The sequence below is a fragment of the Cryobacterium sp. MDB1-18-1 genome (genome assembly GCF_004402735.1).
In the GTDB taxonomy this organism is placed as follows: domain Bacteria; phylum Actinomycetota; class Actinomycetes; order Actinomycetales; family Microbacteriaceae; genus Cryobacterium; species Cryobacterium glucosi.
On sequence record NZ_SOFR01000080.1, the window covers coordinates 1 to 57,671 of the forward strand.

The 57,671-nt window shown below is 68.8% G+C and carries 48 protein-coding genes and 2 tRNA genes (1 of these 50 running past the window's edge); 9 read left to right on the plus strand and 41 right to left on the minus strand.

The genetic code is table 11. The features are described 5' to 3' along the window. Positions 1–172: 172 nt before the first annotated feature. From E3O50_RS18020 to E3O50_RS18070, 11 genes are all read right to left on the minus strand, one after another. Positions 173–248 (minus strand) — tRNA-Leu (locus E3O50_RS18020). A gap of 82 nt (positions 249–330) precedes the next feature. Next, positions 331–1,863 carry an FAD-dependent oxidoreductase gene (locus E3O50_RS18025; RefSeq protein ID WP_134563962.1) on the minus strand — a complete coding sequence of 511 codons (1,533 nt, stop codon included), beginning with the start codon at positions 1,861–1,863 and terminating at the stop codon, positions 331–333. 37 nt (positions 1,864–1,900) lie between these two features. Further along, positions 1,901–3,184, minus strand: a complete 1,284-nt coding sequence (locus tag E3O50_RS18030; protein ID WP_241975209.1) for a S8 family serine peptidase — start codon at positions 3,182–3,184, stop codon at positions 1,901–1,903. Continuing rightward, positions 3,181–3,702, minus strand: a complete 522-nt coding sequence (locus E3O50_RS18035; protein WP_134558201.1) for a DUF501 domain-containing protein — start codon at positions 3,700–3,702, stop codon at positions 3,181–3,183. The genes E3O50_RS18030 and E3O50_RS18035 overlap by 4 nt, the downstream gene beginning before the upstream one ends. Next, positions 3,699–4,172, minus strand: coding sequence for a septum formation initiator family protein (locus tag E3O50_RS18040; RefSeq protein WP_134448270.1), 474 nt, complete (start codon positions 4,170–4,172; stop codon positions 3,699–3,701). Before E3O50_RS18040 ends, E3O50_RS18035 begins: the two co-directional genes overlap by 4 nt. A 100-nt stretch (positions 4,173–4,272) precedes the next feature. Continuing rightward, positions 4,273–5,553, minus strand: a complete 1,281-nt coding sequence (gene eno / locus E3O50_RS18045; RefSeq protein WP_134448268.1) for a phosphopyruvate hydratase — start codon at positions 5,551–5,553, stop codon at positions 4,273–4,275. Positions 5,554–5,677: 124 nt separating this feature from the next. Next, a complete protein-coding gene (hisS, locus tag E3O50_RS18050; RefSeq protein ID WP_134558200.1) occupies positions 5,678–6,955 on the minus strand; it encodes a histidine--tRNA ligase in 1,278 nt (425 codons plus the stop codon). A 47-nt stretch (positions 6,956–7,002) separates the two neighbouring features. After that, a complete protein-coding gene (locus E3O50_RS18055; RefSeq protein ID WP_241975208.1) occupies positions 7,003–7,785 on the minus strand; it encodes a MazG family protein in 783 nt (260 codons plus the stop codon). Then, positions 7,782–11,474, minus strand: a complete 3,693-nt coding sequence (mfd, locus tag E3O50_RS18060) for a transcription-repair coupling factor (protein ID WP_134558199.1) — start codon at positions 11,472–11,474, stop codon at positions 7,782–7,784. The genes E3O50_RS18055 and mfd overlap by 4 nt, the downstream gene beginning before the upstream one ends. Positions 11,475–11,610: 136 nt before the next feature. Then, a complete protein-coding gene (gene pth / locus E3O50_RS18065; protein ID WP_134558198.1) occupies positions 11,611–12,192 on the minus strand; it encodes an aminoacyl-tRNA hydrolase in 582 nt (193 codons plus the stop codon). Positions 12,193–12,241: 49 nt separating this feature from the next. After that, complete coding sequence (locus E3O50_RS18070) at positions 12,242–12,871, minus strand: 50S ribosomal protein L25/general stress protein Ctc (protein ID WP_134448261.1); 630 nt, start codon at positions 12,869–12,871, stop codon at positions 12,242–12,244. A gap of 306 nt (positions 12,872–13,177) precedes the next feature. Here E3O50_RS18070 and gndA point away from each other — a divergent pair, with 306 nt between their 5' ends. Then, the gene (gndA, locus tag E3O50_RS18075) at positions 13,178–14,635 is read left to right on the plus strand and encodes an NADP-dependent phosphogluconate dehydrogenase (protein ID WP_134448259.1); all 1,458 of its coding nucleotides are present in this window, start codon (positions 13,178–13,180) and stop codon (positions 14,633–14,635) included. Positions 14,636–14,753: 118 nt separating this feature from the next. Further along, the gene (locus tag E3O50_RS18080; protein ID WP_134448257.1) at positions 14,754–15,140 is read left to right on the plus strand and encodes a hypothetical protein; all 387 of its coding nucleotides are present in this window, start codon (positions 14,754–14,756) and stop codon (positions 15,138–15,140) included. A gap of 99 nt (positions 15,141–15,239) precedes the next feature. Here E3O50_RS18080 and E3O50_RS19375 read toward each other — a convergent pair whose 3' ends face one another. From E3O50_RS19375 to E3O50_RS18090, 3 genes are all read right to left on the minus strand, one after another. Further along, positions 15,240–16,217 carry a ribose-phosphate diphosphokinase gene (locus E3O50_RS19375; protein WP_134448255.1) on the minus strand — a complete coding sequence of 326 codons (978 nt, stop codon included), beginning with the start codon at positions 16,215–16,217 and terminating at the stop codon, positions 15,240–15,242. Next, positions 16,218–17,642, minus strand: coding sequence for a bifunctional UDP-N-acetylglucosamine diphosphorylase/glucosamine-1-phosphate N-acetyltransferase GlmU (gene glmU / locus E3O50_RS19380; protein WP_134448253.1), 1,425 nt, complete (start codon positions 17,640–17,642; stop codon positions 16,218–16,220). Positions 17,643–17,724: 82 nt separating this feature from the next. Then, positions 17,725–17,796: transfer RNA gene (locus E3O50_RS18090), tRNA-Gln, on the minus strand. Positions 17,797–17,921: 125 nt separating this feature from the next. On the opposite strand from E3O50_RS18090, the gene E3O50_RS18095 reads away from it, so the two are divergent. Beyond that, positions 17,922–18,413 carry a MarR family transcriptional regulator gene (locus tag E3O50_RS18095; RefSeq protein WP_134448251.1) on the plus strand — a complete coding sequence of 164 codons (492 nt, stop codon included), beginning with the start codon at positions 17,922–17,924 and terminating at the stop codon, positions 18,411–18,413. A gap of 52 nt (positions 18,414–18,465) precedes the next feature. Here E3O50_RS18095 and E3O50_RS18100 read toward each other — a convergent pair whose 3' ends face one another. The 3 genes from E3O50_RS18100 to E3O50_RS18110 are packed head-to-tail and all read right to left on the minus strand — an operon-like array spanning position 18,466 to position 21,186. Next, a complete protein-coding gene (locus E3O50_RS18100; protein ID WP_134558197.1) occupies positions 18,466–19,995 on the minus strand; it encodes a CYTH and CHAD domain-containing protein in 1,530 nt (509 codons plus the stop codon). A 47-nt stretch (positions 19,996–20,042) separates the two neighbouring features. Next, positions 20,043–20,801: an arsenite methyltransferase gene (arsM, locus tag E3O50_RS18105; RefSeq protein WP_134558196.1), complete on the minus strand. Its 759-nt coding sequence runs from the start codon at positions 20,799–20,801 to the stop codon at positions 20,043–20,045. Positions 20,802–20,835: 34 nt separating this feature from the next. Beyond that, positions 20,836–21,186, minus strand: a complete 351-nt coding sequence (locus E3O50_RS18110; protein ID WP_134448245.1) for a metalloregulator ArsR/SmtB family transcription factor — start codon at positions 21,184–21,186, stop codon at positions 20,836–20,838. 94 nt (positions 21,187–21,280) lie between these two features. Between E3O50_RS18110 and arsD the strand changes: the two genes are divergently transcribed. The 3 genes from arsD (at position 21,281) to arsB (ending at position 24,676) form a co-directional block, all read left to right on the plus strand. Next, positions 21,281–21,721 (plus strand): arsenite efflux transporter metallochaperone ArsD, encoded by a 441-nt coding sequence (gene arsD, locus E3O50_RS18115; RefSeq protein ID WP_134558195.1) that lies wholly within the window; start codon positions 21,281–21,283, stop codon positions 21,719–21,721. 9 nt (positions 21,722–21,730) lie between these two features. Beyond that, positions 21,731–23,500: an arsenical pump-driving ATPase gene (arsA, locus tag E3O50_RS18120; protein WP_134558194.1), complete on the plus strand. Its 1,770-nt coding sequence runs from the start codon at positions 21,731–21,733 to the stop codon at positions 23,498–23,500. A gap of 81 nt (positions 23,501–23,581) precedes the next feature. Continuing rightward, entirely contained in the window at positions 23,582–24,676 is a 1,095-nt protein-coding gene (arsB, locus tag E3O50_RS18125; RefSeq protein ID WP_134558193.1) for an ACR3 family arsenite efflux transporter, read from the plus strand. A gap of 79 nt (positions 24,677–24,755) precedes the next feature. Here the strand turns inward: arsB and E3O50_RS18130 are convergent, their stop codons facing one another. From E3O50_RS18130 to rsmI, 24 genes are all read right to left on the minus strand, one after another. Next, entirely contained in the window at positions 24,756–25,166 is a 411-nt protein-coding gene (locus tag E3O50_RS18130; RefSeq protein ID WP_134558192.1) for an arsenate reductase ArsC, read from the minus strand. An 86-nt stretch (positions 25,167–25,252) separates the two neighbouring features. After that, a complete protein-coding gene (locus tag E3O50_RS18135; protein WP_198413438.1) occupies positions 25,253–26,035 on the minus strand; it encodes a phosphate ABC transporter ATP-binding protein in 783 nt (260 codons plus the stop codon). 286 nt (positions 26,036–26,321) lie between these two features. Then, positions 26,322–27,473: a sortase gene (locus E3O50_RS18140; protein WP_241975207.1), complete on the minus strand. Its 1,152-nt coding sequence runs from the start codon at positions 27,471–27,473 to the stop codon at positions 26,322–26,324. Beyond that, on the minus strand, positions 27,470–28,210 hold the full coding sequence (locus E3O50_RS18145; protein ID WP_134564586.1) for a hypothetical protein: 741 nt from the start codon (positions 28,208–28,210) through the stop codon (positions 27,470–27,472). The genes E3O50_RS18140 and E3O50_RS18145 overlap by 4 nt, the downstream gene beginning before the upstream one ends. A gap of 131 nt (positions 28,211–28,341) precedes the next feature. Continuing rightward, on the minus strand, positions 28,342–29,250 hold the full coding sequence (locus E3O50_RS18150; protein ID WP_134558190.1) for a hypothetical protein: 909 nt from the start codon (positions 29,248–29,250) through the stop codon (positions 28,342–28,344). Between the two features lie 90 nt (positions 29,251–29,340). Next, positions 29,341–30,444, minus strand: a complete 1,104-nt coding sequence (locus E3O50_RS18155) for a DUF916 domain-containing protein (protein ID WP_166790584.1) — start codon at positions 30,442–30,444, stop codon at positions 29,341–29,343. Positions 30,445–30,569: 125 nt separating this feature from the next. Continuing rightward, entirely contained in the window at positions 30,570–31,646 is a 1,077-nt protein-coding gene (locus tag E3O50_RS19275; RefSeq protein ID WP_166790583.1) for a hypothetical protein, read from the minus strand. Between the two features lie 34 nt (positions 31,647–31,680). Further along, entirely contained in the window at positions 31,681–32,775 is a 1,095-nt protein-coding gene (locus E3O50_RS18165) for a hypothetical protein (RefSeq protein WP_134558188.1), read from the minus strand. A 112-nt stretch (positions 32,776–32,887) separates the two neighbouring features. Further along, entirely contained in the window at positions 32,888–35,569 is a 2,682-nt protein-coding gene (locus E3O50_RS18170) for a hypothetical protein (RefSeq protein ID WP_134448227.1), read from the minus strand. Next, complete coding sequence (gene pstS, locus E3O50_RS18175; RefSeq protein ID WP_241975206.1) at positions 35,566–37,257, minus strand: phosphate ABC transporter substrate-binding protein PstS; 1,692 nt, start codon at positions 37,255–37,257, stop codon at positions 35,566–35,568. The genes E3O50_RS18170 and pstS overlap by 4 nt, the downstream gene beginning before the upstream one ends. After that, positions 37,254–38,648 (minus strand): phosphate ABC transporter permease PstA, encoded by a 1,395-nt coding sequence (pstA, locus tag E3O50_RS18180; protein WP_241975205.1) that lies wholly within the window; start codon positions 38,646–38,648, stop codon positions 37,254–37,256. Before pstA ends, pstS begins: the two co-directional genes overlap by 4 nt. Next, entirely contained in the window at positions 38,648–39,718 is a 1,071-nt protein-coding gene (gene pstC, locus E3O50_RS18185; protein ID WP_134448225.1) for a phosphate ABC transporter permease subunit PstC, read from the minus strand. Before pstC ends, pstA begins: the two co-directional genes overlap by 1 nt. 157 nt (positions 39,719–39,875) lie before the next feature. After that, positions 39,876–41,903, minus strand: coding sequence for a PASTA domain-containing protein (locus E3O50_RS18190; RefSeq protein ID WP_134558187.1), 2,028 nt, complete (start codon positions 41,901–41,903; stop codon positions 39,876–39,878). Positions 41,904–41,909: 6 nt separating this feature from the next. After that, positions 41,910–42,767, minus strand: a complete 858-nt coding sequence (locus E3O50_RS18195) for a lytic transglycosylase domain-containing protein (protein WP_134558186.1) — start codon at positions 42,765–42,767, stop codon at positions 41,910–41,912. Continuing rightward, on the minus strand, positions 42,764–43,399 hold the full coding sequence (locus tag E3O50_RS18200; protein ID WP_134558185.1) for a hypothetical protein: 636 nt from the start codon (positions 43,397–43,399) through the stop codon (positions 42,764–42,766). Before E3O50_RS18200 ends, E3O50_RS18195 begins: the two co-directional genes overlap by 4 nt. 172 nt (positions 43,400–43,571) lie before the next feature. Next, positions 43,572–44,231 carry an ABC transporter permease subunit gene (locus tag E3O50_RS18205; RefSeq protein WP_134448217.1) on the minus strand — a complete coding sequence of 220 codons (660 nt, stop codon included), beginning with the start codon at positions 44,229–44,231 and terminating at the stop codon, positions 43,572–43,574. After that, the gene (locus E3O50_RS18210; protein WP_134558184.1) at positions 44,231–45,298 is read right to left on the minus strand and encodes a methionine ABC transporter ATP-binding protein; all 1,068 of its coding nucleotides are present in this window, start codon (positions 45,296–45,298) and stop codon (positions 44,231–44,233) included. The genes E3O50_RS18205 and E3O50_RS18210 overlap by 1 nt, the downstream gene beginning before the upstream one ends. Positions 45,299–45,380: 82 nt before the next feature. Continuing rightward, positions 45,381–46,265, minus strand: a complete 885-nt coding sequence (locus E3O50_RS18215) for a MetQ/NlpA family ABC transporter substrate-binding protein (RefSeq protein ID WP_134448331.1) — start codon at positions 46,263–46,265, stop codon at positions 45,381–45,383. Positions 46,266–46,484: 219 nt separating this feature from the next. Next, the gene (locus E3O50_RS18220) at positions 46,485–48,290 is read right to left on the minus strand and encodes an ABC-F family ATP-binding cassette domain-containing protein (protein WP_134448213.1); all 1,806 of its coding nucleotides are present in this window, start codon (positions 48,288–48,290) and stop codon (positions 46,485–46,487) included. 67 nt (positions 48,291–48,357) lie between these two features. After that, positions 48,358–49,293, minus strand: coding sequence for a 4-(cytidine 5'-diphospho)-2-C-methyl-D-erythritol kinase (locus E3O50_RS18225; RefSeq protein WP_134448211.1), 936 nt, complete (start codon positions 49,291–49,293; stop codon positions 48,358–48,360). A gap of 43 nt (positions 49,294–49,336) precedes the next feature. Continuing rightward, complete coding sequence (rsmA, locus tag E3O50_RS18230) at positions 49,337–50,143, minus strand: 16S rRNA (adenine(1518)-N(6)/adenine(1519)-N(6))-dimethyltransferase RsmA (RefSeq protein WP_241975210.1); 807 nt, start codon at positions 50,141–50,143, stop codon at positions 49,337–49,339. A gap of 125 nt (positions 50,144–50,268) precedes the next feature. After that, positions 50,269–51,201 (minus strand): TatD family hydrolase, encoded by a 933-nt coding sequence (locus tag E3O50_RS18235; protein ID WP_134558182.1) that lies wholly within the window; start codon positions 51,199–51,201, stop codon positions 50,269–50,271. Next, on the minus strand, positions 51,194–52,756 hold the full coding sequence (gene metG, locus E3O50_RS18240; RefSeq protein ID WP_134558181.1) for a methionine--tRNA ligase: 1,563 nt from the start codon (positions 52,754–52,756) through the stop codon (positions 51,194–51,196). The genes E3O50_RS18235 and metG overlap by 8 nt, the downstream gene beginning before the upstream one ends. Before the next feature lie 62 nt (positions 52,757–52,818). Continuing rightward, positions 52,819–53,682, minus strand: a complete 864-nt coding sequence (gene rsmI / locus E3O50_RS18245; RefSeq protein WP_134558180.1) for a 16S rRNA (cytidine(1402)-2'-O)-methyltransferase — start codon at positions 53,680–53,682, stop codon at positions 52,819–52,821. Positions 53,683–53,733: 51 nt separating this feature from the next. Between rsmI and E3O50_RS18250 the strand changes: the two genes are divergently transcribed. From E3O50_RS18250 to E3O50_RS18260, 3 genes are all read left to right on the plus strand, one after another. Continuing rightward, the gene (locus tag E3O50_RS18250; protein ID WP_241975204.1) at positions 53,734–55,281 is read left to right on the plus strand and encodes a phospholipid carrier-dependent glycosyltransferase; all 1,548 of its coding nucleotides are present in this window, start codon (positions 53,734–53,736) and stop codon (positions 55,279–55,281) included. A 223-nt stretch (positions 55,282–55,504) separates the two neighbouring features. Then, the gene (locus E3O50_RS18255) at positions 55,505–56,605 is read left to right on the plus strand and encodes an acyl-CoA desaturase (RefSeq protein WP_134558178.1); all 1,101 of its coding nucleotides are present in this window, start codon (positions 55,505–55,507) and stop codon (positions 56,603–56,605) included. 123 nt (positions 56,606–56,728) lie between these two features. Beyond that, a protein-coding gene (locus E3O50_RS18260; protein ID WP_134558177.1) for a putative sulfate exporter family transporter crosses the window boundary here: on the plus strand, positions 56,729–57,671 show its 5' portion. 98 nt of this gene lie beyond the right edge of the window; 943 of the gene's 1,041 nt are visible here — the first part of the coding sequence; the start codon lies at positions 56,729–56,731; its stop codon lies beyond the right edge, outside the window.

Genomic DNA, 57,671 nt, shown 5'->3' on the forward strand with positions numbered 1-57,671 from the left:
CCTCAAATGTGTACGCGGGAGAAGTGTCACCACCAAACACGCCCGAATGGTCACCGATCTATTGATGCAGAACTGTCACCGATGTCCTGAGACATAACACTCAAGAGCCCCTAAACGGTCTCTCGGAGGGCCCAACTCCCGCGGAATTACGCGGAAGTTCGGCGCCGAATGATGGTGCCCCCGCTGGGACTCGAACCCAGACTGTGACGATTTTAAGTCGTCTGCCTCTGCCATTGGGCTACGGGGGCGCGTCCGAGTACATCCGGGCTGAGCGAACTCAGTCCGAACAGACTCCGACGCTTCAAGCGTAGGTGCTGCCGGAGCAGCCGCTTACTTGACGGGCGTGGTCGCCTCGGTCGCGGCATCCGCTGCCACGATCGCCGGTGCGGCGGCGGGAGCCTTGACCGGCGTCTTGCGCGGCGCGCGGGGCGCCGTGACCTTGGCGGCGGGGGCTGCCGCGGCAGCCGCTGCCGGCACGGTGACCGGTGCCGGGGGCGTGACCGCAGCGGATGCGGCCTTCGCCGGCGCCGCGGCACCCGCGGCGGGCTTCGGGCGGGAGGCGAACTCGACGAACACGGCGCGCGGGGTCTCGACGGCGGCGAGGGACACGATGTCGCGACCGAGGAAGAAGTTGTTCACCCAGCCCCAGACGACGCGCAGCTTGCGCTCCCAGCTCGGCATGGCGAGGCCGTGGTAGCCGCGGTGCGCGATCCAGGCCAGCGGGCCCTTGATGGCCAGTTTGCCGGACTGGAAGACACCCTGTCCGACACCGAGACCGGCGACGGCGCCCAGGTTCTTGTGGATGTAGTCCTTGGGGCCCTCGCCGCGGAGGACGGCGACGATGTTCTTGGCCATGAGCTTGCCCTGACGCACGGCGTGCTGGGCGTTGGGAACGCAGAAGCCGCCCACTCCCCCGCCACTGAGGTCGGGGACGGCGGTGATGTCGCCGGCGCCCCAGGCGTCTTCGATGATCTCGTCTGCGGTGCCGACGCGGAGGTCGGGGCGCACCTGCAGGCGGCCGCGCTCCTCGATGGGGAGGTCGGTGTGACGCACGATGCCGGGGTTCGCCATCACGCCAGCAGTCCAGACGATCATGTCGGTCTCGAACTTCTCGCCGGTGGAGAGCTCGACGACACCGTCGACGGCGCTCGTCAGCTGGGTGTTGAGGTGGATCTTCGCACCGCGCTTGTCGAGGTTGTCGATGACCCAGAGGCTCGTCGGCACGGACACCTCTGGCATGATCCGGCCCATCGCCTCGACGAGGTGGAACTGGATGTCGTCGAACCCGATCTGCGGGTAGGACTTGAGCAGCGAGGTCGCGAACGAGCGCAGTTCGGCGAAGACCTCGATGCCGGCGAAGCCGCCGCCGATGACGACGAAGGTGAGCAGGCGGTCGCGCTCGGGTCCGGCGGGGAGCAGGGAGGCCTTGTCAAAGTTGGTGAGCACGGTGTCGCGGATGGCGACGGCTTCCTCGATGGTCTTGAGTCCGAGCGCCTGGTCGGCGACCCCGGGGATCGGGAAGGTGCGCGAGACGGCTCCTGCGGTGACGACGACGATGTCGTAGTTGAACTCATACGGCTCGCCGACCGGCGGGGTGATCGTCGCGGTCTTCGACGCGTGGTCGATGTGGGTGACCTTCGCGGTGACGACGTTCGTCTTCGAGAGGTGGCGACGGTGCGCGACCACGGCGTGGCGGGCTTCGATCGAGCCGGCGGCAACCTCGGGGAGGAAGGGCTGGTAGGTCATGTACGGGAGGGGGTCGACCATGGTGACCTCGGCCTCGCCTTTTCGCAGCCACTTCTCAAGCTTCCAGGCGGTGTAGAAGCCCGCGTAGCCGCCACCGACAATGAGAATTTTTGGCACGATAAGGGTCCTCCTACATGATGGAATATGCGAAAACTTACCGATTCGATCGATTTCGCTTGAGCCGCCGAAGAGCACCTATGCCGAACAGCGTTACTAGGATAGCAAACCCCAACAGAACGAGAAGCGGAACGGTGATATAGGTCAGGGTCAGCTCGGTCGGCAGCCAGGGACTCGCGGCGGTGTCGGTCGGCAGCGGCGGGTCGCTGCTCGGCACGGCGCGGGCAACGGGTGCGGCCGTCGGCGCGGCTGTCGGGACGGTGTCGATGCGCCGGTGCAGGTGAATCCAGTCCTGGAGCAGGGCCGTCGGCGTCGGAGACGTCGAGGGCGCCACGGACGCGGTGACCGCGGCGGCCGCGTCGATCAGGCCGTTGCCGTAGACGGGGCTGGGGACGACGTGGCCGTTCGGGTTGGCGGTCGCGATCACCCGGTTCATCACCTCGGCGGCGTTGAGCTTCGGGTAGGCGGCGCGCACGAGGGCGACGAGGCCGGAGACGATCGGGGCGGAGGCGCTCGTGCCGCTCCACTGCACGTACCCGCCGTTCGGCACCACGCCGACGAGTTGTTCGCTCGGGGCGGCGACGGCGATCGTGATGCCCTGTGAGGAGGCGTCGAAGCTCGCGGTCTTGTTGCGATCGACGCCCCCGACGGTGAGCACGCCGGGGATCGTCGCCGGGGCGCCGACCTCCGTGGTGCCGCTCCCCCGGTTTCCGGCCGCGGCCACGACGACGACGTCATGCTGGAACGCGTACAGGAAGGCGTCGTCCCAGCTCGACGGCCAGTCCAGGGTGTTCCGGGTCAGCGACATGTTGATCACGTCGGCGCCGTGGTCGACGGCCCAGCGGATGCCTGCCGCGATCTGGTCGTCGTTGCTGAGCTTTGCGCCGCTGCTCCCGAACGCGACCGACACCGCGAGAATGGACGCCTCGGGTGCCACGCCGATGACTCCTGTCCCGTCCGCGGAACCGCGGCCAGCCATCAGGGAGGCGACCAGGGTGCCGTGCTCGCTGCCGTCCCCCACGGGGGTCTGGCCGTTACTCGAGCCCAGGCCCGAGACATCCGTGCCACCGACGACGGCGCCGGCGAGTTCGGGGACGCTCGTGCTCACCCCGGTGTCGATCACGGCGACCGTCACGCCGGCGCCCTTGGTCGTCGCCCAGGCCTGCGTGAAACCGTAATCGTTGAGCCAGTACTCGAGGTCGCGCACCTGGTCGGCGTGCGCGGGTGCCGCGTCGCCGACGACGGAGGCGCCTCCCAGAACAATGGTCAGCGCCACCGCGAGCGCGGCGCCGAGGCGCCGCTGCAGCAGGGAACGGGTCACGCGTCCGCCGCGGAATAGTCGAGGCACTCGCAGACGGCCGGGGTCCAGGCTGCCCGCGCGAGCGCGAGGTCACCGATCGGGTTGACGCCCGGGCCTGCGGCGAGCGAGTGTGCGGCGAGGGCGTGCAGACACTTGACCCGGTCGGGCATGCCGCCTGAGGAGATGCCGGCGATCTCGGGTACGTCGCCGAGCATGGCGCGATCGGCGAGGAATCCCGCGTGGGCGCGGCGGTACCGGTCGTGGACGGCCTCATCGTCGGCGAGCAGCTGGTTGAACTCGTTCATCACCTGGGTCGCCTCGAGGAAGGACAGCGCAGCGGTCGCGGCCGGGTGGGTCAGGTAGTAGAGAGTGGGGAACGGCGTGCCGTCGCTCAGCCGGGGTGCGGTGGCGACGACGGTGGGAGCTCCGCACACGCAGCGCGCCGCGATACCGACGGCGTCGCGGGCCGGGCGGCCGAGCTGTGCGCTGACGATCTTCAGGTCGTCGGCGGTGACGGGCGCGAACGGCGGCCGGGTCACTGGGTGGCCTGGGGGGCGAGGCCGGCGGTCATGACGGAAGCGAACATGGACGATACCCAATCGATGTCGGTGTTCTGGATGGCCGTGGTCGCGGCGGGCGCGGCTGCAGCGGCGGCCGGCAGCGGCAGGTCGTTGATCACGAGGAAGCTCACGTCGCCCGGCAGCACATAGGACAGCCGGGCGCGGGCCTGGGTCGTGACGTAGGTGCGGTCGTTCCAGCGCTCCCGCTCGGTCTTGAGCTGGTCGACGGTGGTCTGCTGGGCAGACACGTCGGCGGTGAGCCGGCTGATTTCCTGCTGCTGCTCACCGTAGGTGCGGAGGCCGGGGGCGAGCACGACGACCGCGAGGATGAGGATGCCCATCATCATGAGCGAGAACCCGGACAGGCGCAGGCCGCGAAGCCAGCCACTCATCGGGGTCTCGTCGAGGCCGAGCGCGACGGGCTGCCGTTCGGTGCGTTTCGCGGCCATGGCAACTCCTTTCGCCGGATCCTCGCCGGTTCTCACCGGATAAAAAACAGAGCTCTCGAAGCGCGGGATTCACCCCGCGCTTCGAGAGCTCCAGTCGAAACTAGGCCTTGAAACGGGGGAAGGCAGAGCGGCCCGCGTACACGGCGGCCTCGCCCAGCTCCTCTTCGATCCTCAGCAGCTGATTGTACTTGGCAACGCGCTCGGAGCGGGCAGGCGCTCCGGTCTTGATCTGGCCGGCATCCGTCGCGACCGCGAGGTCGGCGATGAAGGTGTCTTCGGTCTCACCGGAGCGGTGCGAGATGACGGTCGTGTAGCCGGCGCGCTGCGCGAGCGCAACGGCGTCGAGCGTCTCGGTGAGGGTACCGATCTGGTTGACCTTGACGAGGATGGAGTTGGCCGTGCCGAGGGCCAGGCCCTTGGCAAGACGCTCCGGGTTGGTCACGAACAGGTCGTCTCCGACGATCTGCACGAGGCCGCCGATTTCGGCGGTGAGGTGCACGTAGCCGTCCCAGTCGTCTTCCTCGAGCGGGTCTTCGATCGACACGAGCGGGTAGGACTTGACGAGGTCGACGTAGTACGCGGACAGCTCCTGGGCAGAGAGTTCCTTGCCCTCGAAGTGGTAGACGCCGTCCTTGTAGAACTCGGACGCGGCGCAGTCGAGTGCCAGGCCGATGTCCTTGCCGGGCGTGTAGCCGGCGTTGGTGATGGCTTCAACGATGAGGTCGAGTGCCGCACGGTTGCTCGGGAGGTTCGGAGCGAATCCACCCTCGTCGCCGAGGCCGGTGGAGAGGCCCTTCGACTTGAGCAGGGCCTTCAGGGCGTGGTACGTCTCGGTGCCCCAGCGGAGGCCCTCGGCGAAGGACTCGGCACCGAGCGGGACAACCATGAATTCCTGGATGTCCACGTCGTTGTCGGCGTGCGAGCCACCGTTGATGATGTTCATCATCGGGACCGGAAGGGTGTGCGCGTTCGGGCCACCGAGGTAGCGGAACAGGGGCAGGCCGGCCGAGGTGGCTGCGGCCTTGGCGACGGCCAGGCTCACGCCGAGGATGGCGTTGGCGCCGACGCGGTGCTTGTTCTCGGTGCCGTCGGTTTCGATAAGTACGGCGTCGACGATGCGCTGGTCGGTGGCGTCGAGGTCCTCGACTGCCGGGCCGAGCTCGTCGATAACGGCGTCGACGGCCTTGAGGACGCCCTTGCCGAGGTAACGCGACTTGTCGCCGTCGTGAAGTTCATAAGCTTCGAACGCACCGGTGGATGCGCCCGACGGAACGGCGGCACGGCTTACGGAGCCGTCATCAAGCAATACCTCGACCTCGACGGTCGGGTTGCCTCTGGAGTCGAGAATCTCGCGCGCTACTACTGCCTCAATGAGAGCCACAGCTATCTCCTGTTTCCTGTTATTTCCTAATGGGTGGGGTGTTGGTATGGGGGGAACGTGCAGGAAGACGACACTGTGTTCCAATCATGTAACAGTCTAGCGACGGAGGCTCCGAGCGCGGGAATCAGCCCGCGAGCGGGCGGAAGTCGAGCGCGGCGGCATCCGCTGTTTCATCGGTGACGAAGGCGTACCGCCCGTAGCCCGCCTCGGCGGCGCGACCGAGCAGGGCCTTGAGGTTCTTGGTGCGGTGCTCGAGCCGCACCCGCAGGCCCTCGGCGACGAGTGCGGTCTTCAGGGCGACGAGGCGGCCGGGAGCCGCGTCCTTCTCGTGAATGAGCACAACGGCGTTCTCGGCGGATGCACCGGTGCCGCCGAGCAGGTCGACGATGCGTTCGAAGCCGATCGAGAAGCCGCAGGCGGGAACGTCGACGCCGAGGAATCGGCCGATCATGCCGTCGTACCGGCCGCCGCCTCCGAGCGAGTAGCCGAGATCGGGGTGAGCGATCTCGAAGATCGTTCCGGTGTAGTAGCCCATACCGCGCACGAGCGTCGGGTCGAAGACGAGGTCGGCGCCGGGGAGCGCGTCGCGGAGGGCGAGCAGGTCGGCGTATGCGACCGGGTCGAGCCAGGTGGGTGCTGCGGACGCATCGGTCTCGCCGGCCGAGCCGAGCAGGTCCCAGCCGGCGGAGGCGATCGAGCGGAGGGTCTCCGCGATGCCGTCGGTGGGGATGCCGAGGCCGTCGAGTTCGGTGACGACGCCGTCGACGCCGATCTTGTCGAGCTTGTCGATCGTGATCAGGGCCCGCTCGAACAGATCCGCAGGGACCTGCCAGTACGCGAGCAGGGCGGTCAGGATGCGGCGGTCGTTGATGCGCACCGAGCAGCCGGTGAGGCCGAGGGCGTCGAGGGCGGCCATCGTCGCCGTGATGAGTTCGATCTCGGCGAGCGGGCCCGCCTCGCCGATGATGTCGATGTCGCACTGCACGAACTGGCGGTACCGGCCCTTCTGCGGGCGTTCGGCCCGCCAGACCGGGGCGATCTGGATCGCCCGGAACACCGTGGGCAGGGCGGCGCGGTGCGTCGCGTAGAACCGGGCGAGCGGGACGGTGAGGTCGAAGCGGAGGCCGAGGTCGGCGAGGCCGAGCAGGTCGCCGGACTCCGCGGCGGCGAGGGCGTCGGCAGGGGCGAGGCCGCGCTTGAGCACAGCGAAGCCGAGCTTCTCGTTGTCGCCGCCGAGGCCGGAGTGCAGCCGGGCGGAGTCTTCCATGACCGGGGTCTCGATCTCGTCGAAGCCGTGCGCGGCGAAACTGCGCCGGATCACGCCGAGCGCGTGCTCGCGACCTGCCTTCTCAGCGGGGAGGAAGTCGCGCATGCCGCGCGGCGGGGTCACCTGTGTTGCCATGTGATCCATTGTCTCAGGTTGGGCCGGGCGGCCCGGCCCGGGGGCGGTCAGTCGTTGTCGGCGGGGAGGCCGATGATGCCGGCATCCGAGAAGTCGGTCGCGGCATCCGCTGCACCGTCGAACCCCGCACCGTCGAGCCCCGCACTGTCGAGCTCAGCGGAACGGATCTCGTCCTGGAGCCCGCGCACGGCGGTGCGCAGGGCTCGTTCGGAGTCGAGGCCGCGAGCCTTCGCCGCGGAGACGATCGCGAGCAGCAGGGGGCCGAGCTCGTCCTCGCTCTCGAGCGGGAGCGGGAAGTCGGCGCCGTCCGCATCGAGCAGCCCGATCTTCTGGGCGCGCCCGAGCACCTTGTCAGCGAGGGCGAGAGCGGGCATGCCTTGCGGGATGCCGTCGAGTACGCTCGTTCGGCCGGGCTTCTCGGTGGCCTTGAAACCGTCCCAGGCCGCGGCGACGTCGTCCGCGGTCGCGAGGTCGAGGTCTCCGAAGACGTGCGGATGCCGGCCCTCGAGTTTCCGGGTGAGGCTCGCGGCGACATCCTGCAGGTCGAAGTCCTCGCCGGCGGTGTGCGCGGCGAGGTCGGCATGGAAGAGGACCTGGTAGAGCACGTCGCCGAGTTCCTCGAGGAGTTCCTCACGGCCACCGGCCTCGATCGCCTCGACCAGCTCGTGGCTTTCCTCGAGCAGGTAGGGCACGAGGGAGGCGTGGGTCTGCTCCATGTCCCAGGGGCAGCCGCCGGGAGCGCGCAGCCGCGCGACCGTCCGGACGAGGACGTCGATCGGGGTATCGGTCCGCGGGTCGATCGGGGTGTCGATCGGGTTGGCGTCGGTCACGACTTCCTCCTGGGGTTGGGGTTCTGCGTGGTCGTCGGTGCGGCCTTGGGTGCGGCACCCGGCGCAGCGGGCTCCTCGACGGGACGGGGGAAGATCGCGGCGAGCAGGGAGCCGGCCCAGGCGATCAGGGCGGCGTCGCCGAGCGGTTCGTCGTTGATCCGCGGCATCGGCACCATGATGGCCCCGGTTGCGACGGTGTACCGCGAGCCGGGGTACATCCGCTTCAGGCGCACCTGCATCGAGTCGGCGAGGTCGGCAGAGGCGACCCGCAGGTTGGAGCCCATCGCGACGACCTCGCTCAGGCCGGCCTGCTGGGAGAGCCAGCGCAGCCGGGAGACCAGGATCAGGTTCTGCACCGGCTGCGGGGGTTCGCCGTAGCGGTCGGTGAGTTCCTCGAGCACGAGGTCGATCTGGTCCCTGGCCGCGGTCGGCGAGCTCGCCGCGGAGAGCTTCTGGTAGGCCTCGAGGCGGAGGCGCTCGCTGTCGACGTAGTCCTCGGGGATGTGCGCGTCGACGGGCAGCTCGAGCCGGAGCTCGGTCTGGCCCTCTGCGACGTCTCCGCGGAAGGCGCTCACCGCCTCTCCGATCATCCGCAGGTAGAGGTCGAAACCGACCCCGGCGATGTGCCCGGCCTGTTCGCCGCCGAGCAGGTTGCCCGCCCCGCGGATCTCGAGGTCTTTCAGGGCGACCTGCATGCCGGCGCCGAGCTCGTTGTTCGCGGCGATCGTGGAGAGCCGGTCGTGGGCGATCTCGGTGAGCGGCTTGTTCTCGTCGTAGAGGAAGTATGCGTACGCGCGCTCCCGGCCGCGGCCGACCCGGCCGCGCAGCTGGTGCAGCTGGCTCAGCCCGAACTTGTCCGCCCTGTCGATGATGATGGTGTTCGCGTTGGCGATGTCGAGGCCGGTCTCGATGATCGTCGTCGAGACGAGCACGTCGAACTTGCGCTCCCAGAAGTCGACGACGACCTGTTCGAGCTGCGCCTCGGGCAGCTGCCCGTGTGCGACGGCGATCCGGGCCTCCGGTACGAGTTCGGCGATGTGAGCGGCGATCCGGTTGATGCTCGACACCCGGTTGTGCACGACGAAGATCTGGCCTTCGCGGAGCAGCTCGCGCCGGATGGCCGCGGCGACCTGCCGGTCGGAGTACGGCCCGACGAAGGTGAGGATCGGGTGCCGGTCCTCCGGCGGGGTCGCGAGGGTCGACATCTCGCGGATGCCCGTGACCGCCATCTCAAGGGTGCGCGGGATCGGCGTCGCGCTCATGGCGAGAATGTCGACGTTGGTCTTGAGCTTCTTGAGGGCGTCCTTGTGCTCGACGCCGAACCGCTGCTCCTCATCGATGATGACGAGGCCGAGGTCCTTGAAGATGATCGACCCGGTCAGGAGCCGGTGGGTGCCGATCACCAGGTCGACCGTGCCGTCGAGGATGCCGGCGACGGTCTCCCGGGATTCCTTCTCGGTCTGGAACCGGCTCAGGGCGCGGATGTGCACGGGGAACCCGGCGAATCGCTCCTGGAAGGTCTCCATGTGCTGGCGCACCAGCAGGGTCGTCGGCACCAGGATCGCGACCTGCTTGCCGTCCTGGATCGCCTTGAATGCTGCGCGCACGGCGACCTCGGTCTTGCCGAAGCCGACGTCGCCGGAGAGGAGCCGGTCCATCGGGATGGGCCGTTCCATGTCGGCCTTGACCTCGTCGATCGTCGTGAGCTGGTCGGGGGTCTCCGCGAACGGGAACGCCTCCTCGAGCTCGCGCTGCCAGGGCGTGTCGGGCCCGAAGGCATGGCCCTTGCTCGCCATCCGTGCCGAGTAGAGCTTGACGAGCTCGACGGCGATGTCCCGCACCGCGTGCCGGGCCTTCGACTTCGCGCTCGACCAGTCGCTGCCGCCCATCTTGCTGAGCGCGGGCGCCTCACCGCCGATGTACCGGCTGACGAGGTCGAGCTGGTCGGTGGGCACGAAGAGCTTGTCGCCGGGGTGCCCGCGCTTGGACGGCGCGTACTCGAGCACGAGGTACTCGCGCTTGGTCTTGACCGGGTTGCGGCCGCCGCTCGACACCTCGCGCTGGGTCAGTTCGACGAACCGGCCGATGCCGTGGGTCTGGTGCACGACGTGGTCGCCGGTCTTGAGCTGCAGCGGGTCGACGACGTTCTTGCGCCGGCTCGCGAGCTTCTTCACCTGGCGGGCGTCGTAGCCGACCGTGCGGCCGTAGAACTCGGACTCGCTGACGAGGGTGAGCTTCGTCTCGGCGAGCTCGAAACCGTGGTCGACGGATGCCTTCAGCAGGTACGCGATGCCGGGTTCCGGTTCTGACGGCCATTCGGTCACGATCCGGGCGGGGAGTTCGTGCTCGGCGAGCACCGCGGCGGCTCGTTCGACGAGCCCGGCACCCTGGGCGAGCACGCCGACCGTCCAGCCGTCCTTCATCCGGCTGCTGAGGTGCCCGATGGCGCCCTCGACGCTGCCCTGGAAACTGGGGACCGCCTCGCCCTCGACCCTGAGGGTGAGGAGGTCGTCGATTTCGCGGTGCTCTGGCAGGACCGGGGCATCCGTCGGGGCGGCCTGGAAGGAACTGAAAGTCCACCAGACGTGCGCGGAGGCCGGCGCGCCGGGAGCGGTGTGCGTGACCGAGTCGCGCAGCCGGCCGAGGGTGAGGAAGTCGCCGGACTCGAGGTCGATCGGGGCGTCTGCACCCGCGGTCGCTGCGCTCCAGGCCGCCCCGAGGAACTCGCGGTTCGTCTCGGCGAGGCTGATCGCCCTGCTGGCGACACGTTCGGGCGAGACCACGGCGACGGCGGCTTCGGCGGGGAGGTAGTGCGTGATCGGCACGAGCCGGTCGACGAGGGCGGGCGCGAGGCTCTCCATGCCCTCGACAGGGATACCCTCCGCGATCTTCGCGAGGAGGCCGGCGAGGCTGGGGAACTCGTGCTGCATCTCGCGGGCGCGCTGCCGCACGGCGGGGCTCAGCAGCAGCTCGCGGCTCGGCGGCAGACTCACCGAGGCGACCGGTTCTGGCAGGGAGCGCTGGTCGGCGACGGAGAAGGCGCGGATCTGTTCGACCTCGTCGCCGAAGAACTCGACGCGGGACGGATGCGGGGCGATCGAGGGGAACACGTCGAGGATGCCGCCGCGCACGGCGAACTCGCCGCGGCGGGTCACCATGTCGACGCGGGTGTACGCGAGTTCGACGAGCTGCACGGCGAGCGCGCCCAGGTCGTTGCCGCGGGCGCCGGCCGTGAGCACGATGGGCGCGAAGTCGGTGAGGTTGTCCGCGACGGGCTGCAGGGCTGCGCGCACGGATGCGATCACGATGAGCGGGCGGCGAAGGGCCGGGTCGGTCTCCTCCCACTCGCGCATCCGCCGCAGTGCGAAGAGCCGCTTGCCGACGATCTCGGCACTCGGGCTCAGCCGCTCGTGCGGGAGCGTCTCCCAGGCCGGGAAACCGATGATCTCGGCGTCTTCGGTGAAGCAGTCGAGGTTGTCGTGCAGGTATTCGGACTCACGCCCGGTGGCGGTGATGACCAGCAGGGCCGGGGCCTTGCCGAGCCGGGCGCGCTGTTCGAGGAGCGCGGCGAGCACGGGAGCCCTGAGGCCTTCGGTGAGCGAGAAGTCGGCGTCGCGGCCCGCGCACGCGAGGGCTCGGTCGAACGTGGAGGCGCGCGAAAGTGTGGCAATTACGCCGTGGAGGGTCACCCGGCAATTCTACGCAGCACCGCCGACAGTCGCCTTTCCGGTCGACAGTCGCCGCCACACCGGTGACTCTCGACCGGAACGGCGATTCTCGCGGTCGGGACGGTCACTGTCGCGGACGGTCACTGTCGCGGGCGGGTCAGGGCGCGTGGAACTTCTGCTGGGCGGCGGTGACGCCCTCCGCCGCGATCAGCTGGATCGCATCCGCTGCGTCTTCGAGCAGGTTCGGCAGGGTCTCGCGCTCGACCTTGGAGAAGTCGTGCAACACGAAGTCGGCCGGCGCCTGGCGACCGGGCGGGCGGCCCAGGCCGAGGCGGATACGCACGAAGTCCTTCGTGCCGATGGCCGCGATGATGTCGCGGAGCCCGTTGTGGCCCCCGTGACCGCCGCCGACCTTGATCTTGAGCGTGTCGAACGGCAGGTCGAGCTCGTCGTGCACGACGATCAGGCGATCCGGTTCGAGCGAGTAGAACCGGAGCAGGGCGGCCACCGGTCCGCCGGACACGTTCATATAGGTGTTCGGCGTCGCGAGCACGAGCCCGGGGCCCCCGGGGAAACTGCGCCCGGAAGCAACCGTCGCGTTGGTCTTGTGGGTCTTGAAATTCGCCGACAGTCGGTCGGCGAGCACGGCGGTCACCATGTGGCCGACGTTGTGGCGGTTTCCGGCGTAGTCGGGCCCGGGGTTACCGAGCCCGACTACGAGCCAGAGATTCTCGTCCAGGGAAATCCTCCTTGTTCGACGAGATCAGGCAGAAAGCGTGAAGCGGATGCTACTCGGCGGGGGCTTCCTCGACAACGGCCTCGGCGTCGGCGTCGGCGACGGCCTCTTCCTCTTCCTCGGCCTCGGGCAGGTGCACGCTGATGACGACGGCGTCCGCATCGGAGATGAGCACGGCACCGTCGGGAAGGACGATCTCGCCGGCCTTGATCTGGGCACCCTCGTCGAGGCCATCGACGTTGACAACGATGTTCTGCGGGATGTTGGTCGCTTCGACCTCGAGCAGCAGGCTCTTGATGTCCAGGTCGATGACGTTTCCGGCGATGATCTCACCGGTCAGGTGCACGGCGACGTCAACCTGGACCTTTTCACCCTTGCGGATGACGATGAGGTCGAGGTGTTCGATGATCTGACGGACCGGGTCCTTCTGGACGTCCTTGACGAGGGTCAGGTGGGTCTCGCCGTTGACCTCGAGCTCGAGCACCGCGTTGGCGCGACGCAGGATCAGGCCGATCTGGTGGGACGGAAGTGCAACGTGCACCGGGTCGGTGCCGTGGCCGTAGATGACGGCCGGAATCTTGCCGAGCACGCGCAGCTTGCGGGCCGCACCCTTGCCGAACTTGGTACGCAGGTCGGCATCGATCTTGTTGTCGATGACCTTTTTGTCCTTGGCCTCAGCCATGATGTGTCTCCTTGTCAGGCCGCTACGGCCCAGATCAGTTGCGCAGCCGATGGCCGCGCGTATGGGTGCTGGTTCAACTCGAACGCGTGTCGCGTGAGGAAAGGCCGTGAAGCATTTCGCCGCGTCGATAACGGATGCCGAGCGTGCGTGACACGCCTGGCAGCCCTCGCCGAAGTTCAACTGCTAAGTCTAGCGGAGTGTGCGGGAACCGCGCACCAGCATCCGCCCGCCCCCGTCGGGCAGGTGCCCAGCCCGACCGACTAACCTTGAACATGGTTCTAGACCAACCATTTTGAAGGAGCGAACGTGACCGAAACCGGTACAGCACAGGCAAATATTGGCGTCGTCGGACTGGCGGTGATGGGCTCGAATCTCGCCCGCAACCTCGCCAGCCGGGAGGGGAACACCGTCGCGGTCTACAACCGCTCGTACGTGCGCACCCAGACCCTCATGACGGAACACCCCGAGGCCGGCTTCGTCGCCTCGGAGACCATCGAGGACTTCGTCGCGTCGCTGAGCCGCCCGCGCACCGCCATCATCATGGTCCAGGCCGGAAAGGGCACGGACGCGGTCATCAGCCAGCTCGCCGAGCTGTTCGAGCCCGGCGACATCATCGTCGACGGCGGCAACGCGGACTTCCACGACACCATCCGCCGCGAAAAGGCGATCAGCGCGACCGGCATCAACTTCGTCGGCGCCGGCATCTCCGGCGGCGAAGAGGGCGCGCTCAAGGGCCCGAGCATCATGCCCGGCGGCTCCGCGCTCGCCTACGAGACCCTCGGCCCGATCCTCGAGTCGATCGCCGCCGTCGTCGACGGCGTGCCGTGCGTCACCCACATCGGCACCGACGGCGCAGGCCACTTCGTCAAGATGGTGCACAACGGCATCGAATACGCCGACATGCAGCTCATCGCCGAGGCGTACGACCTGCTCCGTCATGTGACCGGCCACTCCCCCGCCGCCATCGCCGACGTGTTCACCGAGTGGAACAAGGGCGACCTCGAGAGCTACCTGATCGAGATCACCGCCGAGGTGCTCCGCCAGGTCGACGCCGAGACCGGACTGCCGTTCATCGATATCGTCCTCGACGAGGCCGGCTCCAAGGGAACCGGCGTCTGGACCGTGCAGAACGCGCTCGACCTCGGCGTGCCCGTCGCCGGAATCGCGGAGGCCGTGTTCGCACGCGCCGTGTCGAGCCACCCCGAGCAGCGCGGACCGGTGCGTGCCTCGATCAGCGCCCGCCCCGAGATCGCCGTCGTCGGCCACACCTTCGTCGACGACGTGCGCCAGGCGCTCTACGCGTCGAAGGTCGTCGCGTACGCGCAGGGCTTCGACGAGATCATCGCCGGTGCCGCCAAGTACAACTGGAGCATCGACAAGGGTGCCGTCGCCACGATCTGGCGCGGCGGCTGCATCATCCGCGCCCAGTTCCTGAACCGCATCGTGGATGCCTACGCGAACGACCCGTCGATCCCGACGCTGCTCGTCGACCCGTTCTTCGCCGCGGCCGTCGCCGCCGGCGAGTCGGCCTGGCGTCGCGTCGTCTCGACCGCTGCGCTCTCCGGCATCCCGGTTCCCGGCTTCGCCTCGGCGCTGAGCTACTTCGACTCGCTCGCCGCGGAACGCCTGCCCGCCGCCCTCGTGCAGGGCCAGCGCGACTTCTTCGGAGCGCACACCTACAAGCGCGTCGACAAGCCCGGCGTGTTCCACACCCTGTGGTCGGGCGACCGCACCGAAATCGCCACGGAGGCCTCGACCCACTAGTCGCGGCATCCACCTCTCTCCGCGAGAGCGTAAAAAGTGCCCCTTCCCGCTGCGGGAAGGGGCACTTTTTACGCTCTCGCGGAGAATGGGAGCGCAATTTGCGATACTGGACCCCACGATGAACGACGACGACGGTAGCGAGCAGCACGAGCACCCCGAGCTCGCCGGGTATGAGCCGCACGACAGCGCGCGGCCGCTGCGCAGCAGGCGGATGCTGCTGGTGATGCGCCTCGCCGTCGTACTCGGGCTCGTGGCGCTGATCGTGCCGGGGATCCTCACGTCGATGCAGATCGCATCCGTCACCGCCACGAACGGGTGCTCCGTTGCGGTCGCTCACTACTACCCGCTCGCGGAGGGGTCCACCGCGCGCTTCGACCTGGCCGGGCCCGGCGGGTTCGGCTGGCAGTGTTACGCGATCGACGTGCACGAGCGGGAGACCTGGGTGATCTCGCTCGGCCTGATCCCCCGCGCGCCGGGGTTCGGCCCACCGGTCGTGCCGGCCTAGGCATCCGCTGCCCGTGCGCGCCCCACAGGGTGTCGCGGCGGTTAACGACGGATGCCCCGCTCGGGTGAGCGGGGCATCCGTCGGTCGGGGCAGCGTGGGTTACGCGGCGCCCTCGAACATCGACGTGACGGATCCCTCGTCGAAGACCTCGTGGATCGCGCGGGCCAGAAGCGGGGCGATCGGCAGAACGGTCAGGGTCGGGAAGCGCTTCTCCGGGGGGATCGGCAGGGTGTCGGTGACGACGACCTCGGTGATCGCCGGGTTCTGCAGCAGCTCGAGCGCGGGGTGGCTGAACACGGCGTGGGTCGCGGCGACGACGACGCCGATCGCTCCGGCGGCACGCAGTGCCTCGGCGGCGAGGACGATGGTGCGTCCGGTGTCGATCATGTCGTCGACAAGCAGGCAGACGCGACCGGAGACCTGGCCGACGATCTCGTGCACGGAGACGCGGTTCGGCACCAGCGGGTCACGGCGCTTGTGGATGATCGCCAGGGGGGCGCCGAGCTTGTCGCTCCAGATGTCGGCGACGCGGACGCGGCCCATGTCGGGCGACACCACGGTCAGCGTTGCGGGGTCGAGCTTCTCCTGGAAGTGCTCGAGCAGCACCGGCATCGCGAAGAGGTGGTCGACGGGGCCGTCGAAGAAGCCCTGGATCTGGGCGGCGTGCAGGTCGATCGACATAATGCGGTCGGCGCCGGCGACCTTGAACAGGTCGGCGACGAGGCGGGCCGATACCGGCTCGCGGCCGCGGCCCTTCTTGTCCTGGCGGGCGTAAGGGTAGAACGGCGCAACAACCGTGATGCGCTTGGCGGAGGCCCGCTTGAGCGCGTCGACCATGATGAGCTGTTCCATCAGCCATTCATTGATCGGGTTGGTGTGCGACTGGATCACAAAGGTGTCGCTGCCGCGCACGCTCTCGTCGAAACGGGCGTAGATCTCGCCGTTCGCGAAGGTACGTGCGTCGGTGTGCACGAGTTCGGTACCGAGCTCCTTGGCGATGTCCAGTGCCAGTTGCGGGTGTGCTCGCCCCGAAACCAATACAAGTCGTTTCTCGCCGCTGGCATTGATTCCAGGCACCTAGTCTCCGCTCTTAGCCGCGGCTTCCGCCGCGTCGGTTCCCGGGCGGTTGGTCTGAACCCAGCCGTCCATATTGCGTTGTGGGGCCACGGTGAGAGCCAAAGCTCCGGCCGGCACGTCCTTGCGGACGATGGTACCGGCACCGGTGTAAGCCCCGTCCCCAATCCTAACGGGCGCGACGAAGACGTTGTGCGACCCGGTGCGCACATGCGACCCCACGACGCTCGGCGATTTCGTCACACCGTTGTAGTTCGCGAAGATCGTCCCCGCCCCGATGTTGGAGTGCACACCGACCGTCGCGTCGCCGACGTAGCTCAGGTGCGGCACCTTGCTGCCCTCGCCGATGACGGCGTTCTTGGTCTCGACGAAGGTGCCGATCTTGCCGTCCGCGCCGAGAATCGTGCCGGGCCGCAGGTACGAGAACGGGCCGACGGATGCGCCGGCACCGATCACCGCGAGGGTCGCGTCCGTGCGCTTCACCTCGGCGTTCGCGCCGATCTCGCAGTCCACGAGGGTCGTGTCCGGTCCGACGACGGCGCCGGTCTCGATGACCGTCGCCCCGAGGATCTGGGTGCCCGGCTTGATCGTGACGTCGGGCGCGATCGTGACGGCGAGGTCGATCCAGGTCGTCGCAGGGTCCTGCACGGTCACGCCGGCGAGCTGCCAGCCGCGCACGATGAGCGCATTGAGCTGCCGGGCGGACTCGGCGAGCTGGGCCCGGTCGTTGATGCCGGCCACGAGCCAGGCATCCGCTACCGGAACGGCGCGCACATCGGAGCCGGACTCGCGGAGCAGGCCGATCACGTCGGTGAGGTACTTCTCGCCCTGGACGTTCTCGGTCGTGATGCGGGCGAGCTGCGCACGCAGTTCGGTGATGCCGAAGACGTAGACGCCGGCGTTCGTCTCCGTGATCAGGCGTTCCTCGGGGCTGGCGTCCTTCTGTTCCACGATGCGGTCGAAGGCTCCGGCCTCGTCGCGCACGATGCGGCCGTAGCCGGTGGAGTCGTCGGGGAAGGCGGACAGCACGGTCGCTGCGACGGCGCGTTCGCGGTGCGCGGTGATGAAGCTCGCGAGGGTCGCCGCGTTCAGGAGGGGAACGTCGCCGCTGACGACGAGCACGTCGCCCTCGAAGTCGGCGGGCAGGGCCTCGATGGCCTGCTCGACGGCCCGGCCGGTTCCCGGGACCTCGTCCTGGTCGACGACGATGCTCTCGGGCAGGTCGGCCTCGACGATGTCGACGAGCCGGTCGCGTTCGTGGCGCACGACGGTCACGACGTGCGCGGCGTTCAACGCGGATGCCGTCGCGAGCACGTGGCTGAGGATGGGCAGCCCGGCGAGGGGGTGCAACAGCTTGGGAGTCGCGGATTTCATCCGGGTGCCCTGGCCTGCGGCCAGGACGACGATGGCGAGACGGGAATCGGTCACGGGGTCCTCGTGCTTCTGTGTTGCCGGCCGGGAAGACCGGGTGCGGGCGCCACTGGAATGCAGCACTGGTAATGATCTACGGCTCCGCCGCCAGGACTCGAACCTGGACCTAACAGCTCCAAAGGCTGTCGTGCTGCCATTACACCACGGCGGAATTCGCCGGCCGGAGCCGACCAACGCTGATAAGTCTGCCAGAAGTATCGGCTGCGGCGCGCAGCCGGGCGTACCGATGACCCGTGCTGTGCAGGCGGATGCCCCGGCTGGCCGGATAATAGGACGATGCCCGGCAATGACGAAGTAGACCGCATCGTGGATGCCTGGCTGCGCGAGCGGCCGGACCTCGATTTCGCCCCGTTGCAGGTGCTCAGCCGGGTCGGTCGCCTCGCCAAGCACCTTGACCGGGCCAGGCGCACCGCGTTCTCCCGCTCCGAACTGGAGTCGTGGGAGTTCGACGTGCTGTCGGCGCTCCGCCGCGAGGGCGCACCGTACGAACTCAGCCCCAAGGCGCTGCTGCAACAGACGCTCGTGTCGAGCGGAACCATGACGAACCGGATCGACCGGCTCGTCGAGCGCGGCCTCGTCACCCGGCGCACCGACCCCAACGACGGCCGCGGCATCTTCGTCGTGATGAACCCCGACGGGCTGATCCGGGTCGATGCCGCGATCACCCGCCTCGTCGACGCCGAGGCCGAGCTGCTCGCGACGCTCACGGCCAGCGAACGCGAACGCCTCGCCTCCCTGCTGCGCAAGCTCAGCCTCGACTTCGACTGAGCTCGCGCGCACCGCAAGAATCGCGGCGGAGCCCTGACCGGGGTCGACGGCGTCAGAGCACGGACTTGGGGAAGCTTTTCCACGCCGACCGGAACCGGCTCTCGAGGTGCGCACCCCGGAACTGTTCGGTCGCGTGGAGGCGGCCGTACGTGAACGAGTTCTCATTGTCGATGAAGGCGCGCATGCCGAGGGTGAGCAGCACCCCGCGGGCGACGACGCTGTCGTGGTGCTCGCCGAGGATGTCCTGGACCAGTCGGGCGGCGGCCACAAGCCTGGCCGCACGTTTCGGACTCAGGATGAGCGCAGACTCCGTCGTATACCGCAGGCGCTTGGCGATCTTGCGCACCTCGTGCAGGGCTGCGTCGTGATCGGGGCCCTGCGGCACGGCGCGAGCGTCGCGAACGGCCTTGCGCAGTCGGGCGCCATCACGCTTGACGAGACCAGGTACCACCGACTTGGCCGACTTCTTCGCGAGCGCGGTGAACGGCGGCTCCGCGATGAGGGCGTCGAGTGCGTCGAGCAGCCGGAAGTAGCGTGGGCTGTCGAGCACGACATCCGCCGCCTGCTGCGCCGTGGCGAGGTCGGCCGCGAAGTGCGCGTCCAGGCGCTTCCTGACGTGCCCGACCACGAGCTTCGCCGGCTCGGACGAGAGCGACCTGGCGAGGTTGTGGTGCAGGACCTCGTTGTCGCGGGCGGCGCCGAGCACACGGGCGATCCACTGGAGTTCGTCCCCGAGGGTGTTGGCCAGCCCGTTCGGAAGCAGGTCGCGATAGGTGGCCAGCACCGAGCGCATCCGCCGGGTCGCGACCCGCATCTGGTGCACGGCTTCGGCGTCGTCGCGCCTCACGAGCGGGTCCTGGTGGACGAGTACCCGCATCTGGGCGTCGAGGTAGGCGAGCAGCAGGGCCCCCGTCGTACTCGACCGGGTCGGCGTCGCCGGTGGGGCCGGCGGGGCTGCGGGAATGCGGTCGCCGAGGGCACGGCCGAGCTTCGAGGGGTAGCCTGCGCGACGGACTCCCCCGGCGGCGAAGGCCTCCGCGACGGCGTCGAGCAGCTCGGGGGCGCCGTCGACGAGTTCGATCTCCCATTCCCGCCATTCCTGGCGGAGCGGGTCGACACCGAGGCGGTCGGCCAGGACACTGTCGTCGCAGACCTCGGCGAGCACGGCGCCGTTGTCCCCGCGCAGCACGTGCACGATCCGGTGGTTGCGGAGCCGCACGACGGGCACGAGCACCCGGTCGCGCACGAGGACGCGAACCCGCTGCTGGAGGCCGGCCGGCACGAGCTCGGGGTCGCTGCCGAGGGGTTCGTGCACCTCGCGGCGTTCGTCGGGGCCGCGACCGTCGACGCCGGACGGGAGCTTGAGGTGCCAGCCGGCGTCGTCCCCGCCGGTGCGGCGCCGCAGTGTGATCCGGTGCGCGGCAAGGGTGAGGTCGGCCGTGTCGAAGTAGACGGCGTCGAGCGACTGGTCGACGGGGGCATCCACCCAGGTCACGCCGGGCAGCTCATGCAGCGGCGGGAGAACGGATGCCGCGTCGACGTCGTATTTGCGCTCAACCTCGGAAAAATCCACGGCATTCATGCCCGACAGTGTACGCCCGGGCGCCTCCCGGCCCGCGCCACACGCGGCTAGACGGTGGGCTTGACCGCCTTGACGATGGCGCCGTGCATGTCGGGGGCGACCTCGTGGGTGTAGTCGACGCTGATCCCGGTGAATCCCGCCCCGGCCAGGGTGTCTAGGTATTCCCGGTGGGAGAGCGCGCCGGCGATACAGCCGGCGTAGCTGCCGCGCTCGATGCGGTCCTGTTCGCTGAGGTGGTCCTCCGCGACGACGTCGGAGATCCCGAGCCGCCCGCCGGGCTTGAGGACCCGGAACATCTCCGTGATGACGGCGGTCTTGTCGGCGGAGAGGTTGATCACGCAATTGGAGATGATGACGTCGACGGATGCGTCGGGCAGCGGGATCTCCTCGATCCGGCCCTTGATGAATCCGACGTTCGTGGCGCCGGCCTTGTCCGCGTTGGCCCGGGCGAGGGACAGCATCTCGTCGGTCATGTCGAGGCCGTATACAAATCCGGTGGGGCCGACCCGCCGCGCGGAGAGGAGCACGTCGATGCCACCTCCGGAGCCGAGGTCGAGCACGGTTTCCCCGGCGCGCAGGTCGGCGACCGCCGTGGGGTTGCCGCAGCCGAGGCTCGCCAGCAGCGCTTCCTCGGGGACTTCGGACCCCTCCCCGCCCGTATAGAGGACCGATCCGAAGACGTCGCCGTTCCCGAGGTCGGTGGGAACGCAGCACGCGCCGGACGCAGGCGACACGTCGGTGAGCTGCAGCGCCGCGGCGGCGTAGCGTTCGCGGACGAGCTCGGTGATGTCTGTCTTTTCAGTCATGGGTGGTTCCTTCCTTCGGACGATCGCTGCGAGGTCATGCGCTGGTCAGGAGCCGCGCGACCGAGTCGAGCGCGCCGGGTACGAGAGCAAAATGGGCCCAGTTGCCGCGCTGGGTGCGGCTGAGGAATCCGGCGTCGGTCAGGACTTTGAGGTGGTGGGACACGGTGGGCTGGCTCAGCCCGACCGGTGCCGTCAGGTCGCAGGCGCAGGCTTCCTGGCCTTCGGATGCGGCCACGATCGAGATCAGGCGCAGCCGGGTCGGGTCCGCGAGGGCCTTGAGCGAGCGCGCGAGGTCAACGGCATCCGCCGCGGCGAGCGTCTCGCGCGTGAGCGGCGCGCAGCACGCGCCACGCGAGGCGATGGGGAGCAGGGAGGTGATCGACATGGGCCCAGCATAGTCGCGTATTGACACTTGTCGATATAGAGGGTCATACTGGGGGTATCGATGAATGTCGATATAGTGAATTGAGGAGTACGAGATGGCTGCCATTCGAATCTACGAGCCGGCCCTGTGTTGCGAGTCCGGGGTCTGCGGAACCGACACCGACGCATCCCTGGTCACCGTGACCGCCGATGTGCGTCGGCTCAAGGACCTGGGCGCCGACATCGAACGCCACAACCTCGCCACCGACCCGACCGCCTTCACGACCGACGAGACGGTCCGCGGCTTCATGCACACCGTGGGCTCGAAGGGCCTCCCCCTGACCGTCGTCGACGGCGTCACCGTCGCGACCGGCACCTATCCGAGCCGCGACGAACTGCTCTGCTTCGCCGGCCTCGGTGACTCGTCCATCGTCGCGTCGAAGGTCGCGTCGAAGGTCGCGTCGACGGTCGCGTCGCAGGTCGAGTCGGCCCGGTCCGAGCTGGGCCTCACCGCAAAATCGGGCGGATGCTGCGGCGGCGCCTCCGGCTGCTGCTAAGCCGCCCCGATGCGATTCCTTGAGGACCCACCCCGCTTCCTGTTCTTCACCGGCAAGGGCGGCGTCGGAAAGACCTCGGTCGCCTGCGCCACCGCCCTCGACCTCGCCGGCCGGGGCAGGAAGGTGCTGCTGGTCAGCACCGACCCCGCCTCCAACGTCGGCCAGGTATTCGGCCTGACGATCGGCAACACGGTCACTCCCCTCGCGAGTGTGCCCGGCCTCTCCGCCCTCGAGATCGACCCGGAACAGGCCGCAGCGGCCTACCGGGAGCGCATCGTCGCGCCCGTGCGCGGCCTGCTTCCGGAGGACGAACTCGCTGGCATCATCGAGGGCCTGTCCGGTTCCTGCACGACCGAGATCGCGTCCTTCGACGAATTCACCGGCCTGCTCGCCGACGAAGCCGTCTTCGGGCAGTACGACCACATCGTCTTCGACACGGCACCGACCGGGCACACCATCCGCCTGCTGCAGCTGCCGGGCTCCTGGACCGACTTTCTCGAGGCCGGCAAAGGCGACCCGTCCTGCCTCGGCCCGCTCTCGGGGCTCGACAAGCACCGTTCGATGTACGCCGCCGCTGTCGCCGCGCTGACCGACCCGGCGCGTACGCGACTGGTCCTCGTCGCCCGGGCGCAGGCATCCTCGCTGGCCGAAATCGAACGCACCTACCTCGAGCTGAATCAGATCGGCATCGGCGGCGGTTTCGTCGTCGTCAACGGACTGCTGCCCGCTGCCGCCGGCGACGAGGACCTCACCCGGGCCGTCCGCGCCCGCGAGGGAGCCGCGCTGGCCGCCATGCCCGCCGCTCTCTCCCGCCTCCCGCTGGACGTGCTCGAGCTCAAGGCCGCCAACATGGTCGGCATCCCGGCGCTGCAGTCTCTCTTCTCGGCGAGCGCCGGGACGGGCGAATCCGACGAGATCGTTGAGGCCGGGGAACCCCTCCCCGACGCCCCGCTCGCGGCCCTCGTGGATGCGATCGAACGGGACGACCACGGCCTGGTGCTCTGCATGGGGAAGGGCGGGGTGGGCAAGACCACGATCGCCGCGGCCATCGCGGTCGCACTCGCCGAACGCGGCCACGCCGTGCACCTCACCACCACCGACCCCGCCGCTCACCTCACCGAGACCCTGCACGGCAGCGTGCCCGGGCTCGCGGTGTCCCGTATCGACCCGGCCTTGGCCGTGCAGACGTATCGCGACCACGTGATGGCCACCAAGGGCACGGCCCTGGACGCGGAGGGTCGCGCGGCACTGGCCGAGGACCTCCTCTCCCCCTGCACCGAGGAAGTCGCCGTCTTCCAGCAGTTCTCCCGGGTCGTCCATGAGTCGCGCCGGAAATTCGTCGTCGTCGACACCGCCCCGACCGGGCACACGCTCCTCCTGCTGGATGCGACCGGTTCCTATCACCGCGAAATGGCGCGGCAGATCGGCGACTCGCTTCCGTTCACGACACCATTGATGCGTCTGCAGGACCCGGCCCTGACCAAGGTCATTCTGGTTACCCTCGCGGAGACGACCCCGGTGCTCGAGGCCGAAGGTCTGCAGGACGACCTCGAACGTGCCGGCATCCACCCGTGGGCCTGGGTCGTCAACGCCTCCCTGGCCGCGGCCCGCCCGGCGTCACCGTTCCTTCGAGCACGCGCTTCGAGCGAGGTCGAACAGATCGACCGGGTGCGTCTCCTCGCGGATCGGATGGCCATCGTCGCCCTCCTGCCGGCGGAGCCCATCGGACAGGAGAAGCTGGCGGCACTGACCGCACTCAGCCCCCAACCGGCACGGTGACCGTGAATCGACATTCGTCGATAGAGTGGGAACGCGTCATATCGACGTTCATCTATTCATTTTCTGATGGTGCGGAGCCCCATGCCCTTCCCTGAAACCCCGACCGTTCCATCCGTCGCCACCCCGATCACCGCTCCGGCCCGTCTCGGGTTCACCGACCGGCTCCTCCCGGTCTGGATTCTCGCGGCGATGGGTTTCGGCCTCCTGCTCGCGGTCGCCGCCCCCGGCATCGGCACGCTGCTCGGCGCGTTCACGATCGGCTCGGTCAGCGTGCCGATCGCCATCGGCCTGCTCGTGATGATGTATCCGGTGCTCGCGAAGGTGCGGTATTCGGATGCCCGCGCCGTGGCCGGCGATAAGCGCCTTCTGGTCTCGTCGCTCGTGATGAACTGGCTCGTCGGGCCCGCGCTGATGTTCACGCTCGCCTGGATCTTCCTGCCCGACCTGCCCGAGTACCGCACCGGGCTGATCATCGTCGGCCTCGCCCGCTGCATCGCGATGGTGCTGATCTGGAACGAACTCGCCTGCGGGGACCGCGAGGCCGCCGCCTTCCTCGTCGCCATCAACTCCGTCTTCCAGGTCTTCGCCTTCGCGGCGCTCGGCTGGTTCTACCTGCAGATCCTTCCGGCCTGGCTCGGCCTGTCCACCACGAGCGCGGACTTCTCGATCTGGGCCATCACGGCGAGCGTGCTCGTGTTCCTCGGCATCCCGCTCCTGGCCGGATACCTGTCCCGCCGGGTGGGCGAGGCCACCCGCGGCCGGGACTGGTACGAGGCCCGGTTCCTGCCGAAGGTCGGGCCGTTCGCCCTCTACGGGCTCCTCTTCACGATCGTGCTCCTGTTCGCCCTGCAGGGCAGGCAGGTCATCGACCGGCCGCAGGACGTCGCCCGCATCGCCCTGCCGCTCCTCGTCTACTTCCTTGTGACGTTCCTCACCGGCTTCCTGCTCGGGAAGCTCATCGGCCTGCCGTACGAGCGCACCGCGACCCTCGCCTTCACTGCGGCGGGCAACAACTTCGAGCTCGCGATCGCGGTCGCGATCGGCACCTTCGGTGCCGGCAGCGGTCAGGCCCTCGCGGGCATCGTTGGCCCGTTGATCGAGGTCCCCGTCCTCGTCGCCCTCGTCTACGTGGCGCTCTGGCTCCGGCCCCGCCTGTTCCCGGCGCCGCGCAGCTAGCGCTCAACCACGACGAATCCCGCCAAGAGCGCAGGCCGAAGTGGCCACCCGAGCAGCGGCACCCGTCGTGGCCGTCGGCTTAGACGCTCGCGGGCAGGAGCTCGGCGAGGAGGGCCTCGACGCGCGCCTTGATGTCGTCGCGGATCGGGCGCACCTCGTCGATGCTCTTGCCCTTGGGGTCGACGAGCTCCCAGTCCTCGTAACGCTTGCCGGGGAAGATCGGGCAGACGTCGCCGCAGCCCATGGTGATGACGACGTCGGACTCGCGCACCTGCTCGGTGGTCATCAGCTGCGGAACGGCCTGGGAGATGTCGATGCCCTCTTCGCTCATGGCCTGGATCGCCATCGGATTGATCTGGTCACCCGGCTCCGAGCCGCCGGAGCGCACCTCGACGGCGCCGCCGGACAGGGCGCGCATATAGCCGGCGGCCATCTGCGAGCGACCGGCATTGTGGATGCAGACGAACAGGACGGTGGGCTTCTCAGACACGGGGGTTCCTCACTCTCGATGTCCTCAAAGTATAGACGTTTGTCTATGCTTTGAGAATCCCCCATCGTTTCTTTACCCGGCCGGGGCTAGCCGAAACGGCCGTTGACGTAGTCGGCGGTGCGGCTGTCGATCGGGTTGCCGAACATGGCGTCGGTCGGCCCGTGCTCCACGATGCCGCCGGGCGTGCCCTGGGCGGCGAGGAAGAACGCGCAGTTCTGCGACACGCGCTGTGCCTGCTGCATGTTGTGCGTCACGATCACGATCGTGACCTCGTGGGCGAGCTCGAGCATGGTCTCCTCGATCACCCGCGTGGAAGTCGGGTCGAGGGCCGAGCACGGTTCGTCCATCAAGAGGATGCGCGGGGTCACCGCGAGCGACCGCGCGATGCACAGACGCTGCTGCTGCCCTCCGGAGAGTCCGGAACCGGGCGCGCGCAACCGGTCGCGCACCTCCTTCCAGAGCCCGGCCTTGGTCAGGCAGCTCTCGACGAGGAAGTCTTTCTCATCGTTGGAGGCACGCTTGCCGGTGAGGGTGAGCCCGGCGATGACGTTGTCGTAGATCGACATGGCCGGGAACGGGTTGGGCTTCTGGAACACCATGCCGATGCTCTTGCGGGCGTCGACGAGCTTGCGTTCGGGGTCGTAGATGTCCTCACCGTCGAGGAGGACTTCACCGGCGAGGCTCGCGGACGGCACGAGCTCGTGCATCCGGTTCAGGATGCGCAGGAACGTGGACTTGCCGCAGCCGGACGGGCCGATCAGGGAGGTGATGATGCCGGCCGGCATGGTGAGGTTGACCCGGTCGAGCACCTGGCGTTCGCCGAACCAGGCCGAGACGTTGCGGCCCTCGAGGGTTGCGAGTGGTGCGATCTCGCGCACCGGCGGGCTGAAGCTCGCGTAGACCCCGGCATCCGCGGCAGACGGCCGCTTCAGCCAGGGCGCGCTGAAGCCTCCGAGCCGGGGAGCCTTGACCGGCGCGTCGGCCACGACCTCGGGCCGGGCCTCGGTCCTCGCCTGCGCGCGCTGCTTGCGGTCACGCCGGACCGGTCCCTTCACCGGCGGCAGCACCTGGGTGAGCTCGTCGTTCTGCACATTGTCGGTCATGACACTCGTTTCATTGGTCTACAGCAGTTTCGGGACTGAAGCAGGTTCGGGACTACAGCAGGTTCGGGAGGAGGCGCACGAGTTGGTCGGCCACGAAGAGCCCCCCGACAGTGACAACCGGAAGGAAGACGATCCAGGTCTTGCGGAGGCCGACCCTGCGGAACGCCCAGACGGCGGCGAGTTCGATGACCAGCAGGAACTGCAGGGCGAAGACGAGGGCCCACACCGTTGTGGTGTCGGTCGCGAGTTCCTTGTCCTGCAGGGGCAGGGTCGCGAAGGTGGTCTGGCGCTTGCCGGCGGGCTTCGTCTCGGAGACGAGTTCGGCATCCACGCGCACGACGCCGCTCGGCACGTAGGCCGGCCCGCGGGCGCTCTCGAGGATCAGTCGGCTCTTGCCTGCACCGAGGCTTGCGGGTGCGGGGTCGCCGGCGTAGCGCAGGCCGAGCACCGAGAACGTCTGCTCGCCCTGGCCGGTGATCACGGTGAACTGCTGGCCGGGGCGCAGTTCCTGCAGCCGGGCGAACGGACCACCGTAGGCGGCGGCGCGGCCCATGAGCACGCTGATGCCGGACTGGCCGGGTAGCGGCGTGTCGCGGCGATGGCCGGGGCCGGCGCGCAGGGTGCCGGAGTCTGTGCCCTCGACGACGATCTCGTGCACGTCGATCGAGGGGATGTCGAGCACGGCCACGGGTGTGCCGGAGGTGAGCAGCACCTTGTCGACGGTGCCCTCGCTGACCGGGGCCGTTCCCTGGGCGAGCTCGTACCGGAAGGTGTTCGTGAGCTGCTGCTGGGACACGATGTGCTGCAGCTGGCCGAGCACGGTCAGGTTGGCGAGGAACCCGAAGATGAGGATGGCGAGAATCGCCAGGGTCGAGCGGATGACCTGGTCGCGCTGGGTGAGCACGACCGGCGGCCGAGGGGGCGGCGGGCTACGCCGCGGCGGCGTCGGGATCTTCGGTGGTTTCGGCGGCTTGCCCTGGCGGCCGCGCTCCGGCGGTGTGCCGGGGAGTCCGCCACCACCGCCCAGAGTGCCCGGGCCGGGCGGTGACCAGTCCCGGGGTCCCGCGGACTGTCCCGCGAGGGGGTGGACCGCCTGCATCTCGGAAACGCCGGGCGAAACCGGCGGGACCCAGCCTCGCGGCATTCTCGGCACCTTCGGCACCGTGGGGCGTTGGGGACGACGGGGCAGCCTGGCTGTCGTCATGACGCCACCTCTTCCGCGAGTTTGGGGGTGGGCCGCGGTACGAGGAGCACGAAGCGGAGGATCAGGGTCAGCGTGCCGGCGATCGCGAGCGCGATCAGGGCGAAGTAGGGCGGGATGATGCTGAACGAGTCCCGGGTGACGGGCGAGAGCGCCGTGCCGCCGATGTCCGCGGGAGGCGTCATGGTGACGTGACCCTTGAACCAGGCCCACTGGCCGACGTCCCGAATGGTGGCCGAGACGGTGCGGGTCTCATTGGGGGCGAGGCTGTCGATACTGACCTTGTCGACGATGGCGACGGGGAGGTCGACCGCGTTGTCGAGCCAGAAGCGCAGGCTCGAGGTGATCGGGGCATCCGTGATGTTGCGCATCGTGAAGTCGAGCACCATGGTGCCGCCGCCCGGCCCGGCCTCAGAATCGATGCGCGTCGTGAGGCCGCTCACGTAGAAGACGCCCGCGATCCTGGTCGGGTTCGCGCCGAGCGCCGAGGCCGCGGCGGCGGTGTCCTTGATCGTCGTTTGGGTCACCGCGGGCACGGCCACGGATTTCACCGGGTTCGTGACGGCCGGGGTCGTCGTCGCCCGGCTCGACGGCCCGACGACACCCACGCTGATGCCCACACCGTTCGGGTCATCCGTCGCCGCCTGTGCACTCATGGCGAGTCCGGCCAGGCCCGCCACCGGCGCGAACGCGATGAGGGCCACGACCAGAATCAGGCGCGCGTGAGCGGATGTGAGCACAGTCAAGTTAGTCCATTCGAGGTTTCGGCGAGCTGACGGGCGGGCAAACAAGAGGCAAACACAGCAGGAAACCGAGCCTCGCTCATTCCGTGCCGTACGAGCGCGACAGGATAGAGTCGGCGACCGGCCGGCTACTGGGAAACGAGGGTGAGGGAGAGGGTGGATCGGTAGGTGCCGACTGACTTCTCGGGCGGCGCGACGAAAGTGAGGCCGGCGTTGAGCACCGTCGTGCCCACGGTCTGGGCCGGGGCGGCCACGGCGAGGTTCATCGGATACGTCGCCGAACCCGCGGTCTGGGCGGTGACGAGGCTCACCCCGGTGGCGTCGGTGCTGACCAGCTGCGGCGCGAGCCCGAGCTGGGAAGCACCGATCACGCTGCCGTCCGCGGCGTTCACGAAGTCGGCGACATCGGCCGACAGGATCCAGCCTTCCTGGGTGAGCACCCGGGAGTCGCTGACCGCGAAGCTGCCCAGGACACCGGTGGTCGTCGACCGGTTCGAGACCAGCACCGGGGCATTGAACGCGGCGACGGCAGCGGCGGGCACGACGAGGCTGAGCACGCCGTTGGTGTCGCTCGTCGTTGCAGATCCGATTGTTCCGGCGTCCGTCACGGCGAAGGATGCCGCCACCTGGCTGAACGGGTCGTCCGCGGCCGTGGTGCCGATCACCTCGATGGTGTGTCCTCCGGCCTCGAGGTCGGGGGGAAGGGTGCCGCTGCCTGCGAAGTCACCGGCAGCGTCGGCGTTTCCGCTGATCAGCAGGAACGGAGTGGAGTGCACCCAGACCTCGACGTGCGAAAACGGCTTGAGCCCGCGGATGGTGACGTACACCGGCGCCGAATCGACCCGCGAGCCGACCGGGAGCACACAGTGGATCTCGACGGGCCCGTTCGGAAGCTTGTCGGCCACACTCACCGTGAGCGCGACCACCCCACTGTCATCGGCCTGCGCCACGGACGAGATGGAGACCGTCCCGACCAGAGCAAGCAGGGCGACCAGTGCGCCGGTGATGAGAGTCGAACGGATGGGCAGTTGGAACATGTGTTTCCCCGATGGATCCTGGTGCGGTGGAGCTGCGGTGCCTGGGTGAAACTGCAGGGCAGTGGAGCAAGGCGTGCGGAGGTGCAGTGGTTACGGTGTCGGGTTGTGCGCGGCGGCGCCGTCCGCGCTGGCGCCCACGAGGGCCTCTTCGCGAGCCTTGCGGCGCGCTTCCGCCTCGGTGTATTCGATCCACGCCGCAGCCCGGGTCGAGTCGCGCTTGCGGCTGAGCCTCACGATGAGCCAGGTCACGGCCGCGACGAGAAGGAGGAGCAGGAAGGCCCACGGCACCACGACGAGGCTCGAGTCGCGTTCCGCGGTCGGCAGGGCTCCTGGGTTGAGTGCGTCGGGGTCGATCGTGCCGACGAGGGAGACATGCGGGTTGAGGTAGACCCAGGCGCCGACGCCGGAGACGGTCAGCGTCACGGTGCGGGAACTTCCCGGAAGCATCTCCGAGATCTCCTGGTCAGTCAGCCCGGACAGGGGGATGCCGAAGATGCCCTTGACCTGGGAGACCGTATTGGCCCCAAGGGACACGTTGCCGGTGTTGGTGAGGCTCACTCGGATCTTCGTGTCGCCGGCGAAGGGGTTGATGCTGCCCTCATAGGCGGATTCAATGCTGCTGATCGTCAGCGCCGGCTGCAGGAGACCCTTGACGCGCACATACAGGCGGATGGCGACGCGCCGGTCGACCGAGACCTGCCCGGCCGGGGAGAGGGCCGAGACGACGATGCCGCCGGCGTGGTCGCCGGGCTTCGCCTCGGCCGGGGTCTTCATTGTGAACGGGAGCACCTGCTGGGCGCCCGGTTCCAGGGTGACCGAGACACGGCCGGTACCGTTCTCGAAGGTGACCCAGCTGCCGGCATCCTTGGGGGCTTCACTGCCTTCGAGGAGGGCGAACGTGCCGTCCTCGGCGTTGTACGCGTCGGTGGCGTAGACGGTGACGGCCTGCGTGGTCGTACCGGTGTTCTCGACGAGGTATTCGTCGTTGATGACCTGGCCCGGATCGACCTGGTAGGTGAAACGCGATCGGTCCTGGTCCACGCCGCCGTTGGACGACGGGGCCCCGGCGATGCCGTCGGAACCGTCCGCGGCCCAGGCACCCGCGACTCCGAGGGTCAGGGTCAGTCCGAGGGTTACCAGCACTCCGGCGGCACCGAGGGCGACGCTGCGGGAGAGGGAGTGGCGGGGAATCACGATCGGCGTTCTCTTTTCTGCGGGCGGATCCGAAATCTTGGGGGTGGAGCGGAATGCGGAGTGGTGCTGAGGAAAGGGAGGGACGGCGCGGGCGCCGCCCCTCCCCCTCTACTCGGGTAGCGCTACTACTTCGAGACGACCGTGAGGGTCAGCGTCGACGTGTAGGTGCCGGCCGCCTTCTCCTGCGGTGCGACGAAGGTCAGGCCGGCGTTGAGAACGCTGTCGCCGACCGTGTTGGCTGCCGCGCCGGAGGCGAAGGCGGCCGGGTAGGACGCCGAACCGGCGACCTGGGCTGCGGCGGCGGTGACGCCGGTCGCGGAGGTGCCGGCAACGGTGACCGACGGGGCGAGGCCGAGCTGGACCTTGCTGATGGTGCTGGTCGCGTCGGTTGAGTTGACGAAGTTCGCAACGTTCGCGGACAGGTCCCAGCCGTTGCGGGAGACGACGCGGCCGTCGTTGACCGTGACGGCACCGAGGGTACCGACCGTGGTCGACTTGTTGTTCACGAGCGACGGAGCGGAGAACGTCGCCGCGGCGCCGGCCGGAACCGTGAGGGCGAGCGCACCGTTGGTGGCGTTCGCGGTGGTCGGCGCGAGAGCGACGGTACCGGTCGTGCCGGCCGGGGCGGTCGGGGTCGGGGTCGGGGTGGCGGTCGGCGTCGTGACGACGTCGGTCGTGGCGGAGGCCGTGAAGGCACCGGTCACCGGCGTGACCGAGATCGAACGGAAGAACGCGGAGGTGACCGCGACACCGTTCAGGTTGGTGCAGGCAATGCCGAGGCTGTAGTTTCCACCGGCGGCCTTAGCGGCGCCCTGGGCGCCGTTGTACAGCGAAACCGGGGTGATGAACGGGTTCAGCACGTTGAGGGTGGCACCGTTGAAGCCGAGGGGGGCGTATGCCTTCCAGGTGCCAGGGACCGTCTCTGTGCCGGGGGCCGAGAGGAACGCGAAGATTCCGGTGGTGCCGACGGGGCAGGCGAACTCTCCGCTGGGGTCGTTGTTGACCGAGGAACCGATCATGTCATCGCCCCACCCCAGGCTGGCGCCGTCGACAAGCGGAATGCCGTTGCCGTCGTAGAGGTAGAGGGGTGCTGCGGAGCCGTTGGTCTGGGTGGTGGCCGAGGCGACCATGGAGGCGCCGGCAACGAGGGCGAGGGAGACGACGCCGACAGCGGCGAAGCGGAGCTTGTTGTTGAGCTTCATGAGATTCAAATACCTTTTCTGGAAGTAGGTCGGGCTACTTGGAGATGCGGACAGCGGTGGTGGTGGAGGGTGCCAGGATGCCGAACTTCTTCTTCAGCGAACCGGCCTTGGAGGCGAGGGAGGTCTGCGAGTTGGTCAGGCTGGTGCTCTTGGTCGGGTCAAGCAGGCCGGCCAGTGTGGCGTCGTAGGAGGCGTTGGTCGGGTCGACGCGGGCGTACTGCACGACCAGGTAGGTGTCGCGACCCCAGACGGAGTCAGCATAGTAAGTGGCGTTCGGGACCATCGAGGTGCCGGTGCCGGTGACGGGGGTGGTGCCGGCAACGAGCGAGCCGAGAACCGTGGTGTCCTTCTTCTTGGGGTAGCTGGCACCGGTGTTCATGGCGACCCAACGAGAGACCGACATCGGCATGATCTGGTTGATGCCGAGGTTGGACGCGTCGTGCTCCTGGCCGGTCTGGACACAGGAACCGAGAGTGGCGTCGGTGACGCCGATCTTGGCCATGAAGTCCTTGCGGGTGCCGGAACCGGCCTGCGGGATGATCGGGGTGACCGTGACGCCGCCGAGGGTGGTGACGCTGCAGGTGTAGAGGCTCGTCATGGTCGCGGTGTCGATCGTGTCGATGCCGGTCGCGGTAGAGCCATTGTCGTAGGCGTAGGCGATGGCGTCACGGCCGAAGGGAACCTGGATCAGGCTTCCGGCGGCGTCGACGGTGCCGGAGCCCGAGGAACGCGCGATGTCAACCTGACCGCTGATCACGACAGCGGCAGGCGCGCCGACCGTACCAGACGTGTATGCCGCGCCATCGATGGAGCGGAGGAGCGCCGTGCGACCGTCACCCGACCCGTTCGGGCGTCCAAAGCGCACGCCTGAGGATTTCGTGGTGATGTAGGCCGTGCCGGTCGCGTCGAACGATCCGATGGTCGCGCCACCTGCGGTCGTCGAGCGAACCGAAGATCCGGAGAGCGAGGATCCGTTGGCCAGGGCGCTGACCACGTCTTCCAAGGTGTCCGAGCCGACGGCGACGTAGCTGTTGGAAACGGGCTCGGCGTTGGCCGGCGTCGCGATGGCGAAACCGGTGAGGGCGACGCCGACGGTCGCGCAGAGCGCAATTGCCTTCTTCGAAATCACTGTGATGATGCCTTTCGGGTGTACTGCATGAGACGAACCCGGGCGGGAACGTCTTTCCTGATGTCTGGTCCCAAGCCGAAACCCGGAATCTGGACGTCAAGCTGTGCGCGCATCAGGATCGTCTCCGGACACGCGAAATCAGGGGGACTCCACCGGCTGCGAGCAGCCCGGAGAGGAATCCGACAGGGATGGCTGCCGGAATGGGGCCGATGACCGGATCGGAAGGCGTCGGCTTGCCGACGAGGGGTCCGGCCGACGCGCCGGTAGCCGCAGGGTCGGTCGCGGTCGCGGTCCCGGCGACGGCGGCGGCGACGGCCGCGACCGCTGCCGTTCCACTGCCTGCGTTCGGGTTGACGTAGGCCGCCGCAGGGGCGGCGGCAGTGGCCGCGACGGTCGGTGAGGGAGTGGGTGTCGGAGTCGCCGAGACGATCGGGCTGATGCCCTTTTCGATGGCTGTCGCGGCTGCGAGGGCCTGGGCGACCCAGCTGGCCGGAATCGACGCGTACCCCTCGGGGAGCTGGCCGATCGCACTGCCGGGAACCTGACCGGCGGCAACGGCGTAGCGGATCATGTTGGCGTAAATGGCGCGGGCGGAGGCATCCGTCTGCAGTGGGTTGAGCGCCGCGTAGACCGGCATGGTCATCGGGTAGGCCGACGCCGCCGCCCTGGCGCTCGCGCTCGTGGGGTTGTATTCGAGCACGGCCGCGTTCTCGGTGGTCGGGGTCATCGCCGCGGCCGCGGCCAGCAGGGATGCGGAGTTCGCGGCAACGAAAGTGCCCGCCGAGTTTCGCAGTGACGCCGTCACCGTCTGGTACCGGGCTGCTGCCGCCGTTGTCGTGAGTCCGAGCACCCGCTGGGTGCCGACGAGGTTGCGAACGCTCTTGCCCCATTTCGGCGGAACCGTGTTCGGGCTCCAGTCGCCGAGCTCCTGGCCGTCACCGCGCAGGGTGAGGTAGGCGCCGTTCTCGAAGTCGCTCGCGTACGGGCGCCAGGTGACGAGGTTGACTTCAGTCTGGCCGTCGGCCGTGGCCACCCGTGCGATTGGGTCAGCCTTGGGGAAGTTGGTGCGGGGCACGGTCATTTTTGTGCCGGAGGAGTTGACGGCGTCCTTTGTTGCGTACCAGGGGTTGACCTTCATGCCCCACTTGTCGGCTTCGCCGTTGAGGAAAGCCACGGCATCCGGATCTGAGAGCACGTAGCGCCACAGCTGTAGGGCCTCGTCGGAGCGCCCCGAGGGCAGGAGCATGTCGCCGAGGGACGGACCCGTCAGGTCCTGGTACTGCCATTCCGCGTCGTTCACGGCGAGGAAGTCGGGGTCAACGGTCAGGTTCCTCGCGTTGTGGTTTACCTTCTCGGGGTTATCGACGAAGAACGCGAGCGATTTGGAGGTAGCGGGGGCCCCCGTCGGCAAGGAGTCCAGATATGAGTTCGTCAACAGCTTCGCGATCAGGCGCGGGGTGAGGTTCATCGAGGTGAAGGACTCGGTGTTCTTGTCCTTGTATTCCTGAGGCACGGCGCCGACGGGTTTCACCCTCCGGTCGATCGAGAAGGACACGGCGAGTCCGGAGAGTGCGATCGGCGCGTACTGCACGGGATCCGCCTTCGTCGTCTGTAGGGCACGCGATGTCAGGGCGAGAGGACTCGGGGTCTTCTGGCTTGCGGAGAGGAGAGAGTCTTCCTCGTTGCCGGTGCTGAGCACGAAGGAGGATCCGGTCGAGCCGGTGCAGAGGTTGGGCTGCCAGGACGCGACGGCCGCCGAGGCGAGTTCGCTTCCGGAGAGTTGCTTCTCGGCCGAGCCGATGGAGCAGCGCAGACCGATCGGCTTGAAGTCGAGCTTGACGGCCACACTGTGCTGCCAGGCGTCCCAGAACAGGCCGGACTTGGTGATGTACGACTCGCCGACGTCGTTGGTGCCGCGCGGGATGACGACGAGCCAGCAGGACTTGCCCGTGACCGTGCCGTCCGTGGCCGTGACCGGCATACCGCAGCCGAGGCCGGGAGACTGCATCGCGGTCTGGACCTCGAACTTGACGGAGCCGGCGCCAGTGTCACTCGACCCCACCCACGGCACCTCGTTGGTCGTGTACTGCGTGTAGAACTCGTTCGTGGCGAGGTCGACGCCCACGATCGGGGAGGGCAGGGTCACGCCAGTGGCAGCCGGCGTGCCGTTCGCGGTCTGAACAAGCCCTGTCAGGGGATCGAGGATGTAATGGGTGAGGACGCCGGCGCCATTCTTGAAGACGGACGAGATCGTTCCGCCCGTCGAGGCACGGTACGGGATCGCCGTGACCGCCGGGATCGTGAAGCCATTCGAGGGCGATGTGTATTGGGTGTCCTTGGCGTTGACGAATTCGTCAGAAACCGAGGTGTCGCGCGTGGACGCGGCCTTGCCGGGAAAACCGCCGTACTGGCAGGTGGTGCGGTCGGGATGCCCGGGGTTCAGCGGGTCCTCACCCCAGCACTGCGCGATCTGCAGGAAGTTCTGGCCGCCCGAGCTGGCGTCAGGCCGGACCGACTTCGCGCCCGAGCCGGTCCAGTTGACGACGATTCCCTGCGAGACGAGGTCCTTCGTCTGAGAGACTGTCACCTTGAGGTCGGGGAACGGTGCCGTCGAGATGTCGAGGTCATAGCCCTTGGCGGCCACCGTGACGGCGCTCGAGGTGTCCGCGGATGCTGCGGGCGGGGTAATGGAGGCCAGCATGGACACTCCGATGCCGACGACAACGCCCACGACGATGCCGCTTGCGCCGGCGCGGGTCCACATCGAGTCCGTGGACAGGATCAGGCGCTTCACTTGGTGCCCGCCTTCGGACCGCGTGGCTTGAGCCGGCGCCAGAGCACCGGGGGCAGCACGGCAGAGCCGATGAGCAACACGCCGGCGAACAGCATGATCGACTGCTGCGCACCCCAGCCGTTGTCGGCGAGGGTGAAGGGCGACGCCACCGCGGACCCGGCCACTCCGGTCGAGGCCGTGCCACCGGTGCCGCCGGAGACGAGAGCACCGTTCTCGTCGTAGACCGCGGCCGCGGCATCGCCCGTGCCCGCTGCCCCGGCGTTTGCCGTCGTCGCCGCCGCTCCGGCCCCTGCTCCTGCGGCGGCCGCTGCCGCCGCGGCCGTGTCGGCCGTGGCTGCGGAGCCGCCGGTACCGGTTCCGGTCGTCGCCGTGTCATCGGGCGCCCCTCCTGTTCCGGTGACACACTGGCTCGTGCCGACCTTGTCACAGTCGGCGGGCTTGAGTGCGTTGGTCGCGAGCAGGTTGCTCGATGGGGAGTCGCCGGCCTTGAAGGTCGGGTTGTTGCAGTTGTTGATGTCGACGCCCGAGACATCCGCTCCCGGCACTCGTTTGATCTGGTCGAACCCGGCGAGCACAAGGTTCATCGGGAGCGGCGAGTAGCCCAGGGCCGCCGCTTGCTGCTGGCCCTCGCAGAGCATGTAGTTCGCGAACGCGCCGAGGGTGAGGCCCTTCTTCGCGGTGAAGACACCGCCGACCTCGGTCGGCACGATCATGTAGGAGTAGCTCGACAGCGGGTACGTGCGCGGGTCGGGGTTGTTGTAGACGCCGTCGAGGATCTGGGTGAGGTAGTCGGGGCTCGAGACCGGGACATCCGTCTTGATCTTTGCCTGCAGCAGGGCAACGGCGACGGAGTTCGCGGTCGGCTCGACGTAGTATCCGGCGGTGTTCAGGACCTTGGCGACCGGGAAGCCGGCCTTGAGCGCGTAGGAATACTCGACGTACGTGATGGCGCCTTCGCCATAGTCCTGGGCGACATACCCGGCGACGCCCGCCGAACCGCTCTGGGCCTTCGCGTTGCCGTAGGTCGGGTACTGCGAGGTGAGGCCGCAGGAGGCCGGTTTGCCGACCTTGACGCAGAAAGCGCCCCAGAGGGAGTTGTACTGCTTGGACATCCAGAGGCTGAACTGGGCGGTCGAGCCCGAGCCGTCCGACCGCACGACAGGGACGATGCCCTTGTCCGGCATCTTCAGTCCGGGGTTGTCCGTCTGGATCGCCGGGTCGTTCCACTTGGTGATGACGCCGGTGAAGATCTTGGTGACGACCTCGCCACTCAGGCGCAGGTTGGAGACGCGGGCACCGTTGATCTTGAGGTTGTACATGAACGAGGTGCCACCGGCGACGATCGGCATGTACGCGTAGCCGCGACTCGGAACCTCGGGCGCTGAACCGTCTTCGGGAGCGGTCTGGAACGGGATCTCGCTGACGGCGAAGTCGACGTTTCCGGCCACGAAGTCCCGGCGGCCCGCGGAGGAGCCGACACCGGAATAGTTGACGGTCATGCCGTAGTTCGAGGCCACGTTCTTGCGCCACTGGTCGAGGGCGTTCTGGGACCAGGTCGAGCCGGTTCCGGTGATGGGGTCGTAGGAAACGGCCTGGGCAGACAGCGTTCCGGACAGACCGAGAATCACCACGACGGCGAGGGCGAAGAGGGCGCGGATCGCACGGATCCAACGGGGCTGCGGCGTCACGAGGACGGCTCCTTTGTGCTGAGGTCGATCGTCGGCGCTGGGCTGCTGGGGTGGTTCGGTGGTGCCGTCGGCGGCGGCCAGGCCCCCGAGGTGTTCGCCTCGAGGAGGATGCGGCGGTCGGCGGCAACGGTGATCCGCTTGAGGTCGCGCCCGGAGGCCGCGACGACCCGCTGCTGCTGGGCGCGGGACAGGTCGCCCGGCCCCTTGCCGCCGATGAGGCGGGCGATCGCGAACAGGGTGAGCACGAGGAGGATCAGCACGGCCGCCGCCCCGAAGCCACGGGCGATCATGTTCGGTTCCGGCGACTTGACGAAGTCGAAGACCTGCAGCGGCAACGAGATCATCGGTCCCTCGAAGGGGTTGAGGTTGACGACGGCGGTGACGCCGGACGTGAGCAGCACGGGGCTGGTCTCGCCGATTCCGCGGGCGGTGCCGAGGATGACGGCGGTCGCGAGCCCGGGGCGGGCGGTCGGCAGCACGACGTGCCAGACCGTGCGCCAGCGCGTGGACCCGAGCGCGTACGCGGCTTCGCGAAGGTTTCCCGCGACGAGACGGAGGACGATGTCGGAGGCGCGGATCACGATCGGGAGCATCATCACCGTGATGGCCATCGAGGCGGCGAACCCGCTGCGCTGGTGGGTGATCAGCACGATGATCGCGGAGTAGACGAAGAGGCCGGCGACGATCGAGGGCAGCGCCGTCATCGCGTCCGAGATGGTGCGCACGAAGCGGGCGAACTTTCCGCCGACCTCGTTGAGGAACAGGGCCGTGAGGATGCCGAGCGGAACGGTGACAATGAGCGCCATCGTGATCTGCATCAGGGTACCGAGGATGGCGTGGAAGATTCCGCCGAGTTCGAGGCCGTCGAGCGGGCCGGCGAGCTCCATGCTGTCGGTGAAGAAGTTGAGGTGCGGGAGGGCTTCCTGGCCGCGCACGAGGGTGTACGCGACGACGAAGACGAGGGCGCCGAAGAGCAGCACGCCGGCGCTCGAAAGGACAACCGACATGACCCGGTCCTTGACCTCCTGCCAGTCGCTCTTCAGGCTGACGAGCAGGGCGTAGAAGCCGATGAAGGCGATGAACGCGACGATCACGAAGCCGACATAGCCGGAGAGCGGTCCGAACCAGCCGAACAGCAGCACGGCGACGGCCACGCCGGCCGCTGCAGCACCGAGGATGTTGAACTGGTCGTCGACCCGGGCGGCGCGCATCCGGCGGCGCGGGCCGATCTCGATGCCGACCGAGGAGGGGATGTTCGTGGTGTGCCGGACTGCTGCGGCCTGGAGTTCGAGCTCGGCCTCGAGCTCGACGGCCGTCTCGGTCATCACGAGGGTCGAGGGGCCGGCGGATGCCGCGGGATCCGTCGCCTGGGTGCTGTGTGCGCTGGTCATCAGTCGCTCTCCGCCCCGGAGCGGGACCGCGCCACGATCGACGAGGCCGTGAAGTTGATCACGAGAGTGATCAGGAAGAGCACGAGGCCGGCGGCCATCAGTGCGGAGAGGCCGAAGGAGCTCGACTCGCCGTAGCGGAGCGCGATGAGCGCGGACACCGAGTTCGTGCCGGTCTTGAGCACCTCCCAGTTGATCGTGAAGATCGGGGAGATGATCATGTAGACGGCGATGGTCTCGCCGAGGGCCCGGCCGAGGCCGAGCATGGTGCCGCCGATGATGCCGCCGCGGCCGAACGGGAGCACCACGGACGTGATCATGCCCCACCGGGTGGAGCCGAGAGCGAAGGCCGCCTCGCGTTCACCGATCGGCGCCTGGGAGAAGGCTTCGCGCATCACCGAGGTCTGGGTGGGCACGACCATGAGGCCCACCACGATTCCGGCGATGAAGGCCGAGGAGGTGAAGGCGCTTGCCTCGGTGAGGGCCTGGCCCGTCGCATCCGTCACGCTGAAGAACGGGATCCAGCCGAAGTAGGTGGAGATCCAGGTGGCGACCGGGATGACGTTCGCCTGGAGGAAGAACACGCCCCAGAGGCCGAACACCACGCTGGGAACGGCGGCCATCAGGTCGACGAGGGTGACGAGCGTGGACTTGAGCCGCCCCTGGGCGACCTCGGAGATGAGGAGCGCCGTGCCGAGGGCGAGGGGCACCGCGACGCACATTGCGATGACGGCGATCGTGATGGTGCCGAAGAGAACGGATGCGATGCCGAACTTCTTCGTTTCCGGCGACCAGTCCTGCTCGAAGAGGAAGTTGAACCCAGCGACCCCGAGGGCGTCGCCGGCGCGCAGCGAGAGGAAGACACCGACCGCGAGCATGATCAGCACGGTGATCGTGCCCGCGCTGAACGCGACCGAGCGGAACACCGAGTCGGAGATCGACGGGCGGGAGACCAGGGAGCGCCGCGGCCGGGAGTCGGGGTTCGACGGGTCGAAAACGGCCGGGTCTGTCCCGAAGGCGTCGCCCAGGGGCGAGTCGCCCAGGGGCGGCGAGACGAGGCTCGAAATCGGCATGGCTGTCCTTGGAAAAGACTCGGGAGGGGGTGAACGCACGGGTGGGGGTAACGCGTCCGAAACATATGTTCGGGGCGGTTGGTGAACGATTGGCGTCGATTTCTCAACCGAGATGTGGACGCCGCGTGGAGAGTTGTGGCGGTCGATTCGGGAGCCGTCAGCCCGTGGGCGCCTGCGTCGGAGCGGGGGTCTGTGTCGGGCCCGGCGGGGGCGTCGACGTAGCTGTGGGGGCGGCAGACGGCTCGGGCGCCGTGGCCAGGGTGAGGGTGATGGAGGTGCCGAGACGCAGGGTCTTCTGACCGGACGGGGCGACCGCGATCACGGTTCCCGGCGTCGCGGCGGCGTCGGGCCTCGAGTCGGTGAGGACCAGGAATCCCGCGTTTTCGAGGGCGGCGATCGCCTCCGCCTTGCTGAGACCGACGGTGTCCGGCACCGTGTTCGAGCCGGAGGCCACGGTGAGGTCGACCGGGTCTCCGGGGTCCAGGAAGGTACCGGCCGCCGGGCTGACGCCGAGCACCGTGTCGAGGGGGCGCCCCGAGTCCTGGAGGGTGAGCGCGCCGAGGCGGAGCCCGAGGGCGGCGAGCGCGGCCCGTGCCCCGTCGAGGGTCATCACGGAGACCTCCGGCACCCGGATGGTCTTCGGCGCCGCCGTGGCGTGGGCGGTGATCATCGGCTCGGGGGTGGCGCTCGCGGGCGCGGGCGTGCTGCTGGTGACGGCCACCGACGTCGGCGCCGCGCCGCCGGCAGCGAGGACCCAGGCGAATGCTCCCCCGATCACGAGGATCATCGAGACGGCCCAGAGCCCGCCGCCGCGACGGCGGCTGCGGCCGCTCCGCACCCAGGCCGGGTTGTCCGGCGGGACGACGACCGCGGCGGATGCCGATCCCGCGCGTGCGTTTCCGGTCGCGTGCACGATCGTGGCCGGGGCGGGATGGGCGGTCGGGATCGGGTGCGGAACAGGCACAGGATCCGGGACCGGGACCGGTACCGCACCGAGCACCATCGTGCGCTCAGCGAGCTCCGCGAGGTCGCCCGGCCGGAACAGTCCCGTGGTGTCGTCCGCGGGCAAGACGCGACCGCCGCCGGGCAGGGCCCCCTCTGGCGGGGCCGCGGCGCGACCCGGCACTCCCCCGGCCCCGATGCGGTCCAGGGCCGCGTCGACGGCCGCGCCCATCGCCGCGGCGGAGGGGAACCGGGCGTCCGGGTCTTTGAGGAGCGCCTTGACGACGAGCCGGTCGACACTCCGCGGGATGCCGGAGTGCTGCACCGACGGCACCGGCGGCGGAGACTGCACGTGGGCGCGCATTACCGCGGCGACGGAATCCCGGACGAACGGCGCCCGTGCGGTGAGCGCGAAGTACAACACCCCGCCGAGTTGGTACACGTCGCCGCGTTCGTCGACGGCGTCGCCCCGCGCCTGCTCCGGCGACATGTAGTTCACGCTCCCGAGCACGCTCTGCACGACCGGGATTTCCTGCGTTGTCACATCGGGTGCGCTGCGGAGGACGTCGGTGCCGAGGGCGGGGCGACCGGCGGCATCCGCGAGGCCGAAGTCGAGCAGGCGCACTCCGTCAGTACCGACGTTACCGGCCGGGTCCGGGTCGACCATGATGTTGGCCGGGGAGACGTCGCGGTGGACCAGGCCGATGTCGTGCGCGGCCTCGAGGGCGCGCAGCACCGCTGACGCGACGGTGAGCGCCTGCCCGACGGGCAGCGCCCCGCGATGCTCGACGTATTCGGCGAGGCTGATCCCCGGCGCGCGGTCGAGCGCGATCCAGGCCTGCGGCTCCTCGGCGTTCGCACCGGTGCCTGTGCCGGTGCGGGGCTCGGTCCCGGCGCCGATCCCCGGGCCGTGACCGGTGTGGTGCACGCCGACGCCGAGCACCGCGACGATGTTCGGGTGCCGCAACACGGCCGCGGCCCTGGCCTCCGCAAAGAACGCTTCCCTGGCCCGGTCGGAGCGGGACAGGTGCGGGTGCAGGATCTTGAGGGCGATCTCTCTGACTGCGCCCTCCCCTGCCTGCGTGTCCACGGCGGAGAAGACGGATGCCGACCCGCCCGTCCCGAGGAGTTCACCGAGCCGGTAGCGGCCCGAGATCAGCCCCTCGCCAGCGCCGACCGTGCGCCGGCCTGCCGGCGCACCGGAGGCAGCCGTCGTCTCGGCGGGATCGATCGTGCCTGTCACAGGGGGCTACTTCGCCCGGGCGGCGTAGGTGTTCGCGTAACCGGCGACGGCGGTGACATAGGAGTCGACGTGGTTGTACGCGAAGACGGCCGCGCGCCAGCGGTCGGGCAGCGCGAGGTCGCCGTAGTTGCACAGGTATCGCCCGGCTGCGAGGGCGGCGTCGTCGATCTGCTGCGGGTCGTCGACACCGTCCCGGTTGCCGTCGGCGCCCCAGCGCTGCCAGGTCGCGGGGATGAACTGCAGCGGGCCGACCGCACGGTCCCACGCCGCACTGCCGTCCCAGGCGCCGCCGTCGGTGTCGCTCATCGCTGCGAAATCAGAGCCGTCGAGGGCCGGACCGAAGATGCCGGGCCGGGCGGTACCGTCGGTACCGAGCGCCGAGCCCGCGTGGGTGCCGTGCCCGGACTCGATGTTGCCGAGGCCGGCGAGGGTGCTCCAGCCGAGTCGGCAACCGGGCTGTTCGGCGGCGAGGGCGAGCGAGGCACCCGCATAGCCGAGCATGGCCCGCCGCGGGATGCCGGTGGCCGCGGCCACGCGGGCAGCCCAGTCCGCGTCCACGAGCGCAGCGTTCCCGGTGAGCAGCGCGGTTTCGCCTGTCGACGCGAGGGACGAGCCGGCGCCGGCGGCGGACTGGTCGGCCGCCGGAACGGGAGTCGCCGGCGTCACGGTCACGGTCGCTGCGGCATCCGCTGCCGTGGGAACGGAGGGAACAGCGTCGGCGGCCACGGCCGCCACGCTCGCCCGGATGCCTTCCGGTGCGGTGAAGCCGGGTACGAGCCAGCCGAAGACGACCCAGCAGAGCAGCCCGGCGGTCGCTGCGGCACCGATCCAGCCGCGCAGGCCGCGGAGCCGTGTGCCGTTCACCACGCCTGGGCCCGTTCGGCCTCGCTGAGCACCCGGCTGCCCCGGCGGCCGGCCTCGGTCGCGTGGCGGGCGTCTTCGGCGACGAGCGCGACGCGGAAGGCTTCGATCGTGCCGGCGGCGGCTTCCCGGCTCGCGGAGGCGGCGCCGTACCAGCGTCCCGCTGTCATCACGATGCGTTCGCCGATGGTGACCACCCAGCCATGGGTGCCTGCCGACGGCCCGGTGACGACGGTCGCGACCATCGCGTCGCACTGGTCCTTGAGTTCGAGGACATGAGCCCGCGCGCCGGCGAACGAGCCGTAGACCGAGGAGCTGCGGCCGAGCTCGCGGCTGTTCGAGGCGAGCAGCCGCCAGATGCCGGAGTGGCCGGAGTCGGCGACGGTGGCGAGGCCACGGGAGCGATCCCGGCCCTCGGCCACCCGGTCGGTCGTTCCGGTGCGGTCGAGTTCTCCCGTGCGTGCGAGTTGTCCGGTGCGGGCGAGTTCGCCGGCGCGTGCGAGTCCGCTGACGCGGGCGACGTCGCCGCCGCGGGCACCGGACTGAACGCTCTCCCGGAAGGCGACCCAGCCCTGCAGGCGCGGGTCCGCGTTGGAACGGAAGGCCGAGAAGACCACACTTGGGCGGGGCGACACAGCGACTCCAACGGCCTGAACCAAACAGCGACGGGTGCAGTCGAGACTGTGTGCCGGCTCGGGTGGGCCAGCCCCGGCAATACTGTGCTGGCCTCAGGTGTCCGGCCCGGGAGTGTCACCTTGCCGGGGGGTGAACGGAAGCTGTCCGGCCCGGCAACAGTTTCGAGAACGCCTAGCGGCGGAACGCCTTTCGCGCCAGCGTGTTCCCGAGGTACTGCACCAACTGGACGAGCACGATGATCAGCAGCACGGCAGCCCAGGTCACGATCGGGTTGAACTGGCGGTACCCGTAGAGCAGGGCGAAGTTACCGAGGCCGCCGCCACCGACGTACCCGGCGACCGCCGACATGTCGACGAGCGCGACGAAAATGAACGTGTAGCCGAGGATCAGCGGACCGAGCGCCTCGGGCAGGAGCACGGTGAAGATGATCCGGGCCGTTCCGGCGCCCACGCTGCGGGCGGCCTCGATCACGCCGGGCGTCACGGTGAGCAGGTTCTGCTCGACGATACGGCCCATCGCGAAGGATGCCGCGAGCGAGATCGTGAAGATGATCGCGTTATTGCCGATTCCGGTTCCGACCACGAGCCGGGCGAGCGGCTGCGCGGCGGCGAGGAAGATGATGAACGGGATGGGCCGCACGAAGTTGACCAGCAGGTTCAGCACCACGAACACGGGTTTGTTGGCGAGCAGGCTGCCGCCGCGGGTCAGGTACAGGCCGAGGCCGACGATCAGGCCGCCGAGGCCCCCGAAGAACAGGGTGAGGCCGACGATGTAGAGCGTCTCCCCTGCGGCCTTCCAGAGCTGGGGCAGCAGTTCGATGAGGGATTCCATCAGCGCACCTCCGTGACGGTCGTGAGTGTTCTGATCCGATCGAGGACCGCATCGATGCGGTCGTCCGCGCTGCCGGCAGACGCTGTGCGGGCATCCGCCGCCGTGGCGTCGCTGAGCGCGAGGGTGAGATGCCCGAAGGAGCGGCCCTGCACTTCGTTGATGCCGCCGAAGACGACCTCGAATGCGACGCCGGCGCGAGCCAGTTCGCCGAAGACACGGGCCTGGTCGACCGTGTTGTCGCGGAAGGCGAGGGACACGATCCGCCCGGGGTGGCGTCTGCGCAGCACGGCGAGCTCGTCGGCGCTCGGGATGCCCTTGACGACGGTTGAGACGAACCGGGCGGATGCCGGCTGCTGCGGGTTCGAGAACACATCGAACACGTCACCGCGTTCGATGACCCGGCCCTGGTCCATCACCGCGACCTTGCTCGCGATCGTCTGGATCACGTCCATCTCGTGCGTGATCACGATGATCGTCACACCGAATTCCCGGTTGACCCGGGTCAGCAGGTCGAGCACTTCGTGGGTCGTCTCGGGGTCGAGGGCGCTCGTGGCCTCGTCGGCGAGGAGGATGGCGGGCTGGCTCGCGAGGGCGCGGGCGATGCCGACGCGCTGCTTCTGGCCGCCGGAGAGCTGGTCGGGGTACGCGCGGGCCTTGTCGGCGAGGCCGACGAAGTCGAGCATCTCGGCGACCCGCTTGGCGCGTTCGGCCTTGGGCCGGTGCGCCACCTCGAGCGGATAGGACACGTTGGCCGCGACGCTGCGCGAGCCGAGCAGGTTGAACTGCTGGAAGATCATGCCGATGCCGAGACGCACGCTGCGCAGTTCGCGCTCTGCCAGGCCGGCGATGTCCCGTCCGTTGATCAGGATCTCTCCGGACGTTGACCGTTCGAGCGCGTTCACGAGGCGCACGAGGGTGCTCTTGCCGGCTCCCGAGTAGCCGATGATCCCGTAGACGTCGCCGGCCTCGACGGCCAGGCTGACGTCGTCGATCGCGACGACGTCGCTGCCGCCCTTTTCGTGGGGTGGGTAGATCTTGCTGACACCGCGCAATTCGACGATCGGCATTCAACTCTCCTGGAATTCTCTGGTTTCACACCGGATGCCCGCCTCGCGAGTGCGAAGCGGGCATCCGGGCAACCGGGGGCGACTACTTCTTGTTGGCCTTGGTGTCCGCGACGACCGTGGCGAGCGAGGAGACCAGGTCGGCGACCGGGGTCTTCACGAGAACACCGGAGCCGCCGGAGACGGCGAGCACGCCGTCCTGCACGGCCTGGGTGTCCTGATAGATCTGGACGAGCTTCTGGTAGGTCGCGTTGTCCTTGTCCGCGGCGCGGGCGACGAACACGTTGACGTAGGGGATGGCGGTCGGGTCGGCCGGGTCATCCTTGGCGAGGGCGTCGGTGAACTTCAGTCCGGCCTTCTCGACGAAGTCGTTGTTGATGATCGCGCCGGCGACGTCAGGAAGCGAAGTCGCGGTGAGGGAGGCCTCGAGCGCGGTGACGGTGACCTTGGAGGCCGACGTGTCGATGTCGTCGAGGGTCGAGAAGATCGAGCCGCCGTCCTTCAGCGTGATGAGCTTGGCCGACTGCAGCACGAGGAGCGCGCGGGCCAGGTTGCTCGCGTCGTTCGGCACCGCGATGGTGTCGCCCTTCTGGATCTCGCTGACCTTCTTGTACTTCGTCGAGTACAGGCCGAGCGGGTAGATCGCCGTCGAACCGATCGGGGTGAGGTCCGCGTTGCTCGCCGTGTTGTACTGCGCGAGGTAGACGAGGTGCTGGAACTGGTTGAGGTCGATCTCACCGGCGGTCAGCGCGGGGTTCGGCTGGTCGTATGCGGAGAAGTCGACGATCTCGACCTTGATTCCCGCATCGGCGGCGGCCTTCGTGTAGACGGCCCAGTACGGGTCGCTCGCGCCGACGACGCCGATCTTGACAGTCTTGTCGCTGCCGGCATCCGCCGTGCCGCCGGCGCACCCGGCGAGCAGGGCGAGGAGCGGGACGGTCGCGAGAGCCGCGAGCAAGCGCTTGGACAGAGTTGACTTTTTCACGTGGTGAATCCCCTTGGGTATGCTGCGGGTGAGAGCCGCGAGTGCTGTCTCGTGGACGAGCCCCGGCAATCGACGGCACAGCAAAGCCACGGCACGAAGGGGTGGGAGTCTGTGCCGCTGCATCGCGAGGCACACCTTCAGGTTAACAAAGGATGCTGCGCCGCGCACGCCGCTGCGTAACACGCGGTCACAGCATCCGCGGTTTTAACCCTCGATCAGCGTCGAAAGTTCGAGCCAGCGAGTTTCGAAGCTCGAGATGGAGGATTCGAGACCCTGCAGCTCGGTGCCGAGCTCGCCGAGGCCTGCGTAGTCGTTCTGGTCGTGGCTGACCATGTTCTGGTTCAACACCACGATCCGGGACTTCTGCTTGGCGACCTTGCGCTCGATGGAGGCGAGCTCCTTCTGCGCGTTGCGGAGCTCTGCGCCGCCGATGGCCAGGTTCCTGGCCGGCTTGCCGCCGGAGGTGTTCGAGGCGTTCGCCTCTGCGGGCTTGTCGGAGTCGTTGATCTGCTGCTTGCGCATCTCGAGGTACTGGTCGACGCCGCCGGGCAGGTGGCGGAAGCCGCCCTCGGTGACCGCGTACTGGTTGTCGGTGACGCGTTCGATCAGGTACCGGTCGTGCGAGACGACGAGCAGGGTGCCGGGGAAGGAGTCGAGCAGGTCCTCCATGGCCGCGAGCATGTCGGTGTCCAGGTCGTTGGTGGGCTCGTCGAGGATGAGCACGTTCGGCTCGTCGAGCACGATCAGCAGCAGCTGCAGGCGGCGCTTCTGGCCACCGGAGAGGTCCTTGACCTGGGTGACGAGCTGGGCGCTCATGAAGCCCATCCGCTCGAGCATCTGGCCGGGGGTGATCTCCTTGCCTCCGGCGATGTAGCTCGTCTTCTGGCGGCCGATGACCTCGCTGACCCGGTCGTTCTGGATGCCCTCGAGCTCGAAGAGCTGCTGGGTGAGCACGGCGACCTTGATGGTTTTGCCGCGCTTGACGTGGCCGCTCGTCGGCTGGAGGGTACCGGCGACGAGGTTCAGCAGCGTGGACTTGCCCGCGCCGTTGACGCCCATGATGCCGGTGCGTTCCCCTGGGGCGATCCGCCAGGTGATGTCCTTCAGCACGTGCTTGTCCTCGAAGTCCACCGAGACGTCGATGAGGTCGACGACGTCCTTGCCGAGGCGCTGCATCGCCATCGACTGCATCGTGACGGTGTCGCGGGGCGGCGGCTCGTTCTCGATGAGCTCGTTGGCCGCGTCGATGCGGAACTTGGGCTTGGCGGTGCGGGCGGGGGCGCCGCGGCGGAGCCAGGCGAGCTCCTTCTTCATCAGGTTCTGGCGCTTCGACTCTGTCGCGGCGCTCATCCGGTCGCGCTCGACGCGCTGCAGGATGTACGCGGCGTAGCCGCCCTCGAAGGGTTCGATCAGACGGTCGTGCACCTCCCAGGTCTGGTTGCAGACCTCGTCGAGGAACCACCGGTCGTGGGTCACGACCACGAGGCCGCCGGAGTTCGTCGCCCAGCGGTTGCGCAGGTGCCCGGCGAGCCAGGTGATGCCCTCGACGTCGAGGTGGTTGGTGGGCTCATCGAGGAAGATCACGTCGTGGTCGCCGATCAGCACGGCGGCGAGGGCGACCCGGCGGCGCTGGCCACCGGAAAGGTCGTCGACGAGTGCGTCCCAGGGGATGTCGCGCACGAGTCCGCCGATGACGTCGCGGACTTTGGCGTCCCCGGCCCAGAGGTGCTCGTCCATGGTGCCGACGACGGTGTGGCCGACGGTCTGGCCTGAGGCGAGGGCGTCGGACTGGTCGAGCACGCCGATCGTGACGCCGCGGCGGCGGGTGACGCGGCCGGAGTCGGGTTCGATGCGTCCGGCGAGGAGGCTCAGCAGGGTGGACTTGCCGTCACCGTTGCGCCCCACGACTCCGATGCGGTCGCCCTCGTTGAGTCCGACGGTGACGGAGTCGAAGATGACGCGGGTGGGGTATTCAAGGTGCAGGGACTCGGCCCCGAGCAAATGTGCCATAGCTTACAACTTTACCGTGCGCGGCTGGGAGCCCGGCGCGCAGGTCGGGGCAGGCGGATGCCGCGGCTCAGTCGTGGACGAGACGGGCGCCGTGGACCGGGCCCGTCGCCCGCACCACGTGCAGGCGGGAGGCGCTCAGCGCGACCTGGAGCTCGAGCGCGCTGTCGGCATCCGCCACGAGGAACGCGACCGTTGGACCGGACCCGGAGACGATGCCGGCGAGGGCGCCGTTCTCCTCGCCGAGCTCGATGACCTTGCCGAGGCCGGGGGCGAGGTGCAGCGCCGGGGCCTGGAGGTCGTTGTGCAGGGACTCGGCGAGCATCCGGGCGTCGCCGGCGCGCAGGGCCTGGAGCACGTTGGCGTCGACCGTCGGCTGCGCCTGCGCCGGGAAGATGTCCTGGGCATGGCGCTCACGGTGGCGGTCGAGTTCCTGGTACACGCCGGGGGTGGACATGCCGAAGTCGGCCAGGGCGAGCACCCAGTGGAACTGGCCCTTGGCGAGCGCGGGGCTCAACTGGTCGCCGCGGCCGGTGCCGACGGCGGTGCCGCCCGTGAACGCGAAGGGGACGTCGGCGCCGAGAGTCGCGGCGATGGCGAGCAGTTCCTCGCGGGTCGCCTCGGTGCCCCAGAGGGCGTCGCACGCGAGCAGGGTTGCGGCGGCGTCGGCCGATCCGCCGCCCATTCCCCCGGCGATCGGCACGTTCTTCTCAAGTTTGAGATGAACGCCGCCGCGGTAGCCGGACCGGCGGGCAAGGGCGCGAGCGGCCCGGATCGCGAGGTTGCTGCCGTCGGTCGCAAGGCCGGAGGTGTCGATCGAGCCGGTGAATTCGCAGGAGAAGTCGTCGGCGGGATAGGCGCGCACGTCTTCGCTGAGCGACACGGCCTGGTAGGCGGTCGCGACTTCGTGGTAGCCGTCTTCGAGCACGGCACCGACCTTCAGGAAGACGTTGATCTTGCCCGGCGCCCGCGCGTGCACAACGTGAGATGTGGCCGCGTTGGTCATGGTTCTAACCTAGCTCAGCCGCACAGCCCCCTCGTGCGCGGGGTCAGGACGGGTCGGCGGCGGTCCAGGACCTGGCGATGGCGAGGAAGGCGTCGACGGTGAGCTGTTCGCCGCGCTCGGTGGGGTCGATGCCCGCGGCTTCGAGGATCGCGGTCGCCGTTGCCGAGTCGCCGAGCACGGTCGAGAGCGACTGGCGGAGCATCTTGCGGCGCTGCTGGAAGGCGCCGTCGACGAGCGCGAACGTCGCGAGGCGCAGGTCCTCGCTCTCGAGCGGGCTCTCGCGGCGCTGGAACGCGATCAGGATCGAGTCGACGTTCGGCACCGGCCAGAACACCTGGCGGCTGACCTTGCCCGCGGTGCGGAAGGCCCCGTACCAGGCGGCCTTGACGCTCGGGCTGCCGTAGACCTTCGAGCCGGGGGGCGCGGCGAGCCGTTCGCCGACCTCGGCCTGCACCATCACGACGCCGGCGCGGATCGACGGGAAGTGCTCGAGCATGTGCAGCAGCACCGGCACCGAGACGTTGTACGGCAGGTTGGCGACGAGCCGGGTCGGCTCCCCCGGCAGGTCGGTGATCTTGAGCGCGTCGGCGCGGAGCACGACGAGCGGCGCGTCCGGGTGCATCAGCTCGACGGTGAGCGGGAGCTGCTCGGCGAGGCGGTCGTCGATCTCGACGGCGACGACGCGCGCACCGGTCTCGAGCAGGCCGAGGGTGAGCGAGCCGAGGCCGGGTCCGACCTCGACGACGGTGTCCTCTGGGGTGATCGCGGCGACCTTGACGATGCGGCGGACGGTGTTGCCGTCGATCACGAAGTTCTGGCCGAGCTTCTTGGTCGGGTTCACGCCGAGCATCTCGGCGAGGTCGCGGATCTCGGCGGGGCCGAGCAGTGAGCGCGGTGTGGGCGCGGCGGATGCCGCGGGCTCGACGGGCAGGGCGGCATCCGTGGCCGGGGTCACCGGAGTGTTCTCGGCGTCGCTCACCGGAGTCCCCCGAGGCTGACGGTCGGCGCGGACGGCGCCGGCACGACGGGTTCGGCATCCCAGCGCCCGTAGACGCGTTCGGTGGTGGTGGAGATCTGGGCGGCCAGCATGGCGACATCCGTTTCGAGGTGGTTGGCCATCGCGCGCAGGGTGTGCGGCAGCAGGTACGGCGCGTTCGGTCGGCCGCGGAAGGGCATGGGGGTGAGGAAGGGGGCATCCGTCTCGACGAGCAGCAGCTCGCGGGGAGCAGCGGCGAGGGCCGCGCGGAGCATGCCGGCGTTCTTGAACGTGACGTTGCCGGCGAAGGAGAGGTACCAGCCGTGTTCTGCACAGATCGCGGCCATCTCGGCGTCCCCGGAGAAGCAGTGGAAGACCGTGCGCTCGGGGGCGCCGACCCGCAGCAGGGTCGCGATGACCTCGGCGTGCGCGTTGCGGTCGTGGATCTGCAGGGCGAGGCCGTTCTGCTTCGCGATCTCGATGTGCGCCTCGAAGCTGCGGTACTGGGCGGCGAGCCCCTCCGGCCCGGTGCGGAAGAAGTCGAGCCCGGTCTCGCCGATCGCGACGACCCGCGGGCGCCCGGCGAGTTCGCTGATCTCGGCGAGGGCGTCGTCGAGCGTGCCGGCCTGTTCGTAGTCCGGTGCCTCGTTCGGGTGGATCGCGACCGCCGCGAGCATGCGTGGCTCGCTCGCGGCGGCCTCGGCCGACCAGCGGGAGGTCTCCCGGTCGCCGCCGACCTGGATCACGCCCTGCACGCCCACGCTCACGGCCCGGTCGAGCTGTTCGGCGAGGCTGAGCGGATGCTCGCCGTCGCTGATCTCGAGATGGGTGTGGTTGTCGTACACCGGCACGGGGAGCGACTCCGGCGGGGCCGGGTAGCTCAGGTCGCGGCCGGCGGTCTGCTCACGCTGGCGGACGGGTTCGTTAGCCAACCGTCGCCTCGATGCGCGGGAAGAGCGCCTCGAGCGGGGAGACGTGGGTGCCTCCGGTCCACTCCCACGCGCGGTCGATGCGCTGGTCGGTGACGAGGCCCTCTCCGCCGAGGGCGGACCAGAGCTTGGCGCACGCCTCGGGGACGACCGGGGAGAGCAGCACGGCGAGGGTGCCGAGGCCGCGCACGGCGGTGAACAGCACGGCGTCGAGCCGGTCGCGGTCGGCGGGGTCCTTGGCGAGGCCCCACGGTTCCTGGCTCGTGATGTAGCCGTTGAGCTCGTCGACGAGTTCCCAGACGGATGCGATCGCCTCGTGGATCGCGAGGCGGGAGATGGCCTCGCCCGCGGCATCCGTCACCCGGATCTCGGTGGCCCGGATGGCCGCGTCCGCCTCGGTGAAGGCCGTCGTGACCGGGATCTCGCCGTCGCAGTAGCGCACGACCATGGCGATGACCCGGGAGGCGAGGTTGCCGAAGCCGTTGGCGAGCTCGGACTGGTACCGGGCGGAGAGGTCCTCCCAGGAGAACGAGCCGTCCTGTCCGAAGCTGATGGCGCGCATGAAGTAGTAGCGGAACGCGTCGGAGCCGAAGGTGTCGGTGATCTGGCTCGGGGCGATGCCGGTGAGCTTGGACTTGCTCATCTTCTCGCCGCCGACGAGCAACCAGCCGTGGCCGAAGACCCGGCGCGGCACCGGGAGCCCGGCGGCCATCAGCATGGCGGGCCAGATCACGGCGTGGAACCGGAGGATGTCCTTGCCGACGATGTGCGTGGCCGGCCAGAGCCTGCTGAACCGCTCGTCGTCCTGCCCGTAACCGGCGGCGGTGATGTAGTTGAGCAGCGCGTCGAACCAGACGTAGACGACGTGGCTGTCGTCCCACGGCACCTTGATGCCCCAGTCGAAGCTCGAGCGCGAGATCGACAGGTCGGAAAGGCCCTGCTTCACGAAGGAGATGACCTCGTTGCGGGCGCTCTCGGGCTGGACGAAGTCGGGGTCTTCCTCGTAGAGGGCGAGCAGGCGCTCGGCGAAGGTGCTCATCCGGAAGAAGTAGTTCTTCTCGTGGAGCAGCTCGACCGGGAGGGAGTGGATGGCGCAGACCTGCTGGCCGATGAACTCGCCGGTGCCCTCGATCAGGTCGCTCGGCTGCTTGTATTCCTCGCAGCCGACGCAGTAGAAGCCCTCGTACTCGCCCGTGTAGATATGGCCGGCGTCGTAGAGGTGCTGCAGGAACTTCTGCGCGTTGACCTCGTGGCGTTCGTCGGTCGTGCGGATGAAGTCGTCGTTGCGAATGTCGACGGTCTTGAGCAGCGGCTTCCACGCGGTCTCGACGAGGCGGTCGGCCCATTCCTTCGGGGTGACGCCGTTCGCGGTCGCGGTGCGCAGGATCTTCTGGCCGTGCTCGTCGGTACCGGTGAGCAGCCAGGCGTCCTCGCCGGCCTGCCGGTGCCAGCGCGCGAGGAGGTCTGCGGCCACTTCCGTGTACGCGTGACCGATGTGGGGCACATCATTCACATAGAAAATGGGCGTGGTGATGTAAAAGGATGCTCCGGCGGACATGCCCCCAGTCTATTGGGAGCAACGGATGCCCCGGGCCGGGTTACGTCCCGCCTCGGTTCGGGTCAGAACGGCAGGGGCGGATGCTGCGGCGCGGCTGGTGCACGCGCCCCCGGCTTCTGCGCGAGGGCGGCCTCGTAGAGGTCGCGCTTGCCGAGGCCGGACACCGCGGACACGTCTGCTGCGGCCTCCTTGAGCCGGGCGCCGGCCGCGACCTGGGCGAGCACCTCCGCGACCCCGGTCGCGAGGTCGAGCACGCGCTTCTCGGCCCCGGCGACGACGATCGCGATCTCGCCCTTGACGCCCACTGCCGCCCACTCGGCCAGTTCGGCGGCGGTGCCGCGCTTGACCTCCTCGAAGAACTTGGTGAGCTCGCGGCAGACCACGACGCGGCGGTCGGCGCCGAGCACCTCGGCGAGGTCGATGAGGGAGGCGGCGAGCCGGTTCGGCGACTCGAAGAAGACCATGGTGCGGCGTTCGTCGGCCACCTCGCGGAGGGCAGACATCCGGTCGCCGTGCTTGCGGGGCAGGAAGCCCTCGAAGGTGAACCGGTCGGTCGGCAGCCCGGAGACGGCGAGGGCGGTGAGCACTGCGGACGGGCCGGGCAGCACGGTGACCGTGACGCCGGCGGCGACGGCGGCGTCGACGAGGTGGAAGCCGGGGTCGGAGACGGTCGGCATGCCGGCGTCGCTCAGCACGAGCAGGTCGGTGTCCCGGGCCAGCTCGACGAGCTCAGCCGCCTTCACCCGTTCGTTGTGGTCGTGCAGGCTGATCAACTGCGGACGGTTCTCGATCGCGAGGGCCTTGAGCAGGTGCACGGTGACGCGGGTGTCCTCCGCCGCGATGACCGTGGCGGTCGTGAGCGCCTCGACCAGCCGGCGCGAGACGTCGCCGAGGTTTCCAATCGGGGTGGCAGCGAGGATGATCATTCCCCCAGTCTCGCAGTCCGCGCATAACCACCGCTCACTACGATGGTCAGCGTGCTCCTCATACGCCGCTGGTTCCCGTGGGCCGGCCCCCTGTTCGTGGTCGTCGTGGCCGCCGTTCTCCGCCTCTGGAACCTCGGCTCCCCGCACGCGCTCGTCTTCGACGAGACCTTCTACGTCAAGGATGCCTGGAGCCTCTTCAACAACGGCTACGAGTCCACCTGGCCGGACAAGGCCGACGAGATCTTCGCAAACGGCAATGCGAATATCTTCACCGACGTCGGATCGTTCGTCGTGCATCCGCCGCTCGGGAAGTGGCTGATCTCACTCGGGATGGCCGCATTCGGGCCGGGAAACAGCTGGGGCTGGCGCATCGTGACGGCCCTGATCGGCATTCTCGCGGTCGTGCTGCTGATGCTCATCATCAGGAAGCTGTTCGGCTCGACCCTGCTCGCGGTCATCGGCGGGTTCCTGTTCGCGATCGACGGCAACGCGATCGTGATGAGCCGGGTGGCGTTGCTCGACAACTATGTGATGTTCTTCGCGCTTCTCGGGTTCGGGGCGATCCTGCTCGACCGGGAGTGGCACGCGACCCGCCTTGCCGCCTGGATGGCGAAACGGGCGGAGACGGGCGAGTGGCCCGGCTGGGGGCCCGCGATGTGGTTCCGGCCGTGGCTCCTCGCCGCGGGCCTCGCCTTCGGGTTGACCATGAGCGTCAAGTGGTCCGGCCTGTACTTCCTCGCCGCTTTTGGCGTCTACGTCGTGGTCGTGGACGCCCTCGCCCGCCAGCGGGCCGGCATCCCGTTCTGGGCGAGCGGTGCCATCCTCAAGCAGGGTCCGATCAGCTTCCTGCTGATGGTGCCGATCGCGGTCGTGACCTTCCTCAGCTCGTGGACGGGCTGGTTCGTCACCACGGGCGGCTTCTACCGCACCTGGGCAGACTCACCCGAGACGGCCTGGACCGGGGCATTCGCCTGGGTGCCGCATGTCGTCCAGAGTTTCTGGCACTACCAGGTCGCCGCATACACCTATCACGTCGGCCTCGTCACGCCGCACCCGTACCAGTCGAACCCGCTGACCTGGCTGTTCATGGTGCGCCCGACGAGCATGTATTACCAGTCGTCTGCGGCCGGTGAGGGCACCTGCAGCTTCTCGACCTGCTCAGAGGCGATCACCGAGATCGCCAACCCGCTGATCTGGTGGGCCGGGACCGCCGCCGTGCTCTACCTCGTCTATCGCCTCGCCCGGTACCGGGAATGGCGGGTGGGCCTGATTCTGATGGGCATGGTCGCCGGGTACCTGCCCTGGCTGATGTACACCGGCCGAACGGTCTTCCAGTTCTACTCGATCGCCTTCGAGCCGTACCTGATCCTCGCCCTCACGTTCGTGATCGGTCTCGTGCTCGGACTCGCGCCGGGCACCGGCGGGGTCGGGGCGGACGCCGTGACGCGCGAACCGGACCGGACCGTCGGCATCCGTGTGCTGATCGGCTACCTCGTGGCTGCGGTGCTGGTCAGCGCCTTCTTCTACCCGCTCTGGACGGGAATGCAGATCCCGTTCTCGTTCTGGCAGATGCATATTTGGCTGCCGAGCTGGCGATAGCCGCGCCCGGATCCCCGGAATTCCGGGCGAAGGAGACCCTGCGGTTTCGTGCCGTTTCGGCGATTTGAGGACTCTTCATATGCCGTTTGGGCCATATAGCGACTGGGAAACCGTTGTGAATCCGACCCACGGACCGGGGGTGCGCCCGTAGGATACTTCTATCTGCACCACGAGTGATTGCTCCAGAACCGACTGAGAAGTCCAGATCCAAACCAAAGGCCTCATGTCGGAAGCATCCGTCGCACCCACGGTGCGCATCGTCAAGACCCGTCGGGGTGGCGACTCGAAGAATCCCACCACCGAGTACTCCTCGCTGCTGCACACTGTGCGCAACCTGGGCCTCCTGAAGCGCGCGACCGGGTTCTACTGGTTCGTCTTCGGCATGCTCATCCTCGCAACTGCGGGTCTCGGCACCGGTTTCGTGCTCCTCGGCGACAGCTGGTACCAGCTGATCATCGCCGGCGTGCTCGGCATCATCCTCACCCAGTTCGCGTTCCTCGCCCACGAGGCCTCGCACCGGCAGGTGTTCGAGTCCGGACCCGCCAACGACAAGGCCGGCCGTATCCTCGCGAACCTGTTCGTCGGCATCAGCTACGCCTGGTGGATGAACAAGCACAGCCGCCACCACGCCAACCCGAACGTGATCGGCAAAGACCCCGACATCGACCCCGACTTCATCGTCTTCCGCGAGGAGGACGCCGCGAAGGTGTCCTGGCTCGGCTCGTTCGTCACGCGCAAGCAGGGCTACCTGTTCTTCCCGCTCCTGATGGCCGAGGGCTTCAACCTTCACGTCCAGGGCTTCCGCACGGTCTTCGGCCGCGGCAAGGTCGACAAGCGCTGGCTCGAGATCATCATGCTCACGACCCGTATCGTGCTCTACGTCGCCGTGATCTTCTACTTCCTGCCGCTCGGCATGGCCTTCGCCTTCATCGGCGTGCAGCTCGCCGTCTTCGGGGTCTACATGGGCGCATCCTTCGCCCCGAACCACAAGGGGATGCCGCAGCTCCCCCACGACAGCAAGGTCGACTTCCTGCGCCGCCAGGTCCTGACCTCGCGCAACATCCGCGGCGGCACCTTCATGGATACCTTCATGGGCGGCCTGAACTACCAGGTCGAGCACCACCTGTTCCCGAACATGGCCCGCCCGCACCTGCGGAAGGCGCAGGAGATCACCAAGGAATACTGCCAGTCGCACAACATCCTGTACACGGAGACGGGCCTGTTCCAGTCGTACGGGATCGTCATCGAGTACCTGAACACGGTCGGCCTCGCCGCCCGCGATCCGTTCGACTGCCCCATGGTCGCGCGCTTCCACCACCGCTGACGGCTTTCCGCCGAGCGCGGGTGTTCTGCCGTTGCGCGGGTGGTGCACCACCAGCGGAGCGGCGCAACGCCAGCGCTCGGCGTGAGGGACCGGCGCCGGTGACGCGGGAGTAGGCTCGAATCCATGTGGCTGCCGGGCGTGCTCGTCGCGGTCGCCGCCGCACTCCTTGCCGGGCTCGTGCACGCCCTCGTCCCCGGGATCCCGCTTCTCACGGCCGCCGTGGTGTTCGGAATCGTCGCCGGCCAGCTGCCGGTTGCGCGCCGGCAACTCACCGGAGTGCTCGCGCCGGGCCTCTCGGTCGCCTCCAAACGCATCATGCGCCTCGGAATCGTGCTGCTCGGCCTCAAGCTCAGCCTCGTCGACATCCTCGGCCTCGGCTGGGTGACCATCGCGACGACCGTCGCGATCGTCGTTCTCACGTTCTTCGGCACACTGTGGTTCGGCCGCAGGATCGGCCTCCCGGGGCACCAGCCCCTCCTGATCGCGACCGGGTTCTCGGTCTGCGGCGCGTCCGCGATCGGCGCCATGAGTGCCGTCGTGCACGCGGACGACGACGACACCGCCACACCGATCGCCCTCGTCACCCTCTGCGGTACCCTCGCGATCGCGGTCCTGCCCGTCCTGTGGCATCCGCTCGGCCTCGACGCCCTGCAGTACGGCCAGTGGGTCGGCGCGAGCGTGCACGATGTCGGCCAGGTCGTCGCCACCGCGCAGGTCGCCGGGCCGGCCGCCCTCGCCGTGGCGATCGTCGTCAAGCTCACCCGGGTGCTCATGCTCGCGCCGATCGTCGCCGGGGTGTCCCTGCAGGAACGCCGCAGAGACGGCCGCGCGGCAGCCTCGACCTCGGATGCGATGCCCCTGCGGACCGGCACCCTCGCTGCGGTGTCCGCGGATGCCTCGACGCGGCATCCCCCGATCGTTCCGCTTTTCGTCGTCGGCTTTCTGGCTGCCGTGATGCTCCGCACCCTTGTGCCGTTGCCCGAGGGCGTGCTCCTCGTCGCTGACACCCTGCAGACCTATTTCCTCGCGACCGCGCTCTTCGGCCTCGGCGCGGCGGTGCAGCTCG

Excerpts from the sequence above, each read along its gene's own strand:
- E3O50_RS18040 (WP_134448270.1), bottom strand. The coding sequence starts at position 4,172 with ATGGCCGCGAAACGCACCGAACGGCAGCCCGTCGCGCTCGGCCTCGAC.
- hisS (WP_134558200.1), bottom strand. The coding sequence starts at position 6,955 with ATGGCAACACAGGTGACCCCGCCGCGCGGCATGCGCGACTTCCTCCCC.
- E3O50_RS18070 (WP_134448261.1), bottom strand. The coding sequence starts at position 12,871 with ATGGCTGAGGCCAAGGACAAAAAGGTCATCGACAACAAGATCGATGCC.
- E3O50_RS18080 (WP_134448257.1), top strand. The coding sequence starts at position 14,754 with ATGAACGACGACGACGGTAGCGAGCAGCACGAGCACCCCGAGCTCGCC.
- E3O50_RS18095 (WP_134448251.1), top strand. The coding sequence starts at position 17,922 with ATGCCCGGCAATGACGAAGTAGACCGCATCGTGGATGCCTGGCTGCGC.
- E3O50_RS18100 (WP_134558197.1), bottom strand. The coding sequence starts at position 19,995 with ATGAATGCCGTGGATTTTTCCGAGGTTGAGCGCAAATACGACGTCGAC.
- arsM (WP_134558196.1), bottom strand. The coding sequence starts at position 20,801 with ATGACTGAAAAGACAGACATCACCGAGCTCGTCCGCGAACGCTACGCC.
- E3O50_RS18110 (WP_134448245.1), bottom strand. The coding sequence starts at position 21,186 with ATGTCGATCACCTCCCTGCTCCCCATCGCCTCGCGTGGCGCGTGCTGC.
- arsD (WP_134558195.1), top strand. The coding sequence starts at position 21,281 with ATGGCTGCCATTCGAATCTACGAGCCGGCCCTGTGTTGCGAGTCCGGG.
- arsA (WP_134558194.1), top strand. The coding sequence starts at position 21,731 with ATGCGATTCCTTGAGGACCCACCCCGCTTCCTGTTCTTCACCGGCAAG.
- arsB (WP_134558193.1), top strand. The coding sequence starts at position 23,582 with ATGCCCTTCCCTGAAACCCCGACCGTTCCATCCGTCGCCACCCCGATC.
- E3O50_RS18140 (WP_241975207.1), bottom strand. The coding sequence starts at position 27,473 with ATGACGACAGCCAGGCTGCCCCGTCGTCCCCAACGCCCCACGGTGCCG.
- E3O50_RS18150 (WP_134558190.1), bottom strand. The coding sequence starts at position 29,250 with ATGTTCCAACTGCCCATCCGTTCGACTCTCATCACCGGCGCACTGGTC.
- E3O50_RS19275 (WP_166790583.1), bottom strand. The coding sequence starts at position 31,646 with ATGAAGCTCAACAACAAGCTCCGCTTCGCCGCTGTCGGCGTCGTCTCC.
- pstA (WP_241975205.1), bottom strand. The coding sequence starts at position 38,648 with ATGACCAGCGCACACAGCACCCAGGCGACGGATCCCGCGGCATCCGCC.
- pstC (WP_134448225.1), bottom strand. The coding sequence starts at position 39,718 with ATGCCGATTTCGAGCCTCGTCTCGCCGCCCCTGGGCGACTCGCCCCTG.
- E3O50_RS18205 (WP_134448217.1), bottom strand. The coding sequence starts at position 44,231 with ATGGAATCCCTCATCGAACTGCTGCCCCAGCTCTGGAAGGCCGCAGGG.
- E3O50_RS18210 (WP_134558184.1), bottom strand. The coding sequence starts at position 45,298 with ATGCCGATCGTCGAATTGCGCGGTGTCAGCAAGATCTACCCACCCCAC.
- E3O50_RS18220 (WP_134448213.1), bottom strand. The coding sequence starts at position 48,290 with ATGGCACATTTGCTCGGGGCCGAGTCCCTGCACCTTGAATACCCCACC.
- E3O50_RS18225 (WP_134448211.1), bottom strand. The coding sequence starts at position 49,293 with ATGACCAACGCGGCCACATCTCACGTTGTGCACGCGCGGGCGCCGGGC.
- rsmA (WP_241975210.1), bottom strand. The coding sequence starts at position 50,143 with ATGCTCGGCGTGAACCCGACCAAGAAGCTCGGCCAGAACTTCGTGATC.
- metG (WP_134558181.1), bottom strand. The coding sequence starts at position 52,756 with ATGTCCGCCGGAGCATCCTTTTACATCACCACGCCCATTTTCTATGTG.
- rsmI (WP_134558180.1), bottom strand. The coding sequence starts at position 53,682 with ATGATCATCCTCGCTGCCACCCCGATTGGAAACCTCGGCGACGTCTCG.
- E3O50_RS18255 (WP_134558178.1), top strand. The coding sequence starts at position 55,505 with ATGTCGGAAGCATCCGTCGCACCCACGGTGCGCATCGTCAAGACCCGT.